We start from the raw sequence: 57,484 nt of genomic DNA, 5'->3' as shown, positions 1-57,484 counted from the left end.
TAAAGAGCTTTTCTAGTTGAATTTAATTATGTAACGGATTTTTATTTTCATCTAGTGTAAATCCTTCGCCGACGACATCATGTACATCACTTACAGCAACAAAGGCGTGAGGGTCTACAGAAGTAATGATATTTTTTAATTTCACGATTTCGTTTTTTGCAACGACACAATAAAGTACATTTCTTTCAACTTTTGTATAGGATCCAACTGCTTTTAAAAAGGTTGCTCCGCGCTCCATTTCGGATAAAATTTTTGCAGCAATTTCATCGTTTTTATCAGAAATAATAGTTGCACCTTTTGCTGCATAAGCTCCTTCTTGCATAAAATCAATAACTTTAGCCCCGATAAAAACAGCAACTAACGTGTACATGCCTTCGCGATATGATAAATAGGTAAGAATAGAGACGACAATAACGACGGCATCAAACATAAACATCGTTTTTCCCATACTCCATCCAACATATTTGTGAGCTAGCCTTGCGATAATATCAACACCGCCAGTAGTACCGCCGTATTTAAATATAATTCCAAGTCCTATACCGATAAATGCCCCTGCGAATAAAGCAGCCAGTGTCATATCATTTTGCAAGTTTAAATGTAAGTTGAGTACTTCGTAGCGCTGGAAAATCCATAGGAATAAAGATACGCTAAATGTACCGATTAATGTATATAAAAATGTTGTTCGACCGAGTAACTTCCAACCAATAAAAAATATAGGAATATTTAAAATTAAGTTTGTATAGGAAGGGTCAAGCGAAAATAGAAAATATAATAATAGCGTAATACCGGTAAACCCACCCTCTGCAAGATGGTTTTCAATATTGATATTTACAATACCGAAAGAAAAAATAGCGGAACCGATTAAAATAAAAATGATATTTCGAATCTTCAAGTTTGCTTTCATATAGAAATCCCCCTAGTTATGCAATGATTGGAATTGCTCCGCTTAAACGGCAAAACATAATAAGTTATTTCTAGCTGCTAATAAAAATAGTGAATATCATAGGAACCCGATTAGTTCAGGCTAATCTTTTGCAAAAAACGCAAAAGAAGTTTCACTTTACCCCGTCCCAACGGCTGGTAGGAGATAAGGCGAAGAAGAAGGACAAACTAGCCGTAGGGACCCGATTAGTTCAGGTTAATCTTTTGCAAAAATCACGCAAAAGAAAGTTTCACTTTATTATAGTCTATCCCAAAAAGAGTCGTAAATAGTGATATGAGAGAATAATATTTGTCAAATCGCGATGAATTGGCTAACATGAAAGAAGAAGGAATAGAGGTGACAAGTATGGAAGCGAAAACGATGAAAGATATGCAGAAGGAAGTAGATGCATATATCGGTCAATTTAAAGAAGGATATTTTAGTCCGCTTGCAATGATGGCTCGTTTAACTGAAGAGATGGGAGAGCTTGCAAGAGAGGTTAATCATTATTATGGTGAGAAACCGAAGAAAACGACTGAGATAGAACGAAGTATTGAAGAAGAGCTTGGAGATGTGTTATTTGTTATGATTTGTATGGCAAATAGTTTAAATATTGATTTAGAAACAGCGCATAACATTGTAATGAATAAATTTAATACACGTGATAAAGATCGCTGGACACGTATTGATGAGGGAGAGAAAGAAGCATGAAAGAAATTAAAGTAATTATCGCTGGACCAAGAGGACGTATGGGACATGAAGCAGTCCTTCTAATGGAAAGAACAGCGCATTTCAATTTAGTAGCAGCAATTGATTATAAGCATGGCGGAGAAAGAATTTCTGATTTATCTGGAATGCCAGCGTTAGATGCACCTATTTACGCGGATTTACATACTTGTTTAGATGAAGTAGAAGCAGATGTATTGTTAGATTTAACAACACCAGAAATTGGAAAGAAACATGTGACACTTGCAGTTGAACGTGGACTTCGATCTGTTATTGGTACAACTGGATTTACTGAAGAAGAACTAAAGCAATTAACAGAAAATGCAAAAGAAAAAGAAGTAGGAACAATTATCGCTCCAAACTTTGCAATTGGTGCAGTCCTGATGATGAAATTTTCACAAATGGCAGCGAAGTACTTCCAAGATGTTGAAGTAATTGAATTACACCATGATCAAAAATTAGACGCACCATCAGGTACGGCTGTAAAAACAGTAGAATTAATCCGTCAAAATCGTGTACCAAAAGAGCAAGGACACCCTAATGAAACGGAACAATTAGAAGGAGCACGTGGTGCAAATGTAGACGGTATTCACATTCATAGCGTACGTCTACCAGGGCTTATTGCACACCAAGAAGTCATGTTCGGTGGAGATGGACAAATGTTAACAGTTCGTCATGATTCATTCAATCGTGCATCATTTATGTCAGGTGTAAAACTATCAATTGAAACAGTAATGAACCTTGATCATCTTGTGTACGGTTTAGAAAATATTATCGACTAAAGGGGAGACAACGGATGAAAATTGCCTTAATCGCACATGACAAAAAGAAAGATGATATGGTTTCGTTTGCGTACGCATATAAACCAATCTTTGAAAAACATGAACTCTTTGCAACAGGAACGACAGGCCTTCGTATTATGGAGGCAACTGGTTTAGTTGTAACAAGATATCAATCTGGTCCTCTTGGTGGCGATCAAGAAATTGGTGCAATGATTGCAAAAAATGAGATGGATATGGTGATTTTTTTCCGGGATCCACTAACAGCGCAGCCGCATGAACCTGATGTCAATGCGTTACTTCGTTTATGTGATGTATATGCCATCCCACTAGCAACGAATATGGCAAGTGCTGAAATGCTAATGCATGCATTAGAGCGAGGAGATTTAGATTACCGAAAGTTAAGAAAATGAGGGGAACAATTATGAGTGGATTACATATATTAGCGTTTGGTGCTCATGCCGATGATGTTGAAATCGGCATGGCAGGTACCATTGCAAAGTATACGAAGCAAGGATATGAAGTAGGCATTTGCGATTTAACAGAAGCTGATCTTTCTTCAAATGGAACGGTAGAACTAAGAAAAGAAGAAGCAAAGGCTGCAGCTCGTATTATGGGAGTAAAAACGAGAATTAATTTAGCAATGCCAGACCGTGGTTTGTATATGAAAGAAGAATATATACGTGAAATTGTAAAGGTTATTCGTACATATAAACCAACGCTAATTTTCGCACCATATTACGAAGATCGTCATCCAGACCATGCTAATTGCGCGAAACTTGTGGAAGAAGCTATCTTCTCAGCGGGAATTCGTAAATATATGCCTGAGATTTCGCCGCACCGTGTAGAGTCTTTTTATAATTATATGATTAATGGTTTTCATAAACCGAATTTTTGTATAGATATTAGTGAATACCTTTCTAAAAAGGTGGAGGCGTTAGAAGCGTATGAAAGTCAATTTTCAACAGGAAGTGATGGTATTAAGACGCCATTAACTGAAGGTTACGTTGAAACAGTAATTGCTCGTGAGAAGATGTTTGGGAAAGAAGTTGGAGTGATGTATGCCGAAGGATTTATGAGTAAGAAACCGGTTTTATTACATGCTGATTTAATAGGGGGATGTAAATGAGATTGAAAATAGGTATTACATGTTATCCTTCTGTAGGTGGTTCTGGTGTTGTTGGAACGGAATTAGGAAAGCAATTGGCGGAACGTGGGCATGAAATTCATTTTATTACATCGGGTGTACCATTCCGGTTAAATAAAGTGTATCCAAACATTTATTTTCACGAAGTAGCAGTAAATCAATATTCAGTATTTCAATATCCACCTTACGATTTAGCGTTAGCAAGTAAAATGGCCGAGGTTGCTCAAAGAGAAAATCTTGATATTTTACATGTGCATTATGCAATCCCTCATGCTATTTGTGCATATTTAGCAAAACAAATGATTGGAGAGCGTATTAAAATTGTTACAACCTTACATGGAACAGATATTACTGTGTTAGGTTCCGACCCTTCGTTAAATAATTTAATTCGCTTTGGTATTGAACAATCTGATGTAGTTACTGCTGTGTCACATTCGTTAATTGAAGAAACGAATGAACTTGTAAAACCAGATAAAGAAATTGAGACGGTATACAATTTTGTAGATGAACGTGTGTATTTCAAACGGGATATGTCTCAATTAAAAAAAGAATATGGTATACGAGAAAATGAAAAAGTATTGATTCATATTTCAAATTTCCGAAAGGTTAAGCGTGTACAGGATGTTGTACGGTCATTTGCCGAAATTGTAAAGGGAGTAGATGCGAAATTGCTTCTTGTTGGGGATGGACCAGAGTTCTGTACTATTTTACAATTGGTGAAAAGTTTACATATTGAGGAACGTGTCTTATTCCTAGGAAAGCAAGATAATGTTGCAGAGCTTCTTGCGATGAGTGATTTAATGCTGCTTTTATCAGAAAAGGAAAGTTTTGGTCTAGTTATATTAGAAGCGATGGCGTGTGGTGTGCCTAGTATCGGAACGAGGGTTGGGGGCATTCCAGAGGTCATTCAACATGGTGAAACAGGATATATATGTGAAGTTGGAGATACAGATGGAATAGCTAAGCAAGCAATTCAACTACTAGAAAATGAAGAACTTCACCGTAATATGGGAGAGCGGGCGATGAAATCTGTATATGAGCAGTTTCGTTCGGAAAAAATCGTTTCACAGTATGAGGCGATTTATTATGACATACTAAGGGATGACAATAATGGAAAGATTTAAAAAAGCTAGTTCAATTATTGAGATATTAAAACAGCACGGACATGAGGCTTACTTCGTTGGTGGAAGTGTACGCGATCTTATTATCGATAGACCAATTGGAGATATCGATATCGCAACATCTGCTTTACCAGAAGAAGTAATGGCTATTTTCCCAAGACATGTTCCGGTTGGTCTTGAGCATGGAACTGTAATTGTTGTAGAAAATGGTGAACCGTATGAGGTAACTACTTTTCGAACAGAAAGCGAATATGAAGATTTTCGGAGACCTAGTAGTGTTCAATTTGTCCGTTCATTAGAAGAGGATTTAAAACGACGTGATTTCACGATGAATGCAATTGCAATGACAGAGGAAGGCGAAATGATTGACTTATTTGCTGGGCAAGAAGCGATTCGTCTGAAGGAAATTACAACGGTTGGAGATGCTGCAGACCGTTTTCAAGAAGATGCACTGCGAATGATGCGTGGTATTCGGTTCGTAAGTACGTTAGGTTTCTCTTTGGAAACAAAGACGAAACGAGCAATTGAAACGTATGGACATTTGCTCGAACATATAGCGATTGAAAGAATTACAGTTGAGTTCGAAAAGTTATTGACGGGTACGTATTGTGTGAAAGGGCTTCAAGAATTGGTAGAAACGAAGCTATTTTCTCATCTGCCATATTTACAAATGTCAGAAGAAAGACTCTTGAAAGCTACGCAGTATAAATGGGATTCTTTTGAAACAGACATTGAGGCGTGGGCATTTTTCTTATATTGTATCGGAGAAGAGCATCCATCTGTCTTTTTACGTCAATGGAAGTTTTCGAATAAAAAGATTAAGGATATTGTAGCGGTGTTATTAGCAATTCGTTCTAGAAAGGAGAAGGAATGGGATACTGTCCTTCTTTATAAAACTGGAATTCACATTGCTGAAATGGCGGAAAGAGTATATGAAGCTATAATAGAAAGTTATAATAGCGCGTCTGTTAAGCAAGTACAATCATTATTTCATGCATTGCCGATAAAAAATCGTCAAGAAATGAATGTGACTGGTAATGATTTATTAAGCTGGGCAGATAAAAAGCCAGGTCCGTGGGTTGCCGAAATGCTTCAAAACATTGAAGAAGCAATCGTACAAGGAGATTTAGTCAATAAGAAAGAGAATATAAGGGAGTGGCTACAAAGATGCAATCTACTATAAGAAAGCAGTTATTACAAGTTTTTTCTGAAGCAGATGGTGCATTTGTATCTGGTCAAACACTTAGTGACAAACTTGGCTGTTCGAGAACCGCTGTATGGAAGCATATGGAGGATCTTCGTAATGAAGGGTATGAACTAGAAGCTGTACGCCGCTTAGGGTATCGAATTGCTAGTAAACCAGATAAGGTAACTGCTAATGAGATCCAATTAGGATTGCAAACAGAGCGTATCGGTAGAACGGTTTATTTTGAAGAATCAGTTGAATCTACTCAGCATATTGCAGCAAGACTTGCTTATGAAGGAGCAGAAGAGGGAACAATTGTCGTTGCAGAAGAACAAACAGCAGGTAGAGGACGTTTAAGTAGAAAATGGTATTCTCCAAAAGGCACAGGGATCTGGATGAGTATTATTTTGCGTCCATCTATTCCAGTTCATCATGCACCACAGCTTACTTTATTAGCAGCTGTTAGCGTAGCGCAAGCAATTGAAAAATGTACAGGTGTAAACGTAGGGATTAAATGGCCAAATGATATTTTAATTCAAGGTAAAAAAGCTGTCGGTATATTAACGGAGATGCAAGCTGACCCGGATAAAATTAATGCTGTTATTATGGGAATTGGCATTAATGCAAATCAGAAACAAGAACATTTTGATGAGGAAATTCAGCAAATTGCAACTTCATTAGCAATTGAATCGGGTAAGCCGATTGTTCGTGCGGAACTTATGCAACAAATTTTCTTGCAACTAGAAAAATTGTATGAAGAGTATTTAAAAAATGGTTTCTCTGTTATAAAAATTCTTTGGGAAAGTTACGCAATAAGTATCGGAAAAGAAATTACGGCTCGAACGATGAAGCAAACGATTAATGGATTAGCAAAAGGGATTACAGAGGATGGTGTATTGCTGCTTGAGGATCATCAAGGATACGTACATCACATTCATTCTGCAGATATAGAAATTAAGTAAAAGAAGTTCCTATTTTGGAGCTTCTTTTTGTCATTTAGACATTGATAAATTTCACATACCGTAATTAGGATAGAAAATTATTTTTTCGAAAAAATGTAGCAATTCCTTTTCAGAGTTTGCTATAATTAGTTCGAATATGGGCAGTATCAAAGCGAACTGCACCATTATTTTAAGCAGTATGAAAAAATAATACTTTGGATTCTGCCTTGATCCAATAACGGACTGGGACAGAGGGATGAATAATGCCGACTAAAACACAACCCTTCTGCCCTTTTATGGCCAGAGGGGTTTTTTATATGATTTCGGCCATCTCCTCTCTCCTGCATAAAGGAGGAGTAGTTTTTGAAAACAAAAACAGATTTTTTGAAAATGAAAGAGCAAGGTGAGCCGATTACAATGCTAACGGCGTATGATTATCCATCTGCTAAATTAGCAGAAGAAGCTAAAGTCGATATGATTTTAGTTGGTGATTCTCTAGGAATGGTTGTACTTGGATATGATTCAACGGTTCCAGTAACGGTAGAGGATATGATTCATCATACGAAAGCTGTACGCCGCGGCGCAAAAGAGACGTTTATTGTCACTGATATGCCATTCATGTCTTATCATATCTCATTGCAAGATACGATGGTTAATGCACGTCGCATTGTTCAAGAGAGTGGTGCACATGCATTAAAGGTAGAAGGTGCTGGAGAAGTTATATCAACTATTCACTACTTGACGAATGCGGGAATCCCCGTTGTGGCACATTTAGGTTTAACTCCTCAATCTGTAGGAGTACTAGGTGGATATAAAGTACAGGGGAAAGATGCTGAAAGTGCAAAAAAATTAATAGAAGACGCAAAGAAATGTGAAGAAGCTGGTGCGATAGCACTTGTGTTAGAGTGTGTGCCAATGCAATTAGCAGAACTTATTTCAGAGCAAATGACAATTCCTACAATTGGAATTGGAGCAGGACAAAAAGTAGATGGGCAAGTTCTTGTATACCATGATCTTATTTCGTACGGCGTAAATCGTGTTCCGAAATTTGTGAAGCAATATACGTCTGTTCAAGAGGAAATTGTGCGAGGGATTTCGCAATACGTTACTGAAGTAAAGACAGGGCAATTTCCTGAAGAAAAACATTCATTCACAATGAAAGAGGAAGAATGCTTAGCGTTATACGGAGGAAAACAATAATGAAAATCATAACTACAGTGCAAGAGATGCAGCAAATTACAAACGAACTTCGTACAAGTGGAAAAAGTATCGGTTTTGTCCCAACGATGGGATATTTACACGAAGGGCATGCTACTTTATTACGTAAGGCAAGGGAAGAAAATGAAATTGTAGTTTTAAGTGTATTTGTAAACCCACTACAGTTTGGGCCGAACGAAGATTTAGATCGATACCCACGTGATATTGATAGAGACGAAAATGTAGCAAAAGAAAATGGTGTTGATTATTTATTTTATCCGAGTGTAGAAGAAATGTATCCAGCAGAACAAACGACAATAGTAGAAGTTGTGAAGCGTACCGACGTATTATGTGGCAAACAAAGACCTGGTCATTTCGCTGGTGTTACGACTGTACTAATGAAACTATTTAATATCACATTGCCAACGCGTGCTTATTTCGGTATGAAAGATGCACAGCAAGTCGCTGTCATTGAAGGGTTTGTCGCTGATTTTAATATTCCAGTTACGATCGTACCAGTGGATATTGTAAGGGAAGAGGACGGATTAGCGAAAAGTTCTCGTAATGTGTACTTATCACAAGAAGAACGTGAAGAGGCTCCTCATTTATACCGCAGTCTATGCATAGCGAAAGAAAGAATTGAGGCGGGCGAACGTAATCCAGAAACTATTACAAATCTTGTGAAAGAGTATATTGAGAAATATACAAAAGGAACTGTAGATTATGCTGATTTATATGCATATCCTTCATTAAAAGTAATGGATGAACTTGAAGAACGAATTATATTAGCAATTGCTGTTAAGTTTGAAAATGTACGATTAATTGATAATATAACATTAACGGTTAAATAAGGGGGAGCATCTATGTTTCGCACAATGATGAGAGCGAAGTTACATCGCGCAACAGTAACAGAAGCAAATTTAAATTATGTAGGCAGTATTACAATTGATGAAGATTTAATGGATGCAGTAAATATTGTAGAAAATGAAAAAGTACAAATTGTAAATAACAATAATGGTGCTCGCTTAGAGACATATGTTATTAAAGGAGAGCGCGGTAGTGGTGTTGTTTGTTTAAATGGTGCAGCAGCAAGGCTTGTACAACCAGGTGATAAAGTTATTATTATTTGCTATGGTTTAGTGGCAGAAGAAAATGTTCATAAACAAGAACCAAAAATTGCAGTGTTAGACGATGATAATCAAATTATTGAAATGTTAGGTGCTGAAAAAGCGGGCACGATATTATAAGTAGGAAGGCTATCTCTATTACGGAGATAGCTTTTTTGTGCATCTTTTCATTAAGATGAGATAAAACGTGGTATAGTAACATTATATAATTTTGTGTTTGATAGGTAAGAAATTGAGGTGTTACATATATGAGTAAGCGTTATGTCGTTGTTGATTTAGAGACGACAGGGAACTCCTGGAAGGATGGGAAGGATAAAATCACCCAAATTGCGGCTGTTGTAGTGGAAGATGGAGAGATATTAGAGATTTTTTCATCTTTTATTAATCCGAAGAGAGAGATTCCACCATTTATTACAGAATTAACAGGGATTGATGAGAGTTTGGTTAAGCAAGCCCCGTTATTTCAAGATGTAGCCCCGATGATTGTAGAGCTATTACAAGGTGCAGCTTTCGTTGCACATAATGTTCACTTTGATTGGAATTTTTTAACGGAAGAATTAAGGCAGGCTGGATATACAGAAGTACATTGCCCAAAAGTTGATACAGTTGAGTTGGCGCAAATTCTTTTGCCGACAGCTGATAGTTATAAATTACGTGATTTAGCTAAGAAACATGAACTAGAGCACGATCAACCACATCGTGCGGATAGCGATGCTCTTGCAACAGCGGAATTGTTTATACAATTTTTAAATGAAATCGAAAAGTTACCGCTTGTCACGTTGCAATCGCTTTATGAATTAAGTGATGTTTTCCAAAGTGATATAGCTGATGTGCTTTCTGAAAATATTTTAAAGAAAATGATGCATGGTAAAGAAAGGGCAGAGGGGTATGAAGTGTATCGAAATATTGCGCTTCGAAAGCGGAATTATTCTTTAAGTCTCAGTGAAACATGCTCATCTAAATTTGATGCTTTCTTACATAAGACAATGGATAAACTTGAGTTAAGTATGCCGAAGTTTCAAAAAAGAGAAAGCCAACAGATTATGATGAAGGAAATATATACAGCGCTAAGAGATTCTAGGTTTTCACTTATTGAAGCGGGAACAGGTACGGGGAAGACTCTTGCATATTTACTTCCAAGTATTTATTTCGCAAAGAAAAAAGAAGAACCTGTCATTATAAGTACACAAACTGTACAACTGCAACAACAAATACTAGAAAAAGAAATACCGTTATTACAGAAAATAATGTCATTTTCATTTGAAGTAGCTCTTCTGAAAGGGAGAAAGCATTATCTTTGTCTACACAAATTTGAATATGCTTTGCAAGAGGAAGAGAAAAATTATGATATGGCGCTCACAAAGGCAAAAATTTTAGTATGGTTATTGCAAACGGAAACTGGCGATCGTGATGAATTAAATATTCCTGAGGGCGGAAAATTACTTTGGAACCGTATTTGTAGTGATGCATATAGTCCAGGCGGGATGCAAAGTAATTGGTTTAGTCGTTGTTTTTATCAACGAGCGAAAAATAAAGCATTATTTGCGGATATTGTTATTACAAATCATGCTTTATTATTTCAAGATTTTTCAAGCGAAGAACCACTGTTTGCTTCATATGAACATATTATTTTTGATGAAGCTCATCACATCGAAGAAGCGGCGAGTAGAACATTAGGTGAGCAGTTCTCATGCATGTATTTTCAATTAGCTTTATCTCGTCTTGGTACGCTAGAAACAGATGATGTACTTTCTAAAGTATATAAAATGATGAAAAAATCAGAGCAAGCATCTCGTTCGACTTTCCGTATGGTGAGTCATAGTTTGAAGGAATTGAAATTTGATGCGGATGAACTATTCCAAATGTTACGGACTTTCGTATTTAAACAAACAAAGCAGGAACAAGGGATGAGCAATATGCCGCTCATTTATCGATATAACACGGAAGTAGAGAAAGGTAAGTTATGGGATAGCATTACCGAGTTAACAAATCGATTTGTGTATGATGTAAGAAAGTTATTGACTACACTTGAGAAGCAAGTTGATATATTGCAAAGTAAATTAGAATGGGAGATGCATGTCGTTACAGGTGAATTTATGCATTTAATTGAGTTGTTGAGAAAGATGACACAATCTTTACAATTACTCATTTTAGAAAAAAATTCATACGTGACATGGATGGAGACTGAAACGAAGGGAACGATTCATTCAACAGTTTTATATGCGCAGCCTGTTCATATTGGTGAAAGATTTGCTGATGAATTCTTAACACAGAAAAAGAGTGTTATTTTCACATCAGCAACGCTAACTGTTAATGATTCATTTGACTATATAAAAGAGGAGCTAGGTTTACATGATTTTGCTCCCAATACACTAAAGGTCCTATCACCATTCCGTTTTGAAGAACAAATGAAATTAATGGTTTCAACAGATGTACCTTTTATTAAGCAAGCAAGTAATGAAGAGTATATTGAGTCTATATCGACACATATTGCGAAAATAGCGAAAGCTACAAAAGGTAGAATGCTCGTTTTATTCACTTCGTATGAAATGTTGAAAGAAGCGTATACGAATTTGAAAAATGATGAGGCATTAGAAGGATATTTATTATTAACGCAAAGTGTGAATAATAAGAGCCGAAGTCGTCTAATCCGCAAATTCCAGGAGTTCGACAAATCGATTTTGTTAGGAACAAGTAGTTTTTGGGAAGGGATAGATATACCTGGAGATGCCCTGAGTTGTCTTGTCATTGTCCGTCTTCCTTTTACCCCTCCTCATCAGCCGATGATGGAAGCAAAAGGAGAGTGGTTACAAAATCAAGGAGAAGACGTATTCGCTAAGTTGGCGCTCCCACAAGCAATCTTGCGTTTCAAACAAGGGTTTGGTCGTCTTATTAGAACAAATACAGATACGGGAACTGTATTTGTATTAGATCGTCGTTTGACAAGTTCTTCCTATGGAAAACGATTTTTACAATCAATCCCAACTGTACCGCTATATGAAGGACCGTTAGAAGAATTATTAGTACAGTTAGAAGAATCGTCAAATGAATAAAATTGGAAGAAAAATACGCCTGAAGTACATTTGAACTTCAGGCGTAAAAAATGTGGGTAGGAGGAATTTTATTTTTCTTACTTCTTGTATACAAAATATATTGCTTTTCGATTTGAAACCTTTTTTTGCTGTACATGTCCTGCTATAATAGATGGGTGATGAAGCAGGGGTTGTAAAGAATGTACTCTTATTGTAACCGCATTGCGTTCTTCTATAATTAGAAATTTTTGTGTAACGGAGGAGTTTTTTCATGGATAAGAAAATCGAAGTCCTATCAACGACGCGTATTAAATATTCGTCTGACTTGTATAAAATTGTTGATAGCTTGAATCGCACGTTAAAAGAGCAGGACCTCATGTTCGGATTAGCATTAGACGAAAAAGATAAAGAAACAGCTGTATTTACGATTTACAGAACGTAGTGATACAATGAAAAAGTGGATCTTTGCAGTCGTTATCGTAATCGTTGCTAGCGGAATATATGGGGCGTATGTTTATAATAAAGCAATGGAAAAGAAAATTCCTAAAGAGGCAAAATCTGTAGAAATTGCTAAAGAAAAAGCAAAGCTTACAAAGGTAAAATCTGTGGATTATTATAATGGAAATTCTTCATATACAGTCGTGCAAGGTGTAGACGAAAAAGGAGAACAAATTATTGTTTGGGTGCCTGATAAAAAAGGAAATGTCCTTGTGAAGAAAAAGAGCGAAGGTATTTCAGAAAAAGCTGCTTTGCAAAAATTGGCTGAACAAGCTACAGGAGAAGGTGCTGAGCCGAAGCCGAAACCAAAAGAAGTTATAAAAGTAAAATTAGGTGCTCAAAACGATATTCCATTGTGGGAAATTACATATATTGATCAGGAAGATCGTTATACGTATTACTATTTAGAGTTTCAAAATGGGGTTTATGCTGGACACTACAGCATTGAAAAATAGATGTAGGGGGAACTACAAATGAAATTAGCAAAGCGAGTAGCTGCTTTAACACCATCTGCAACTTTAGAAATTACAGCAAAGGCACAAGCATTAAAAGCAGAAGGTCATGATGTAATTGGATTAGGAGCAGGAGAACCTGACTTTAATACGCCAGAACATATTATGGATGCTGCGCATAAAGCGATGTTAGAAGGACATACGAAGTATACACCAACAGGTGGATTACAAGCGTTAAAACAAGAAATTGTGAAGAAGTTTACTCGTGATCAAGGAATTGTGTATGATCCATCTGAAATTATTGTATGTAATGGTGCCAAGCATGCATTATATACATTATTCCAGGTGTTACTTGATGAAGGAGATGAAGTTATCATCCCAACTCCTTATTGGGTAAGTTATCCTGAGCAAGTAAAGCTTGCTGGTGGTAAGCCAGTTTATGTAGAAGGTCTAGAAGGCAATGAGTACAAAATTACAGCAAAGCAGCTGCGTGAGGCAATTACAGAGAAAACGAAAGCAGTTATTATTAATTCACCGAGCAATCCAACAGGGATGATTTACAGCAAAGAAGAATTACAACAGCTTGGAGAAGTATGTTTAGAGCATGATATCTTAATCGTTTCAGATGAGATTTATGAAAAATTAATTTATGGTGACGCGGAATATACTTCAATTGCCCAGCTTTCTAATGCATTGAAAGAACAAACACTTATTATTAATGGTGTATCTAAATCACATTCTATGACAGGTTGGCGTATTGGATATGCAGCAGGAAATAAGCAGCTTATTAAAGCGATGACGAACTTAGCGAGTCATAGTACGTCAAACCCTACTTCAATTGCTCAATACGGTGCAATTGCTGCGTATGCAGGCTCACAAGAACCTGTAGAAACAATGCGTCAAGCGTTTGAAGAAAGATTGAACATTATTTATGATAAATTAATTCAAATTCCTGGTTTTACTTGCATTAAGCCACAAGGTGCTTTTTACTTGTTCCCAAATGTAAAAGAAGCCGTAGCATTAGCTGGGTATGATACAGTTGATGAGTGGGCAAAAGCATTATTAGAAGAAGAAAAGGTGGCTCTTGTTCCAGGTACAGGATTTGGTGCACCAAATAACGTTCGATTATCGTATGCGACATCTCTTGAGCAAGTTGAGAAAGCATTAGAACGAATTCATACGTTCATGAAAAGTAAAGTACAGGCTTAATCGTCTGTTTCTTGTAGTAAATGGAAAAAAACCTCCCTATATATAGGGAGGTTTTTTTGACGAATTGTGGCAAAAAGAAATGGCTAAAGGTGTGTTATACTAGAAAGCGAGGTGTTTGGTGATGAAAAAGAAAATGATGTTACAATGGTTTGAACAGGGAAGCATAGCGATTCCTAAATTGCTTATGATGCATTATAAAAAGCTAGGTTTAAATGAGACGGAATTTATGGTAGTACTTCATGTACACACATTTTTAGAATCAGGTAATTCGTTCCCGACTCCTTCAGAGATTTCAGAACGGATGACGATAACAGAAATGAAATGCATGGAAGTGATTCAGATTTTAATCCAAAAAGGCTTTTTAGCACTAGAAGGTGGACGAAGATCTGAAGCGATGATGTGTGAAAGTTATTCTTTACAACCACTGTGGGAAAAAATATTGCACTTTTTAATGAATGAATCTATAGAGGAAGAGCAAAAAGAACAAAAACAAATTCAAGTAAATTTATATACAGTATTTGAAAAGGAATTCGGAAGACCACTTTCGCCATTTGAATGTGAAACATTAGGGATGTGGGAAGATCAAGATCAACACCATCCGAATTTAATTCAAGCGGCTCTTCGTGAAGCTGTTATGAGTGGTAAACTTAATTTCCGGTATATTGATCGTATTTTGTTTGAGTGGAAAAAGAACGGAATTAAAACGGTAGATCAAGCGCAAAATCAAGGCCAGAAATTTAGAGCGAATCAACAACGCACACAACAAACGACAAAACAAGAGACGAAATTTACTGGGAAAGTGCCTTTTTATAATTGGTTGGAGCAGTAGTGTAGGAGGAAAGATATGTTGAACAAAACGCAAATTCGTTATTGTTTAGATACAATGGCGGATATGTATCCAGAAGCGCATTGTGAATTAATTCATGATAATCCATTTGAACTTGTAATCGCAGTGGCATTATCTGCACAATGCACAGATGCACTTGTGAATAAAGTGACGAAAAACTTATTTCAAAAATATAAAACACCAGAAGATTATTTAAGTGTGTCTTTAGAAGAATTACAACAAGATATACGTTCCATTGGATTGTTTCGAAATAAGGCGAAAAATATTCAAAAATTGTGCCGGATATTACTAGATGATTATAACGGGAAAGTTCCAGAAGACCGTGACGAGCTGACGAAATTACCAGGAGTAGGAAGGAAGACAGCGAATGTAGTTGTTTCGGTAGCATTTGGAATTCCAGCGATTGCTGTTGATACGCATGTAGAGAGAGTAAGTAAACGGTTAGCAATTTGTAGATGGAAAGATTCTGTGTTAGAAGTGGAAAAGACGTTGATGAAGAAAATTCCAATGGATGAGTGGGGAGTTACACACCATCGTATGATTTTCTTTGGACGTTATTACTGTAAGGCGCAGCGACCACAATGTGAAGAGTGCCGATTACTAGAAATATGTCGTGAAGGAAAGAAACGAATGAAGGGGAAATAAAGGATGGAGCGAGTTATAGAAATACCGAAAGAGTTTCGGTACGTACCATTTTTTAAAAAGAGTGCAAATTCGATTACGTATAATACAGACCAGTCTTTTGAAGAAATAATACAAAAGACTTACTTTATATTTGATATTGAAAGACAATATGAGCCGTGGAATGAAATTGAAACAAGTATTCCAGGGGTGTTAAATGTATGGAAAAGCAGGCATGAAGAAATTGCTACACTATTTCGAAACCGAAAAAAACAAGAAGCTGAGGGCCCGATGATTCTTTTTGCAGCACACTTGCTATCGATTGTATATTGGCTAAATGAGAAGCCTGTTCATAGTTTGAATGAGATGCAAGTAAATACGAATGAATTGGAAGTACAACCTGTTAATTTTATAGAACGATACTCATTTATTATAAAGAAACCGAGTAATTATCATTCGTATATTCAATTAGCACAGTTGTATATTGAAATAGAAAAGCTATATGTTAAGAAAATGATAACAAAAAAGAAGTCCTTTTCTCGTTAAGAGTAAGGACTTCTTTTTTGTTATTAAGACTCTGATGTAACAACATCTCCGTCTGCGTGAGGTGTATCTCCTCCGGGATTCTGTTGGTGCTGCTCTTCTTCAGCTTTTTTTCTGGCTTCTTCTTCAGCTTTTCTCTTAGCTTCTTCGTCAGCTTTTTTCTTAGCTTCTTCGTCAGCTTTTTTCTTAGCTTCTTCGTCAGCCTTCTTCTTAGCCTCTTCGTCAGCAGCTTTCTTTTGAGCTTCTTCTTGCTGTTTACGTTGTTGTTCTTGTTGCTGTTGTTCTTGTTGCTGTTGTTGCTGTTGTTGTTTACGCTGATCTTCGTCAGCTTTTTTTGTAGCTTCTTCTTGTTTTAGTTTATCTTCATTGGCCTTTTTCTGGGCCTCTTCGTCAGCCTTTTTCTTAGCTTCTTCGTCAGCTGTTTTCGCATCTGGAGTTCCGCCAGGCGCAGTGAATGATGCACCAATTGCAGGACTTGTTCCAGTACCTTTTTTCGCTACTACAGAGAAGCTGTAAGTAACACCTGGTTTAATGCCACCAAGAGTAGCTGTCGTACCGCTTACTGACAAGCTACCACTAGAACCGTCAGTAGCTTTATAGCTTGCTGCGTATGCATCAACATTTGATGATGGTCCAGACCAGTTCAGTGTCACTGTGCTAGCACCATCGAAAGCGACATTAAGGCCACTAGGTGGATCTACTTTAATTTCTTTAACTGCATCTTTTTTCGCACCTTTAATGTACAGTTCTCCATTTAATTCTTGTACAGAAGAAGGGCGCTCGAAACGAGATTTATCTGTAGCGAATTTGCTCATCATCACTTGGAACATTTGCTGAGCAATTCTAGTAGAACGATCTCCAATGTAATTTTCTGCACTATCTTTTTCATAACCGGTCCATACAGCCATTGTATATTGAGGCGTATATCCTGCGAACCAACTATCTCTGTTTGCATCTGCTGGAATATCGTATTTTTTAATAACAGATTTATCAAAGTTTTGTGTTCCTGTTTTACCAGCAACGTCAAAACCGGGAACATAAGCCGTTGGGCCAGTACCACCACTACCAGGTTTTACAACATCACGAAGTACATCGGTAACCATGTAAGCTGTATAATCGTGCATTGCTCGTTTTTCTTTCGGCTTAAAGCTTTTCTTTTTCCCATCTGGGAAAATAACTTCTTTAACGAAATGAGGCTTATTGTACATACCGTCATTTCCAAATGCTGCATAAGCTCCAGCGACATCTAACGGAGAGTTTTCATTACTACCAATTGCAGTTGATTCAAATACAGTATCATCTTTAAATGTCATGCCTAGATCTTTGGCGAATGCTTTTGATTTATCAAGCCCGACCGCTTGAGCTGTTTTTAAAGCAGGAATATTTAAAGATTTTTTTAGTGCGTCACGTAGGGAGACATCTCCTTTATAACTGTTTGTAGCATTTTTAATTTTTGTACCATCAGAGTATGTGTACTCTGAGTCATTTAATTGATGGTACGTAGACCATTGTAGATTTTCAATAGCTGGACCATAGTCAAAAATAGGTTTCATTGTTGAACCAACTTGACGTTTTAAATCGATAGCCATGTTGTGTCCTTTAAATGTTGATTTGTTTTCTTTACGACCGGCACCGACTGCACGAACTTCTCCAGTTTTCGTATCCATAAATACAAATGAACCTTGGAATTGATCATTTGGATATTTAATAAGATTTCCATCCATTATTTTATCTGCATAATCTTGAGCTTCAAGGTCAAGATTTGTATGGATTATTAAACCATCAGAGCCAATATTCACATCAGGTATCTCTTTTTCTACTTCTTTGAAAACGGCATCTAAATATGCTTGATAAGGCATTTCAGTTGCATCTGAAGATGGAAGAAGACCTTCTTTTACAGAGATTTGCATAGCTTCGTTCATTTCTTGTTTTGTAATGTAGCCATGACGATTCATTAATGTTAGTACAACATTACGGCGATTTGTTGCTCGTTCAACATTTTCTGGTTTTGTTGGATCATAAATGTTAGGACCTTGGGGTAAACCAGCGAGCATTGCAGCTTCATGTAACTTTAAGTCTTTTAAGTCTTTGTTGTAGTATTTTTTTGCTGCAGTTGCAATACCATACGAACGGTTACCTAAGTTGATTTTATTTAAGTACATTTCTAGAATTTCATGTTTAGAGTACTGTTGCTCTAATTTATAAGATAAGTACCATTCTTGCACTTTTCTCTTTGCGGTTTTTTCCATCGTTAGGAAATAGTTTTTAACTACTTGCTGTGTAATTGTACTACCACCTTGTGATCCGAAACCACCAGTGACATTTTCCATAACTGCTTTTGTAGTACGTTTAAAGTCAATTCCATTATGGTCATAGAAGCGTGAATCTTCAGTCGCAAGGAAGGCATTTTCAACTACTTTTGGAATTTGTTCATATGTAACATGGGTTCGTTTTTCAGCACCGTATTCATAGAAGAAATTCCCGTTTTTATCAAGGAATTTTGTTGATAAAGGATTGACAAGTTTTGATTTGTCTAATTTCGGAGCGTCCTTTACCATAACAAAGAAAGCTGAAACGCCGGCAACGAGTCCGACGATACTAAGAAGTAGAAAACCTATAAGGAATTTCTTGAAAAAGGAACCTTTTTTCTTTGGTTTTTCTTCTTTATTTGTTTCTTTCGTTTGATTTTTTACATGATTTCGTTCTGTACGAGAACGATAATTATCTGACATTATACTTTCTCCTACCTTTCATTCTCTCCCCAAAAGTCGAAAAAAGAGCCTTAGTGATGACTCTATCACGAAAAATAAACCGTGTCTAGTACGCGGATATAATCAATTCGAGGGTGATAACCGCATGATAATAAAGATCCATGCTCTTCTATTTCTTGTTTTGTAATCGATTTACGTCCACCAGTATTTTGACGATTCCAAAATGCAATAATATGTTTTGCATCTAATAAATAAAATTCATCAAAAAGTGTAAATTTAATAATAACAAATGCAATTCCATTATGAGCGATTACTTGCTTCATATGCTCAATTTGATGAAGGTGGAAGTTTTGAAGTGGAAAACTGGTTTTGTTTTTTGTTTCTTTTGCTTCAAAATCGATGTATTTCCCTTTGTATACACCGTTGTAATCTGTTGTAGAAGGTTGTTTGAAATACGCTTCTTTTACCACTGCAGCACTTCGAGCGGGGTAATCTACTTTTACAATTTGAAGAGGTGTAGGTTTTTTATGTACGCATGCAATATTATGGGTTAAGTAATATTGATTGGTTTCATTCAATTCCTCTTCAAGGGACATACCTCTATTACTGTAAGTATGTTTTTTTATTGGTGTTTTATGGGGTTGTGAAGCTTGATCGTACCTTTTTCCATTTGGGTAACGAATGGTCATATTGTGTCCACTCCCAACTTGTTAAGAATTACTTACAAAGGTGATTATATCAAAAAATGAAAAAAGATGTGACCTTTTTCAAGAAAGGTATGGTACTTATTCATGTTTAGCTGGAACGATTACGAAAAAATTAAGCAAAACCGTAATGATATTTTGTGTACAGAAGAGGAGAAAGCTATAGTTCTTAATATTAAGGAGAGAACGGATGTAGCTAACGTAGATAACATTTCACGTACACAATCTTACCAAGAATATTATTTGAGAAATAAAGAAATTAGGTGGTCTTTTTTAGCGAGTATGGTCTCAAGGAATGGGGGATGGAATATGACAGATTTAGAAGGAGAATATTATTCTAATCTTCTACCCCAAACAGTTAAGAGACGATTATTTCTTTGTTATGAGAAAGCCAATTGGCTCATTTTTTTAGATGCATTCCCTCAACTATTACTGTATGAAGAAAGTAAAAGGCGATGTGAGCCGCTCTTTCATTTGTTACAATTTTTTAACATATCAATTTTTATGGAAAAAGAATGGTCATATTTCTGGGAGAAAAAAGATATCAATAGGCTTATGACGGCGCTTATTATTAATGAACAAAATAAAATTCAAAAACCAGTAATCGAGAATACATACTTTCAAAAACATGTATTTGATACGGCAGTGTTCAAATTTCAAGAAATACTTCACATTAGTGCAGTTGTTTTTCCGATGATGGAAGGGAGAATGTATGGGTTTTCAGTTTATCAATTTGAAACGTTACAAAAACGTATAGAACTTGGGAAGAAGTTAGCTTGGTTATTGTTTCATTCAAAGTATAAAGATTCTTTTTATAAGTTTGCATTGCAAACTAGGCATACGGGATCAAGGATGGATTATGAATGTAATATAAGAGAGGTTAGACAATCAAGTACACCGGCTCTTAGAGATGTGTACGCTATTGTCGCTCACGAAAAATTAATTGAAAAAGATTGGTTTAGTGAAGGGATGGAAATGGAGTCTTTATTTGTACTTGAAAAGCCAAAGGGGGAAATTAATATAACAGAATGGTATAGAATGAAGAGGGAGCAAATACACACTCTTTCTATATTAAGTAGTTTTGTTAAAAGAATAGATGAGTTCATGATATAATCAAAAAGTCCCGCTTTCCTACATGAAGGCGGGGCTTCTTGATTAAAAGTAATATGTTCTTCAACAAATTACTTTTTACTTCGCTATTTGCCGGCAGTACGACTTTAACCTCAGCACTTATCGAAAGCGAATAGGGAAGGTTAGACTGGAAATTAGCTATTTGTAAAAGCCACTTTGGTTAAAGGGGCATTTTATCCTGCTATTTGTGGGCGGTAAAACTCCCACCTCAAAATTCGGCTGGAGCAAAGAAGTTAGGTGGAAGCCTTGCTGCCCGTAAACGCTCGATTAGTGAAGGCTAATAATCAGTGGGGGATGAACAAAACCCTCACTGATTAAAGTTTCACTTTATGTAGCGGGGAAATTTGGACCATCAAGCTTTGGATTACCAGTCTCAGGTTTGTTTTGTTGTTTGTTTTGTTTTTTCTTTTTTTCATTTTTATTTTTTGCCATCATAATACACCTCCTTTTTGTATTGTTACCATTTCTAAAAATGGCATACAAAATGATTTCTTTGACGAATATCAACTAGTTTTGTCATGTGAGCAGGAGTAACCAATCAATCGGCGAAATTACATGACAAAGGAAAGGCAAAGAAGGGGGCGTTTTAAATATGGCGATGGTTCAGAAGGAAGATGTTATGAAAAAAATGGATCAAATGTTAAGTTCTCTCGATTTGCTGGAAATGAATATTGGGATTAGAATGAATCACGCATTGAAGGATAAAGTTGAAAAAATATGCAATAAGATAGAAATAACAGAAATGCATATCGAGCATATGGAAAATAAATTAGTGCATCACGAAGAAAAAGGGAGCTGGGTAAAGACATTTCAAAACGTCGTAGTGAGTGCATAATAAGGTGGGAATAAAATGAAATATGAAGCATTAATCCAGTCTTCGGAGAAGTTAATGCAGTATAATGATGAAGCCAATGTAAAAAAAAGAGAAATGGATGAATATGATTTTTATAAGGATATGAAGCCATTTGTTGATATGGTAGATGCGGAGTTAGAGGTGTGGAAAGAATTAGCTTATATATGGATAAAGGAAGAGCTGCCTAAGTATATACATGTACAACAAATCGATCAAGTGTATGAGAATTTACAAACTAATGTGCTACAATGTTTTGTTAATAAGGGAAAAGGTAAACGTTTCTTTGAAACTCATCAAGCTATTTCGTATACTTTACAAAATATCGTAGATCAATGTAAGTAACAAGAGGGGAAAACCCTCTTGTTTTTTTTAGGCTTCTGTCGCTGTTGTAGGTTTTGTTGCGCCGTTTATTTCTAATTCACGTATTAATGTTCTGTAATCTGAGATGCATATTTTTCCGTCGAGATAACAATGTCTCGCAAAGTCTAGCAGTTCATTTGAACTTTCTGTACAGTACCCCTTTTTTTGAGAAAACGCTTGTTTTAAATCCCCTAATACCATGTTGATTCCTCCCCCATGAGAATCTTCTTCCTTATTATCATAGCATGGAAGGGTTTACTTTCTAATTTTTTTAAAAATTTAAACTTCCGACAAAAACAGACAGATACTCCGTCACACATTTTATTTTATAGGTACATATTCTATATGTAGAAACTTATGTGAAGGAGGAGAGTATGCATGTTTCAACAACCTAATGTATATCAGCAAACAAATCCATATGCACAGCAAAATATGTACCAATATAATGAGGATACATATTTACGATATAATATGTATCCTTTCGAGCCTCATTATGGGAACCAAAATTATTATCAACCTTTTGAAGTGTCGTTTGGGAATCAACCGCAACAAGAACAACAACCCTACATGAATCAACAACAGCAGCAACCGCAACCGCAACAAGCACAACAACCCTACATGAATCAGCAGCAGCAACCACAACCGCAACAAGCACAACAACCCTACATGAATCAACAACAGCAGCAACCGCAACCGCAACAAGCACAACAACCCTACATGAATCAACAACAGCAGCAACCACAAGCACAACAAGCACAACAACCCTACATGAATCAACAACAACCCTACATGAATCAACAACAACCTTATATGAATTCACAATATTATATGCCGCCACCATCTTCCTATGGAAATCAACAAGCGATGTTTTATCCACCAAAACAACCGTATCCAACTATGAATAAACAAAAGCAACAACAGCAACCGAGTCAATTTTCTAGTTTTGTTTCCCAATTTAAAACATCAGATGGCAACTATGATGTAAATAAAATGATGAACACAGCTGGACAAATGATGAATGCGATGAATCAAGTGACAGGAATCGTTAAGCAAGTTGGAGGTTTTTTTGGTAAATAATAGTGGGGGGTATCTATAATAGTATTATGTATGAAGTAGGGCAATAGTCAAATTTCTATGAAATAAATGGGTGTATATAACAAGCGGCTTAACCTCTTCTCTCATATTGTAAAGTGTAGTCAGATTTTTTTTAAGAGAGAGGAGAGAAAAACTATGCATCATTGTCATCCTTGTTTTGGAGGGCATAAGCCTGTAGGACCTATTTGTACAACTGCTCCTGTCATTCATCCGACCAAACAATGCGTAACACATTCTTTTTCAACAACGGTGGTGCCACACATTTTCCCAACGCATACAACACATGTACACCATCAACAAATTAAAAATCAAGGCTTCTTCCCACAAACAAACTCGAATGTAAACGTTGTAGATCCTGGTGATCCAGGATTTGGTGGTGGATTCGGCGGGGGATGTGGACCATGTGGTCATGGTCATCATCACCACGGGCATCATATATCTCCATTTGGACCAGGACCGAACGTGTCACCATTTGGACCGGGACCGAATGTATCTCCGTTTGGACCAAATATCGGACCGAATATCGGACCAAACGTTGGTGGAATGTTTAAAAAGTAAATGATATGTTAGAACTAGCGAAATGCTAGTTCTTTTTTTTGTAATGGAGTGTTGATATGAAAGTTGTTACTGTAACAGGATATAAGCCATTTGAGCTTGGAATCTTTAAAAATGATCATCCAGGAGTAGAATGTATAAAAAAGGCGCTTCGTCGTAAGTTAACTGCTTTTGTAGAAGATGGTTTGGAGTGGGTTATTATTAGTGGCCAGTTAGGAGTCGAATTATGGGCTGCTGAAGTTGTTTTTGAGATTCAAGTAGAATATCCAGATTTAAAATTAGCGGTATTTACTCCTTTTTTAGAACAAGAAGAAAATTGGAAGGAAGATAACCGTGAATATTACGAATTTATTCTTTCGCAAGCAGATCACATTGATAGTATTACGAAACGGAAGTACGAAAGCCCAGAGCAATTTAAATTAAAGAATCAATTTTTTATTGCAAAAAGTGATGCACTTTTAGCTGTATATGATGAAGAAAAGCCTGGGAGCCCTAAATATATAGTAGAAGCGGCTAAGAAAAAAGGAGAAATAGAAAATTATCACAGTTATTTCATTCTTTTTTCTGATTTACAAGATATAATGGAAGAGGAACAGTGGAATAATGCAGATTAATATGTAATATTGTACTTGCATATTTGATTGACAAAAGGCATTGTTTCTGAAAAAATTTAGTTAATGAAAGCTTTGGCAAAAATTTGAGGTGAAGAAAATGATTTCGGATAAAATTAAATTAACAGCGAAAGATATTTTAGAAAAAGAATTTAAAACAGGTATGAGAGGTTATCAACAAGAAGAAGTAGATAAGTTTCTTGATATGATTATTAAAGATTATGAAGCTTTTCATAAGGAATTTGATCAATTAAAACAACAAAATGCTCGTTTAAAACGTGAATTAGAAGAGCAGAAAGTAGCGGCAACACAAGTTCCGCAACAACCAGTACAAACACCAGTTGCACAACCAGTATATAACAATACGAATACGGATATTTTAAAACGTCTATCTAATTTAGAAAAAGCTGTATTTGGAAGTAAGTTATACGAATAAATTAGGGTAACAAAAAGGTTAAAGTAGTTTACATAGAAAAAAACATTGCAAAATCTTTTTGTTTCCACTATACTAATGTTTGTCATAACGTTTGGGTAATCGCTGCAACGCCAACGTTGTAGAGGAAAGTCCATGCTCGCACGACCTGAGATGGTCGTAGTGTTCGTGCCTAGCCAAGTCATAAGCTAGGGTATTCTGGCTGTGAAGCTGGTTTAACGGCAGGGAAAAAACCTAAGTCCTTTCGGATATGGTTTGACTACCTTTAAAGTGCCACAGTGACGAAGTCCTTGAAGAAATGATAGGAGTGGAACGAGGTAAACCCCACGAGCGAGAAACCCAAATAATGGTAGGGGAATCTTTTCCAAGGAAATGAACGACGGGAAAGGACAGGTTTTATAACCTGTAGATAGATGATTGCCACTGGAGTACGAGGCGTGGGCCGTTTGCAGTACAAAGGAACAGAACATGGCTTACAGAACGTTATGAACCAACTATGAAATAACTCAGCTCTCCTTTGTTAGAGGAGGGCTTTTTATTTGTATGAAGTTATAAATTATGAGTTACAATGGTTAATGAGAAAATTTTTCGTAAAATGTAATGATTAATAGGACAAATTGCTATTAATTATTGTTTGAATATACATAAGAGGTGAATGCAAATGGGAAAAGTTACTTTAATTGCAACAGCGGCAATGGGTATTGAAGCGTTAGTTGCCCGAGAAGTTCGCGATCTTGGTTATGAATGTCAAGTAGAAAACAGCAAAGTAACATTTGAAGCAGATGAAAAGGCGATTTGTCGCACGAATTTATGGTTACGTACTGCGGACCGTGTGAAAATTAAAGTTGGCGAATTTAAAGCAACAACATTTGATGAGCTATTTGAAAAAACGAAAGCATTAAACTGGGGAGATTATATTCCAGAGAACGGAGAATTCCCTGTTATCGGTAAATCTTTAAAATCTGAGTTATTCAGTGTTTCGGATTGCCAACGTATCGTTAAAAAAGCTGTCGTTGAAAAATTAAAAACAACATATAAACGTACAACTTGGTTTGAAGAAGATGGTCCGTTATTCCGTATCGAGATTGCAATGTTGAAAGATATTGCAACATTAACAATTGATGCGAGTGGTGTTGGACTTCATAAACGTGGGTACCGCATGGATCAAGGGGAAGCTCCTTTAAAAGAAACATTAGCTGCGTCTTTAATTAAGTTAACGAACTGGAAGCCAGATCGTCCTTTCGTGGATCCTTTCTGTGGATCTGGAACAATTCCGATTGAAGCTGCATTAATTGGACAAAATATCGCACCAGGATTTAACCGAGGTTTTGCATCGGATGAATGGGGCTGGGTTGGTAAACAAAATTGGCGTGAAGCTCGTCAAGAAGCTGAAGATTTAGCAAATTATAATCAACCATTACAAATCATTGGATCTGATATTGACCATCGTATGATTCGAGTTGCTCAAGATAACGCAGAAGAAGTAGGTTTAGGTGATTTAATCACATTTAAACAAATGCAAGTAAAAGATTTCACAACAAAAGAGGATTATGGCTACGTCGTAACGAATCCTCCATACGGAGAACGTTTAAGTGAAAAAGCGCTCGTTGAACAACTGTATAAAGAAATGGGACAAGTATTCCGCCCGTTAGATACGTGGTCAATGTATTTATTAACAAGTTACGAAGCATTTGAGAAGTGTTACGGAAAAGATGCGTCGAAGAAACGTAAACTATTTAACGGATTTATCCGTACAGATTACTACCAATACTTCGGAAAACGTCCACCGCGTAATCCATAGTATAAAACTCCTCCAGCACGCATATACTGGCTATTATGTAATGCGTAAAGGAGGCAGTGATATGGATAGTTTTCAATTATCAATGATTCAAAAAGCTATTCACCGTACGTATGATGTGCTCGGAAAAGAAGTGGATAGTCAAGGCGTAATTATAGATGAAATACAAAAAGCGCAGGAAGAATATTTATCAGCTCTTTCACATGAAACAGCGATTGATAAACGGTATTTAAAGTCATTAATATAGAAGAAAATTTTCCTTTTTCGAAAGGGAAATTTTTTTTCGTGTATTTCTATGTATTGCAACAGGGGAAAGTGGCTGCACGCATATGAGTAGCAGCTACTAAATCTTTTTATAGAAAAACTGTTTGGTTGGAGGCTAAGGATGTTTACTGAGAAGAGATTACCATTTGAAGTAGGAAAACAAGACAATTTTTATGATAAGTTGAATGAGTGGATTGGAGATGTATTTTACGACATCCTTCCGGAAAAAGGCTTTGAAGAGCGTGATGAACAAATTTTTATGGCGTTTCAGTTAGAGCGCGCTTTCCAAGAGAAAAAAGTTATGTTCGCAGAAGCGGGAGTAGGAACAGGGAAAACAATTGTATATCTTTTATATGCAATTTGTTATGCACGTTATACAGGGAAACCTGCTATTATCGCTTGTGCAGATGAAACGTTAATTGAGCAGCTTGTGAAAGAAGAAGGGGACATTGCTAAGTTATCTGAAGCATTAGGACTATCTGTTGACGTAAGACTTGCGAAATCGATGGATAACTATTTATGTTTACGTAAACTTGAAGATGTTATGAGTGGACGAGCTCCGGAAGTAATTGAAGACGTATATTATGAATTACCACAGTTTGTATTTGATCATGGTACGATGCAAAACTTTACTCACTATGGTGACAGAAAAGAATTTCCACTTTTAAATGATGAGGAATGGTCAAAAGTAAACTGGGATTACTTCCAAGATTGCTTCACTTGCGATTCACGTCATCGCTGTGGACAAACTCTTTCTCGTGAACATTATCGTAAAGCGGCAGATTTAATCATTTGTTCTCAAGACTTCTATATGGATCATATTTGGACGTACGATGCTCGTAAACGTGAAGGACAAATTCCATTACTACCTGAAAGTAGCTGCGTTGTATTCGATGAAGGACATCTTGTAGAATATGCAGCTCAAAAAGCCTTAACGTACCGTTTAAAGCAAACGATGATGGAGCAACTTTTAACGAGATTGTTACAAAATGATATTCGTGAAGAGTTTGCACATTTAGTAGAAGAAACAATTTGGCAAACAGAGCGATTCTTCGATGTGTTACAAGAGAATAAAAAGGAAATTGAAGGTTCTGATCGTTTAGAAATTACTGTGACAGAAAAAGTAACTGCAGAAGCGAAAAGACTTTATGCGAAAATCGGTGAAGTCGGTGATGCACTGGTATTTGAAAGTGAAATGCATACAGTAAACACGTATGATTTAAATATCGTTGATGAACATTTAGATGTGTTAGAACATTCACTTCGTCTTTTCATGCATGAGAAAAATGTAATTACGTGGGGTGAAGAAGGTGATGGTGCCTTCACGTTAGTTATTATGCCGCGTGCAGTTGAAGAAGTGTTACAAGAAAAAGTATTCTCGAAGAAAATTCCATACATTTTCTCTTCTGCGACATTATCGGACAATGATTCGTTCGCATTTACTGCAAACAGCCTAGGGGTAAAAGATTACTTATCATTCTCAGTTGCCTCACCGTTTGATTATGAAGAGCAAATGGCAGTAAACTTATTATCGCATACGAAAGAAAATGAATGGGAAAGAAAGTGTCAATATACACTTGAAAATATACAGAAAACAAATGGACGTACACTTGTATTATTCCGTACAACACAAGAGCTTGCAGCGTTTAAAGAATATGTAAGTAAAGAGCAAATGTCAGTTCCGTTCCTATATGAAGGGGATCAAGAAATTAGTCAGCTCGTTTCTCGTTTCCAAAATGAAGAAGAGACTGTACTTTGTGCCGTTCATTTATGGGAAGGTTTAGATATTCCTGGCTCATCATTATCACATGTTATTATTTGGTCATTACCATTCCCTCCAAACGATCCTGTGTTTGAAGCGAAGCGTAAACATGTAAATGATCCATTCTGGGATGTAGATGTACCATATATGATTTTACGTCTTCGTCAAGGGATTGGCCGTTTAATTCGTACGAGCGACGATAAAGGTGCTATATCAATCTTCTTATCTGATACAGAAGATGAGAAAGTGGTAGAAGCGGTGAAAAACGTACTACCAGTAGAAGGTAAAGAATTATAAGGAGAAAGCTTGGCGCTTGCCAAGCTTTTTTTCTATTATAAAAGGAATTTAGATTTCCATGTCGAATTAAGTTTGAGGTAGAAAAAGGAGGTTTTTATACGATGACAGTAGCTACATATGAAGTAGAAAAACAATTTTTAACATATGTGAAGAAGATACAGAATTACGGAGAAGCATTAAGCTTAATGTTTTGGGACTTGAGAACAGGTGCGCCTAAAAAAGGTGTAGACCAGCGTTCAGAAGTAATTGGTATGCTTTCATCAGAAGTGTTTACCATGTCGACTTCAGATGAGATGGGGAACTATTTAACAGAGCTTGAAGCTTTAATACGTGAAGACAAACTTTCTGAAACGACAAAGAAAATGGTTGAAGAGTGTCGTAAAGAATATGATAGAAATAAGAAAATTCCACAAGCGGAATATGAAGCGTATGTGAAATTAGAAGCGAAAGCGGAGAGTGTGTGGGAAGAAGCCCGCGAAAAATCTGATTTCGAAATGTTCCGTCCGTATTTAGAACAAATAGTTGAATTTAAAAAGAAATTTATTACATATTGGGGTTACGAAACATATAAATACAATACATTATTAGATATGTATGAGCCGGGTATTACAGTAGAAGTGTTAGATCACGTATTTGGTCAACTACGAGAGCGTATCGTTCCGCTCGTAAAAGAAATATCGGAGTCGCAAAAGAGATTAAAGACAAGTGCTTTATCAGAACATTTTTCAAAAGAAAAACAAAAAAACTTTACATTAGAGCTATTAAAGCAATTGAATTATGACTTTGAAGCAGGTCGTCTTGATGAAACGGTACATCCATTTGAGATTACATTAAATAGAGGGGATGTTCGTATTACGACACGCTATGACGAAAGAGATTTCCGTATGGCAGTGTTTGGAACAATTCATGAATGTGGTCATGCTGTATATGAGCAAAATATTGCAGAGAAATTTGAAGGTACACCGCTATGTAGTGGAACATCTATGGGTATTCATGAGTCACAATCATTATTCTTTGAGAACTTTATCGGTCGTAATAAATCATTCTGGAAGAAAAATTATGATTTATTAAAAGAGTATAGCGATGGTCAATTCAATGGTATATCAGTAGATGAGTTTTATGATGCGATTAACGAATCGAAGCCATCGTTCATTCGTATAGAAGCAGATGAGCTTACATATCCGCTTCACGTCATGGTTCGTTATGAACTTGAGAAAGAATTGTTTGATGGTACATTACAAGTGAAGGATTTGCCAGCGGCTTGGAATGATAAGATGGAAGCATATTTAGGAATTCGTCCAGAAAACGATGCACAAGGTGTATTGCAAGATGTTCACTGGGCTGGTGGTTCATTTGGATACTTCCCATCTTATGCGCTTGGTTATATGTATGCAGCGCAATTTAAGGAAAGAATGATAAAAGACATTCCGAACTTTGATGCATTATTAGAAGAAGGAAACGTAACACCAATTCGTGAATGGTTAACAGAAAATATTCACCAATATGGTAAAACGAAAAAGCCGCTTGAAATTTTAGAAGATGTAACAGGTGAAGGGTTAAATGCAAACTACTTAGCTGATTATTTAGAAGCTAAATATAAAGAGATTTATGAGTTATAACACAGGAGCTGCTTAATTGCAGCTCTTTTTTATGAGGGAGTGTGAGAAATGGGCTATATATTTACAGTAATGTCGCAAACGGAAGCGGAAGAAATTGCATACAACTGGCATTATGAAGGGGAGTATTCTTTTTATGATATAGAGGCAGATCAAGAAGATTTAGCTGAATTTTTACATGATGAGAGTAGAGGGGACGACACATTTGCTGTGAAGGAAAATGGTACTCTTATTGGCTTTTTTAGCTTTTTCAGAATGAATAGTCGAACGGTTGATATCGGACTAGGAATGAGACCTAATATAACTGGAAATGGATTCGGTTTAAAGTTCGTAAAAGCTGGACTAGATTTTAGTGAAGAAAAATATGGTTGTAACTATATAACACTATCAGTAGCGACATTTAATGAAAGAGCAATTAAAGTGTATAAAAAAGCAGGGTTTGAAGCGGTTGGAACGTTTATACAGAAAACAAATGGTAGTTGTTTTGAGTTTTTGAAAATGAATTATATATGTAAAAATGATTAAAAAACAGAGGAGAGCTTCTGTTTTTTATTTTGATGTAGCAATAAATGATGTTTGTTTTTGTGCTCGCTGTAATTGGAGGTTTTGAAATTTTGGAAGAGGATGTGTATGATTGAAGTTTAGTAGTAAATAGCAAGTTTAGTAAGGAGAGGTAGAGATAGTATGATTACAATTAAAACGAAAAACGAAATAGATTTGATGCATGAATCTGGGAAATTACTTGCTTCATGTCATAAAGAAATTGCGAAAATGATGAAACCAGGTATAACTACAAAAGAACTTGATACGTTTGTTGAAATGTATTTAAGAGATCATGGTGCTACATCTGAACAGAAAGGTTACAACGGGTATCCATATGCGATATGTGCATCTGTAAACGATGAAATGTGTCATGGGTTTCCGGCCGATGTTCCTTTAACTGAGGGCGATATTGTAACAATTGACATGGTAGTAAACTTAAATGGTGGTCTTTCAGATTCTGCTTGGACGTATATAGTTGGAAATGTTTCTGATGAAGCAGAAAGGTTATTGGTAGTAGCTGAGAGTGCTTTGTATAAAGGGATTGATCAGGCGGTAATCGGTAATCATGTAGGAGATATTGGCCATGCCATTGAAAGTTATGCAAATGCTGAAGGTTTTTCTGTCGCAAGAGATTTTACGGGACATGGAATTGGTAAAGAGATTCATGAAGAACCAGCAATTTTTCATTTTGGTAAACCAAGGCAAGGACCTAAGCTGCAAGAAGGAATGGTAATTACGATTGAGCCAATTGTAAATGTAGGTATGCGATATTCTAAAGTTGATTTAAACGGATGGACTGCAAGAACGATGGACGGTAAATTATCAGCTCAATATGAGCATACAATTGCGATTACAAAAGATGGACCAATCATTTTAACGACGCTTTAATATGAAATGTAAGAGTTTGCAAAAATCGAACGAAAATATTGTTTTTATAAAATTTGTACGTGTTTTTCACATAAATGCTTTTCAAAATATAAAAAGTGCGTTATAATCCTTCTATAAAATAAATAGTTAGCTACACTCATATAATCGCGGGGATATGGCCTGCAAGTTTCTACCGAAGTACCGTAAATACTTTGACTATGAGTGAGGACGAATATATTTGCTTGTTTAGCATTCTTTTTTTGCGAAACTCCAAAAGCGCGTCTCTCACTTGTAACGAGTGGTGGCGGCTTTTGGAGTTTTTTTATTGCATAAGAGGAGGAACAAACATGAAAGTATTACAAGAAAAGATTTTGAACGAAGGAAAGGTTTTATCTGGTGACGTATTAAAGGTAGATGCGTTTTTAAATCACCAAATTGATCCAGTACTTATGCAAGAAATTGGAAAAGAATTTGCTAAACGTTTTAAAAAAGATAACATTACAAAAATCGTGACGATTGAATCTTCAGGCATTGCACCAGCAGTTATGGCTGCATTAGAGCTTGGTGTAAAAGTAATCTTTGCAAGAAAGCGTAAATCGTTAACGTTACAAGATAATATGTATGTGGCGAAAGTATACTCATTTACAAAACAAGAAACGAACGAGATTTCATTATCTCGAAATCATATCGATGAAAATGATCGTGTGTTAATCATTGATGACTTTTTAGCAAACGGCCAGGCTGCTTTAGGATTAATGAGTTTAGTAGAGCAAGCTGGTGCAAGTATTGCGGGAATTGGCATTGTTATTGAAAAAGCATTTCAAGATGGAGGAAAGAAGCTGCGTGAACAGGGTGTTCGTGTTGAATCACTAGCAGAAATTGCATCACTTGATAACGGCACAGTTACATTTGTACAGCAAGAAACTGCGGAGGTGAATTAACAATGAAGCAGCACCCATTTAAAATCGCATCGCTTGGTATGCAGCACATGCTGGCCATGTATGCTGGCGCAATTATTGTTCCTCTTATTGTCGGCGGAGGACTTGGTTTAAATCAACAAGAATTAACGTATTTAGTATCGATTGACTTATTAATGTGCGGCGTAGCAACAATTTTACAAGCATTATCAAATCGCTTTTTCGGTATTGGGCTTCCGGTTGTACTTGGTTGTACCTTTACAGCTGTTGGGCCGATGATTGCAATTGGTAAACAATACGGTGTGTCTTCCATATATGGGGCAATTATTGCTGCGGGATTATTTGTTGTTATTTTCGCGAAATTATTTGGGAAACTTGTAAAACTATTTCCTCCTGTTGTAACAGGATCTGTCGTTACAGTCATTGGGGTTACACTTGTTCCAGCAGCTATTAATGATATGGCTGGAGGAGTAGGCAGCAAAGATTTCGGAAGTCTTGAAAATTTAGCTTTAGCATTTGGAGTTTTATTATTTATTATCATTATGTATCGTTTCTTTGACGGATTTATCCGTTCAATCTCTATATTACTTGGTCTGTTGTTCGGTACAATTGTTGCGGCATTTATGGGGAAAGTAAGCTTGCAAGCGGTTGGAGAGGCAGATTGGTTCCATGGTATTCAGCCGTTTTACTTCGGTACACCAACATTTGAATTAACACCAATTATTACAATGATTCTCGTTGCTTGTGTAGGGATTGTAGAAGCAACAGGTGTATATTTTGCATTATCTGATATTTGTAATAAAAAGATTGGTGAAAAAGAATTAACAAAAGGTTATCGTGCAGAAGGATTAGCAATGGTTTTAGGTGGAATTTTTAACGCATTTCCATATACAACTTACTCTCAAAACGTAGGACTTGTTCAATTAACCGGAGTAAGAAATCGCGTTATTATTTATACTTGCGGTGGTATGTTAATTGTTCTTGGGTTCATTCCAAAAATCGCAGCTATTACAACAATTATTCCGAAATCAGTACTTGGCGGTGCAATGCTAGCGATGTTCGGCATGGTTATGGCATATGGTATTAAAATGTTAAGCAGTGTTGATTTTGGAAAACAAGAAAATTTATTAATTGTCGCATGTTCTGTTGGAATCGGACTTGGAGTCACAGTTGTTCCAACATTATTCTCACAGCTTCCTGAAAATATTCGTATTTTAACGGATAACGGAATTGTTCTAGGAAGTGCATCAGCAGTACTTTTAAATATTGTATTCAATATGGTACCGCAGCGTAAAGTGAAAGTAAAAGAAGAGCCTGTTTCGATGCAAAGTGCAGTAAGAGAAGCGTAAAAAGCAAGGTCTCATTATGAGACCTTGCTTTTCTTTTTAAGTGGCATTATCTTTCCGTACGTACCAAGGCGCCATATATATTCAAGTGGTCCATATTGATAGCGAGAAAGCCACCAGCGGCTAATAAAAATTTGTAACGTATAGAAACCGATGCAAAATAGAGGTCCTACCCATAATGGAGCAGGATAATAATTTTTGAGCAATAGACCAAATACAAGTAATGTAACAATTGTATGTGAAAGGTAGTTTGTTAACGCCATTCGCCCAACGTACTGGAACGGACGTAATAATGTTTGCCATCTTTCTTTTTGTAATAAACGCATGAGCGTGAAAATGTAGAATATGAATAATGTTTTTCCACTAAACATTGTAAAGACCTGCATATAAATTGGTTCATAAGATGGTTTTGATAAGAAATAACGGACCATGAAGAACCACATTGGCAATGTTAAAATGAACATAATAATTTGCCATTTTTTAAGCTTTGGATCTAACTCTTTCGTGCGGCGGAAAATATCCTTTTTGCCGGCGTATAAACCAAGTAAAAATAGCCCAACTGTTTCTGGGAGCATGAATGCGTTTAGTCCAATTCCATCAGCATAAAATGCATGGAAACGATTTTGTATGTGTGACATCCAGTCTTCAAGTGGCATGATAGGTAAGGAAAATCCTAATTCTGCCTTTGGAACGAATGAAATCATAATACCAGCGATTAGCATGAAAAACTGAAAAATACTTAATAAAACGATTGCCCATATTAAAATGGTACGAGGTTCTCTTTTATAAAATAAAAATAAGAAAAATCCAGCGATTGCATAACTATGTAAAATGTCTCCGTCCCATAAAAGAACGTAATGCAAGAAACCAAATAATAATAAAATGAGCAAACGACGCACAAATAAAGTTTTCGGACGATCTGTTTTCGCCTCAGCACGACTCATAAAGATGTAAAAACCTAATCCGAATAAAAATGAAAAAATAGTATAAAACTTCGTTTGAATAAACATGTCAAAAAACAAGCGAATATAGCTGTCTAACCCATCATAAACGCCTGAAATGTCTCGAGAATCAACACCAGCGATAACTGGCCAGTTAACAAGAAAAATACCTAGTACAGCTATTCCTCTAATAATATCAATTGAGTGTATCCTCTCGCCTTGTGTGAGATTTTGTGTCATTTTTTTCCTCCTTGATAAGTAATTCCCTTTTATTATACAAAATGTAAGAGGGAGGGGATAGGGGAGATTTCCAATTTTTAAAGCTGTTAAGTTGTGAATTATGAGATATAATAAGAGTGCACAGCAAGTTTTAAACTTCTTTAAAACAGGCAGTAAAGCTCCTTTTCCCGAAGGAGCTTTCTTTTTTAGAAATTTGTTGATAATGATTCTCTTTAATGATAAAATGTATTCAAAAGTGATAATCATTATCAAAAAAGGTTGGTGTGTTAATATGATGTATGCACTTGTTGCAGGAACGATTGCTATATATGTTGGTGTTACAAAGTATGTATTAAATGGAGTAGGAACAACAAAATGAATAATATTACATAAAATCCCTTTCATTTGTAAAAAGAATGAAAGGGATTTTTTTATTTTTAATGAGAATATGCTGAAAATTTAGTATGATAGTAAAGTGAAACTGTAATCATTGGGATGCTCAGTCCTAAATGATTATTGTCACACAAATAGCGGGATACAGTATATACATCTTGGATAAAGGGGAACAAGGGGATGACAAACATAGTACAGACAAACGGTATGAAAAAACTTGTTTGTTTTTATGAAGAGTGGCAAAAACATGGAGATGCAGAGAATAGTTTGAAGTTGTTTGAAGTGATTCAAAAATATAAACAAGAACAGCTTATGATAGCTTTTTGTGGTCATTTTTCGGCAGGGAAATCGACAATGATGAATCATCTATATAAAGCGCAATTACTACCGACAAGTCCAATTCCAACGAGTGCTAATGTCGTTAAAATTGAAAAAGGTTCTGATCGCGTTGTTGTTACGATTAAGTCTGGAGAACAGTATGAATATGACGGCGCATATTCAGCAGAAGAATTAAAACAAATATGTAAAGACGGTGATGAAGTAATTGGTGTTCATATTTATCGAAATGATGCACCAATTCCTGACGAAGTTATGTTAGTTGATACGCCAGGAATTGATTCTACAGATGATGCTCACCAATTAGCAACAGAATCAACACTGCATCTTGCAGATGTTATTTTTTACATGATGGATTATAACCATGTCCAATCAGAAGTAAACTTACAATTTGTTAAAGAATTGAAACAACGTAATAAAACGGTTTATCTTGTTGTAAACCAAATAGATAAACATAAAGAAAATGAACTATCTTTTGAAGAGTATAGAGAAAGTGTAAAACAATCTTTTGCTAACTGGGATATTGAAGTAGATGGTATTTTTTATACATCACTGCGAATGATGAATCATCCATACAATGAGATTCAAAGTTTGGAAGTACTAATCTCTTCTATCATGAAAGAAAAAGAGCAGTATGTAAGTGCGGGAATGGAGCGAGAAACAGAATATTTACTGCAAGAACATTTCTCATTTATTCTTTCTGAAAATGAAAAGCAGCTTATAAAATATGAGGAAGAATTAGTGTCACCGCTGTCGCTTTCAGAGATTGTTGAAAAGAAGGAAGAGTTAATTGAAAATAAAAATCGAGCATCGAGTAAAGAGTCTGATGTAAGAAATGAATTTATTAAAGGTTTACAAGCTATATTAGATAACGCGTATTTAATGCCATTTGAAATGAGAGAATTGGCAAATGAGTATTTAGAAACGAAATTAACGAAATTTAAAGTTGGTTTGCTATTTGCGAAGGGAAAGACGGAGCAAGAAAAACAGAGACGTGTAGATGCTTTTCATTCCGCCCTTCAAAAGACTGTTGAAACGCAACTTGATTTTCATGTGAAAGAATTCATTGTAACCTTCTTAAAAGAAGAGGGATTATTTACAGAGGAAATTGGGAAGGACATATATGCTCTAGAGATTGCTTTCGGGCCAGAATTATTGGCTGAAACAATTAAACAAGGGGCTGGCTTTACCGGTGATTACTTACTTCTATATACAGCTGATGTTGCAAATGAGTTGAAAAAAAGATACTTTATGAAATCTCAGCAAATCTTTGGGAAAAGTACGGGTACATTGCAGAAAAAAGCGAAGATAGAAGTTGCTCGTATTGAAGAAGAGATTGAAAAATACACGATGTTACAAACAGCAAAAGAAACGAAATTACAATATATTAAGGCGTATGAGGAATATGAGAGCTATTTAGGAGATGTTTGGAATGAACATATTTCTATACCAGATGGATTGCGAATAGACGAAATATTACAAAGTGAAAAACAAATTGTTAGTGAGAAGTTTACGCTACAAGAGCAAGAAATCGTAAATGATAACGAAATGGCTAGTGAGGAAGAAATGAAAGGGACGGCAGCTTTAAATATTCAGCGTATATTAGAAAAAGTGAAGAAAGCTGAAACAATATTAGATCCATTGCCAGCGCTGAAACATTTACAGCAAGAAGTAGTTGGAAAAAGACAGCGTGTAGAAACGAAGCAATTTACAGTAGCATTATTTGGAGCTTTTAGTGCTGGGAAATCATCATTTGCTAACGCATTGCTCGGTGAAAAGGTACTTCCTGTATCACCAAACCCAACGACAGCAACGATTAATCAAATTTTGCCGGTTACAGAGGAAAAACCACACGGAACAGTAATTGTTCAGTTTAAATCAAAGCAAGCACTATTAGAAGATATGAAAGCTGTTTATAAGCTGTTTCACTATGAGATTACTACGTTAGATGAAGCATTAACGCAAATTGATAAAATTATGAAATATCCTTCACCGAGCGGGAAGCAAAAAACAACATTTAGCTTTTTACGAGCGGTACAAAAAGGATATGAGGCAGTTGCTACGCATTTAGGGGAACAAGTACAAGTTACGTTAGAGGAGTTCTCTGATTATGTAGCTAATGAAGAAAAATCATGCTTTGTTGAGTATATGGAGCTTTATTATGATTGTGCTTTAACAAGGCAAGGAGTAGCTCTTGTAGATACACCAGGAGCTGATTCTATTAACGCCCGCCATACGGATGTTGCATTCCAGTATATTAAAAATGCGGATGCTATTTTATTCGTAACATACTATAATCATGTTTTCTCTCGTGCAGATCGTGAATTTTTAATTCAGCTCGGTCGTGTAAAGGATACGTTTGCGCTTGATAAAATGTTCTTCTTAATTAATGCGGCCGATTTAGCAGAGTCTGAAGAAGAACTTAAAATGGTAAAAGGTTATATTGCGGATCAGCTCTTACAATATGGCATTAGAAATCCACGTTTATTTGCAATTTCAAGTTTATGTGCGCTTGAGGAAAAACAAGGGGAAAGTATTGACAAAGAAAAGTATGGCATTTTACAAAACTCTGGGATTGCTAAGTTTGAAGAATCATTTACGTCCTTTATGATGAGGGATTTAATGCTTGTATCTGTGCATGCTTTATATGGTGCATTGCAAGGAGCAAATCAACTTCTTGTAAATATGATAAATGGCGCAAAGCAGGGAAATGATGAGAAAGTGAAGCAAACAAAAAAATATGAAGCAGAGCGTGATCAGCTACTTCATATTATTTCGTCATATAGTGTGCTCGCTGAAGAACAAGCAATGCAAAATGAAGTGAAAGAATTGCTTTATTACGTACAACAACGCTTATTCCTACGCTATAACGATGTGTTTACTGAATTTATTAACCCGGCATCACTTCGAACAGATGGGAATGTAAAAACGCAGTTGCAACAGTGTGTAATGGAATTAGTTTCATTTATTCAACATGATTTATTACAAGAAATGCGTGCGACATCATTACGTCTTGAAAGATGGATAGATGAAGCGATGAAGCGTGCAAAGGATGAAATTGTTGTGAACTGCAAGGGAGAAAATGAATCGATTTCTTTGGGCGGAACAGTAGATTATGAATATAAAGTTATTACACATAAAGAGCCATTTCCTTCAATAGAAATAAAAGATTTCAAAAAGGCACTAGCGCATTTTAAAAACGAGAAAAGCTTTTTTGAAAAAAATGATAAAGCTTTTATGCAAGAAGACGCTAAAGGAGTGCTAGAACCTTTCGTATCAAACTATGTAGCTGATGAAGAAGATTTATTCGTTCATCATTATAAGCAAGAGTGGGATACAAAATGGAATTTATTCCAAAAAGTGATGCAGCAAGATGTTGAGAAATATTATGAAAGTATATTATTCGCTTTAGCTGAAAAAATTGATGTAACACTATATGAGCAAAGTAAAGAAGAGCTTCAAAAGCAGTTAATAGAAATAGAAAAAGAAATTTATGTTATATAGTCGCTATGAAAAAAAGATTCGTTCAATTTTCTTTTGTAATACAGTATCTAAAGATTTTACGAACCCTGCGAATTCATCAGTAGAAATCATATGTGTAAGAACTAAGCGTCTGCCGTCTGGTGTTTCACCGCATAAGACGAATGAAGAAAACTCATATGTTTTGTTTTCGACTACTAATTTTGGATAGGAATATGTGTCGCTTTTCTTTTTCTTTCCATCAATGGAGATGACGTTGCATTTTTTCTCATTGTTGTCCATGGTGAATCCCTCCTTTCTATTACTTATGGTAGACAAGGAGGGTTTAGAACAATGGAGAAGGGGGATTTTTATGGATGTTGTATTAGAGCGTGTTTCTAAAGATAATGTGCCAAAGTCTTTACTCTTGCTTGCTGATCCAAGCGAGCGGCAAATTGCTACATATATACAGAGAGGAATGGTATATGTAGCTAAAGTAGAGGGGAAAGTGGTTGGTGTATATGTGTTGTTGGAAACAAGACCAAAGACGATGGAAATTATGAATATTGCGGTTGTAGAACATATGCAAGGGAAAGATATTGGTAAGAAAATGTTGCTGCATGCGATAGAAATAGCTAAAGGATATGACATGCACAAAATTGAAATTGGGACAGGTAATTCTAGCGTTTCACAACTTGCGTTATATCAAAAATGTGGATTTCGTATTTTTTCTATTGATTTTGATTACTTTTCGAAGCATTATGAAGAAGAGATTATTGAAAATGGAATTGTATGCCGTGATATGATTCGGCTTGCAATGGAATTGAATAAGAAAGTATAACTTATTTAGGGGGAAGAGAAGATGGAAGTACATAAAGCAATTACAGCACATTCTCGTAAACAAAATGAAAGTGTAAAAGCATGTTTACAATTAGATGCGCAGCGTGAAGCAGCTATTGAAGCAGCCGTATCTCTTGCGTCAAATGGGAAAGAATTTTCGGTTGATGTCATTAATGTTGTAACAAAGCAAATTAATGATCTTGCAAAAAATGGTGTTACACTACAGCGTAAATATGTTACAGAAGAAATGGTTATGGAGTATGTAAGTCGTTTGCAAGAGAAAGAAGGTCGTTAAAGATGATAGTTACAGTCGAATGGTTACGTGAGCATATAGAAGATGAGAACGTCCGTATAATCGATTGTCGTTTTGATTTAGCGAATCCTAATTGGGGTAGAGAAAAGTATGAGGAAGAACATATTCTTCATGCGTTATATTTTGATTTAAATTTAGATCTATCAAGTCCTGTAACAGAACATGGTGGTCGCCATCCGTTGCCAAATATTGAGGAGTTTGCAGACAAGCTTTCGCAAGCTGGTATTGATGAACATACGACAGTAATTGCATATGACAGTGAAGCGGGTGCAAATGCTTCTCGTCTCTGGTGGTTATTAAACTATGTAGGACATGAGAAAGTATATATATTAGATGGCGGATTTCCAGCTTGGAAAGAGAATGGACTACCGATAACAACGGAAATTCCTGTTGCTAAACGAAAAGCATTCAAAGCAAATATACAAGATCATATGCTTGTAACGATGGACACGGTCAAAGAGAATATTCATGCAGGTACAGATATTACGTTAATTGATTCTAGAGAGTCAAAACGTTATGCTGGTGCTGAAGAACTCGTTGATTCGAAGGCAGGGCATATTCCAACAGCAGTAAACTATTTTTGGAAAGATGGAATTTTAGAATCAGGACGCTTTAAAAACAACGAGGAACAGCAAGGACGTTTCCAAAATCTCGATAAAGAGAAGGAAACAATCGTATATTGTGGTTCTGGTGTTACAGCGTGCCCAAATATAGTTGCATTAAAATTAGCTGGTTTTCAAAATATTAAATTGTATGCAGGTAGCTGGAGTGATTGGATTTCTTATTCAGAAAATCAAATTGCAAAAGAAGAAGATTAATCACTTGCATGCAAAAATAATTTGTATTAAAATAAGGTCACAAGCAAGAGATTGCTCGAAAAACTTTGTATTTTACACATTGGAAACAATGTGATAATATAACGACAAGTAAATAATACATCCTGCGGTGTACGTAACTTATTTATGTCTAAAACCGATGTTAGTTATACGGAAGCTCAATATTTAGCGACCATCATCAAGCCTTCCTTGTGGAGGAAGATGTACGGTAACTGTGAGGGCATCCACCTGCGAGTAGCGGGTTTTTGGACATTTACGAGGAGCGGCACGTGCGGGGGGCTTATTTCAACTAACATTATATAAAATTCCTACGGTGTACGTAGCTTATGCATGTCTTAAACCAATAAGTTTAATATGGAAGTTCAATATTTAAATGTAGCTAACATGCCGTCTTTTTAAGAAGGAAGTTACAAACATTTGTGAGAGCATCCACCTGTGAGAGCAGGTTTATGGACATCTAGAGAGAACGGCATATGTGGGGCTAAATAAAAACCTTACGTTTTATACGTAAGGTTTTTTTGTTGTATAAATATATCTACTTTATCTGGATTCACCTGTGAAGTTTCCATAATAAATATAGCACTTTCTGTCTTCATCAATCTCTCTTGAATCTAAAGTGAACTCCATATGCATGCCGTCGCGCTGAATATATATAATATCTGAATGAAGAGATGGTAAAATTTCTTCATAGTTCCATATATCTTTACTATCTATTATGCATGAACTCGTTTCACGTAGTTCTCTAACTTCAAAACCGATGTGGGAGTATATAGGGTCTGAAGGGTCATTTGCAAACTCTTCTTTTTGAATATATATAACTGCTGTTCCGTCTGAATCTACTGAAGTTGCAGTAACAACATATGTATTTTTATCTTTTATAAAATATTCACAAGTCATGCGTGCGATGATTTCAGAATTAGAAATATTTGCGTAGTTCCATAAAGCAGGATACCCTTTCGTTTCATCGTTAAGTCGATATTCTAAGCGCATTTTATCCCTCTTCTTCCTTTTTCTTCTACTTTATCATGCTATCTTATATAATAGGAATAGAATTTAAAAAGGGGAGTGCGAAGGTGACAAAAACGAAATGGTTAGTAGGTGGTGTCGTAACGTCTTTAATGACTGGCACTTTATTTGGCTGCGCACAAGATCTTCCCCCAAAACCGAATGATAATAGTTGTTCAGATTGGGATTGGGATGATGAACTTGGGGTATGGCAGTGTGATGATAGTAGTTCAGGTTATCGTGGGCATTACTTCTATGGTGGGAGTTACTATCAAAATAAATCCACTTTTAAAAATTCATCGGCGTTTAAATCTTATCAATCGTCTGCGGAATTTAAAGGTGGAATTGGAAGCGGTTCAAAGGGAGGATTTGGGGGCTAAAATATGTCGCAATACATAAGAGATAGAAAAGATTTTTATTTGAAATATCCGAATTTTTGGTCGGATTTATATGAATGTGAGTATAGTCTGTTTCATGTTTTCTCTATAACAAATCAGACTATGAAACAATTGCAATTAGCAACTGAACGAATGGGGAAAATATTTTTTAAGACTGCTAGACTTTTGCGTAATTTAAGTGACGAACAGCTTCTTGAACTTGGGTTTCCTCCTGCGAGCTTATCATTCATTAGAATGAAAGGATTATATCCTGAATCTGTTATTTCGCGATTTGATTTCGTTTTAACAGATGATAACCAAATTAAAATGCTTGAGTTTAATAGTGATACACCAACTTTTATTATGGAATGCTTTCAAATGAATGGAAAAGTTTGCGAGAAACTAGGCTATGATGATCCAAACTCGGATCAAGAACGATTACTATCTTCTGGTATTACAAAAGCCGTAATGGAAGCGACAAAGGGAATAGACAACCCAAATGTTGTTTTTACAGCACATCATGAACATATTGAGGATTGGAATACGACTGTGTATTTGAGTCAGTTATGCCATGTTGAGAATAAAGTAGTGCCAATGTCAGAACTTAGAATTACAAAAGATGCTTTAGTGGATAGGGATGGAGTACAGATTGATGTGTTATATCGCCAAACATATCCGATAGAAGATTTAATTGAGGATCAAGATCCTGAAACAGGAGATTTGGTAGGTGTGGAACTGTTGCAACTTGTAAAAGCCGGAAAGCTTTTTATAATAAATCCATTGTCAGCATTTTTACTTCAGCCCAAATCAGTTCAGTGTCTTATTTGGGGATTAGCAGAAGAAGAGGCCTTTTATACAAATGAGGAACAACAGTGGATTAAAGAATATATGTTACCTACATATTTAGAACCAGATTTATTTTTAGGAAAAGGTTCTTTCGTTCAAAAACCTTCATTTGGTAGAGAAGGGGACACAATTACCATTCGCGATAAGGACGAACATATTATGCTTCAAAATGCACACCAAACATATAAAGCGTCACTGCTGATATTCCAAAAGTATACAGAACTTCCAGTTGTATCCTTGGAAACAGAAAAAGGGATGGAGAAACTGTCGTATGTGTTTGGTTCGTTTTTAATTGCCGGAAAAGCGAGTAGTATCGGTATTCGTGTGGGGGAAAAAATTACGGGGAATGAATCGTACTATTTACCGGTAGGTATAAAAAAGGAGGGAAGTATATGATTAATTTTTTATTATATTTAGCAGTAACACTAGGCCTTTTATGCATTGGTCTTTTCCTAATGGAAGTAACAACGAAAATAAAAGAATTTAAGCTAATGGCCCAAGGAAATAAGGCGGTAAGCTATGTACTTGGAGGACGACTACTTGGGTTAGCTATTGTTTTATATTCGACAGCCGCTAATTCCATTTCACTTCTTGATATGGTTTCGTGGGGAGCAGTTGGGATTTTGGCTCAAATTATCGTCTTTTATTTAGCTGAGTGGCTTACACCACGCTTTAATATAAATAAAAGTCTCGAAGAAGATAATCAAGCAGTCGGTCTTTTTCTTATGTTTTTATCGCTTTCAATTGGGATTGTAATTGCTGGTTGTATAACTTATTAAAAACTTTACGTTTAAACGTAAGGTTTTTATTTTTGCTAATTTTGAAATGTGTGCTTGATTCATTTAATTAGTCGAAAGAGAAATAGTGTGTATATGAGAGGTAGTTGTTGTAATAAGGAAAAATTTCCATGCAAAGTGTTGACATCTATTTTAAATAAGAGTAACATTTTCTATGTAATTAAAATAAGTCTCTGTTAGGTGAGGCTCCTGTATAGAGAAATGCTACTGCCCAAAAATGTCGAGAGACGCCAATGGGTCAACAGGAATGATCGAATTAAGGTTTTTCTTAACGTAGCTGGTAATGAACCTATGCTATACAGTGCTAAAACTCGACGAGGGAGAGGTCCGTAGATTTCTAATTATATTAGGAATCGCTTATTTGTGTATGCAATGACCTTTGCTCTCTTATGAGTAAGGGTCTTTTTTGTTACAAAGCTATGAGTAATTTCATAGTATAGATTATAACTAAAAAATAAATGAGGAGGTGAGGAGCATGTCAAATTCTGACTCGGTTCCGTTACCCATATGCTTCAAATCAAAAATATATGATGTAGGCAGGAAACGACTTGTTCCTCCCTTTATATTTATCATAATGTAGCGTTTATTTGAGTATTCCAGCACTAGATACTTTCACGCTAAAGTGGATAAATTGAGAAACAAAGCGTTTCTTCCTATGTTTAAAGGAGGAGACGATAATATGTTATATGCAAACAAAACTGTGGGTAACACGTCATATAAACTAAGTAAAAAATCAATAAAAGAACAAATAATGCTCCAAAAAAATAAAGATTTATTAATTGAAATTGCAACGAGAGATGTAAAATCTGTATTTGCGTATTTTAAAACAACAAGAGACGGACTATCTGTGAAAGAAGCACAAAAACGAATTCAAGTATACGGCCGAAATGAATTAATTTCAAAAAGAGCGCGTATTGCGGAAGTGATGATAAAGCTAAGTGAAATGATTCCAGGTCTTTCAAAACAAAATGCACGTGATGAATTACAATGTGAAACAGTTACTGTTTCTAGAGTAGAAGCATCTAGCCTAACAGGGCTAAACAATGAATTGAAAATGATGAAGCTACCAGTACAAGAGCTTGTACCTGGAGATATGATTTTTCTTTCAGAGGGCGATACAGTACCAGCAGATGTACGTATTATTTATGCAAATGATTTATTAGTGAATGAATCTATGCTGACAGGAAACGATGCTAGTATTGAGAAATTTGAAAGCTGCTATCATCTAGAACGTAAACGATTTATTCCATTAAAACGGATGAAAGACTATAATCCACTTGAACTTGAAAATGTATGTTTCAAAGGTACTTATATTGTTGGCGGAACTGCAAAAGCTGTAGTTGTTTCGACAGGTAAAAATACGTATTCAGGAATACTTCATACTTGTTGTGGTAGAACGTCTTAATTTGTTAATGATGCTAAATATAAAAAAACAATGTATAATAGACAAAGTTGAACAAAAACGTAGAATGGTAATCTATATATAACCTTACGTGATAACGTGAGGTTATTATTTTTTGTTAGTAGGAGAGGTATTATGAAAAAAGTATTATTAGTTGATGGTATGGCACTATTATTTCGTGCTTTTTACGCAACAAGTGTCTACGGACAATTTATGAAGAGACAAGATGGTACCCCAACGAATGGGATTCATGGTTATATGAAGCATTTATTAACGGCAACACAAGCAATTGAGCCAACACACATTGTAACGTGCTGGGATATGGGAAGTACGACATTTAGAACAGAATCGTTCTCGAATTATAAAGCAAATCGTGCAGCACCGCCGGAAGAATTAATTCCACAATTTGATTTAGTGCAAGAAATGACTGCGAAATTATCTATTCCAGTCATCGGTATGAAAGGTTATGAAGCGGATGATTGTATCGGTACACTTGCAAAACAATATTGTAACGAAGCGGAAGTTTATATTTTAACTGGAGATACAGATCTACTTCAACTTGTTGAAAAGAACGTTACAGTTATGCTTCTTCGTAAAGGAATTGGAAATTATGAGTATTATACACCGGAGAAAATCATGGAAGAGAAAGGTGTAGAACCTTGGCAAATTGTCCATGCAAAAGCATTCATGGGAGATACAAGTGATAATTATCCAGGTGTAAAAGGTATTGGTGAAAAAACAGCGTATAAGCTTATTCAAGAACATGGTACAGTATCGGCAGTACTAGAAAATATAGCATCATTAACGAAAGCACAGCGTACAAAAATTGAAAGTGATTTAGAGAACTTAAATATCTCTTTACAATTAGCGCAAATTCATTGTGAAGTTCCAATTTCATGCTCAATAGAAGAAGGGTTACACACAATGAACGAAGAAAAACTACGATTTGTTTGTAACGAAATGAATTGGGGAAGACCTGAAATATTAATCAATATGCTATAAATAGTTTGGAAAGAGGGATGTTACATGAGTCGAACGTTGACTAGGTGACACCTTCTTTTTTTGTTTTGGAAAACAGTATCTTAGTGAATGGGATAATATAGAATTCATCTTGAAATATATAAATATTTCGACAAGATAAATCGATATAAGATGACGAAAATAGCAATTTATATAATTAAATGAAGCAACTTCAAAATGGTTTTAGGATGATCTCTTTTTTGCGTTGTTCACAAAGTTGTCAGAAAATAAACGTAATTTTCATATGAAGTTCAAATAGAATTCACAACAATCAATTATTATAAGAACAACCAGATAATTCTTTATCTTTTATATAAACCATCCCCCAAGGAGGACAATGAAAATGAGAAAAAAAGTGAGAAAATCTTTTAAACAATTATTAATTGAAAATAAACAATCACTATTAAATAATAAAGAAAATATGAAAGAAATTGAAGAAAGAATTGAGAAACGACATGTAGCATATAGTGGTGCCAGTAATTAAATAAAATAAAAAAGATAGCCTATAAAGGCTATCTTTTTTATTTTATATTGAAAAACACTATTCCTCTCTTTAATTTTGTAAATATGCAAGGTATTTTTATAATGTTTTTCTAACAATATTACCCATTTTTCGAGGTTGAAATTGGTATATGCCAATTTTAAAGATTAACTATTCATAATATTACAAAAAATGTTACAATACACTCAAATTTATACTATAAAATCATTTTAATATGAAAAATTGGAATGAAAAGAAAGGAGAGGAATATGAATAAAGATGTCGCTTTGAAATGATTATTATCATTTCATTAGGAGTTGATGTAAAACGATGGAAAGGCATGAAGAACTGGATTCTATAAGAGGAATTTCTTCATTGGTAGTAATGATTGGTCATCATTTGATGATTTTCTCAGCATTTCAAAATTACAGTTATGAAGATAATAAACCATTTGTTGTATATCTATTAAAAGAAACGCCTGCACGTCTTATTTTTAGTAGTGGTAACGAATCAGTTATTGTCTTTTTTATTTTGAGTGGATTTGTTTTGTATGAATCTATTCAAAAAACATATAGTAGCTATGGATCATACCTTCTAAAACGTATATGCAGAATATATATTCCGTATATTGTGGCAATAGTCATAGCTATTATATGCCAGACTACAATAAGTAAATATGGTATTTCTTATTTAAGCGAATGGTTTAATCGCTCATGGACGATTGAAAGTTCTTCAAGTCTAATAGCACAGCATGTTTTATTGGTTGGGAAATATAATACTGATACATATAACAGTGTGATTTGGTCACTTGTACATGAAATGCGAATATCTATAATTTTTCCGTTAGTTTTGATGGTTTGTTTACGAAAAACAGTAAGGGGTTCATTACTATCATTGTTTAGTTTTAGTATATGTTCTGTCGTGATATTATTCTTATTTCGCTCGAGTTTAACATTAACAAGCTATGTATTAACGTTGCATTACACAGTGCTGTTTTTACTAGGAGCACTAGTTGCGAAGTATAAAAATAATTTAATAGCTTTTTATAGTAAGTGTACTAAAAATACGAAAATTACATGGTTTTTATTTGCGATTTTACTTTATATGTATGAAGGGCTTATTGGAGAAATTAAAGTGCTCAATAATTTTATATTTCGAGACTACGTAGTAGCGATAAGCGCATGTCTATTTGTCATATTAAGCTTGTCAGTATCAACTTTGTCGTCCTTGCTGCATAATAAATACTTGTTATATTTGGGGAAGATTTCTTACAGTCTTTATTTATACCATATCATATCTTTATTTTCTCTTATATACGTGCTCCATGAAATATTACCGTTACCTATTGTTTTAATTTTGTCGCTTATTCTTTCGCTTATACTAGCAATGATTTCGTATGTATTTGTAGAAAAATTTGCATTTAGAGTCGGAAAGTATGTAACAAAACGAGCTGATAGAGAGAGGAAAGAGTTATTTGTAGAAAATGATGTGCAGGATGTTATTCAGACAAAGGCGGTGAAATAATTGAAGCAAGAAATGAGTATAAAAGATTTTCAACAGTTATTGAAAAGAAGATTTGTAACGATCATTTTGACGATGTGTTGTTTAACCGTTTCTCTAGTTCTTATTTCTATGTATGTGCTAAAGCCTTCGTATCAATATTCAGCGCAAATTCTTGTTGGAAATTTAGATGAGTTTAATAAGGAAAATACAGCGAATAAAACACAAGAAAATAAGCAACTTGTAACATCGTTTGTTGACATTTTAAAAAGTCCACTTATTATTTCGACAGTAAAAAACACTTTGAAATTAGAACAATCAAGCTATGAATTAGCACAAAAAATTTCAGTAGTGAATACGGACAACTCACAAATTGTTACTGTTACAGTAAAAGATTCGGATCCTAAAATCGTGAAAGAAATTGTAAAGTCATTGGCAGAACAATCTCAAAAAAGCTTTCAACAATATACGAATGTACAGGGAGTAAAAATATTGATTAATCCAGACTTACAGGAAAAAGCGGAGAAATTGTTTCCAAAATTTCAACTTATCATTCCTATCTCTTTAATTGTTAGTTTTTTTGTTGGTGTAGGTTTAGCTATATTTCGAGATTATTTTGATGAACGTATATACGTGGAACAAGATTTAGAGAAAATAACGACAGTCTCTGTTATTGGTCATATAAATATGAAACCGAAAAGAAAAAAGAAACCTACAGAGGTTGATAAGCAATCATCTATATATCGAGGTGAACATGTCGATGTTTAAGACAAAGAAAAAGCTACCATTCGATCCGCATGATGCTCTGATGAAAGAGCAGTTTTATACTGTATATCACGAGTTGAAAAAATCTGGAAAACAACTATTCTCAGTTATTTCAACGAAGGACAGAGGCGTCGTTGCCTCGCTTATAGTAAATATGGGGCTAGTGTTTGCGGAAATGAAAAAAAAGGTGTTACTTATCGATGTGAATTTTTCGGACCCTAAACTACACCTACTATTACAAAGTGATCATATGACAACAGTAAACGATATAATAAGCTCCCCTCCATCTAATTATGAAACTTTTTCAAGTGATTTGTCTAAATACTTGTATTGTATTCCTGCAAAAAAAACAGTACACAGCGGAACGCCCTTAGTTGCTATGGATGAATTTGATAATGTAATTGCTAAGTGGAAAGAAGATTTTGATTACATTTTCTTTTATTCATCCGAAGTATTTGAGCTTCCTACTACGTATATTATTGCGGAGAAATGTGATGGAGTAATTTTGGCAGTCAAAAAGCGGAAAGATTCTCTGCGTACAGTGAAAAAAGTAATAGCGGACATAAAGCGGAAAGAATGTGAATTACTTGGTATAGTTTTATATTCTTGAATTTGGGGGTAACGATCCATGATTCGTGAAACAAATCAAGCGAAGTTGTATGCTATTCCGGCTCAAGAAAAGGATAAGGTTTTGAATCGAAGTGTTAAACGCTTGTTTGATATTATATTTTCACTCATATTGTTACTTTTTACGATACCAATTATGTTGTTTTTTTGTGTTTTGATTGCTTTAGAGACATCGGGGGCTCCAATCTATTTTCAAGAGCGTTTAGGAATCAAAGGAAAGAAATTTTATTTATTTAAATTAAGATCGATGGTTAGCGATGCGGAAAAGAACGGACCACAATGGGCAAATGAAAATGATCCGAGAATTACAAAGGTTGGATTGTTTATAAGAAAAACGAGAATTGATGAATTACCACAACTAATAAATATTTTAAAAGGTGATATGTCTTTTGTTGGCCCTAGGCCAGAGAGAGAGTATTTTTATAAAAAATTTGAAGCTACTATTCCGGAATTCAGGGAGCGTTTATTAGTGAAACCAGGGTTAACAGGATGGGCACAAATAAATGGAGGATATAATCTTGATCCGAAAGAAAAGTTGGAATTGGATATGGAATATATTGAATTGAAGACGGTTAAAATGGATATTCGTATTTTATGTAAGACAGTTTTTATTGTATTGAACGGGAATGGTGCAAGATAGTAAATATAATTTTATTTAAATATTAAAATAATACAGAAAAATATAAGTAGGTTACATGCAAAGGAGAACTGGTATGGGTAGATCCATTCTAAACAATATTGTACATCTATTTTATAGTACGATTTTAGCTAATCTTCTTCAAGCCATTAGCTTAATTGCTTTAGCCAACTTTTTTAATGCCCAAAATTACGGGATGTTTAGTGTTGCAATAGCATTTACGTTTGTAATGTTATTTTTTACAGATTTAGGGCTTAGTAATACATTTCTTCGAGAAGGGGCAAAGGATGGAGTAGATTTAGAAACGGTTGTATCTTCATACGTAAAGATAAGGATGCTTCTTCTTATTTTTATTTCTGTAATTGGTTATATAGCCATTCATTATGTATATGAGGATAAAAATTTAATTTATATGATGTTAAACATAATGTTCCTGATGTTAATAGGCCTTACATGGCAAAATATAGCGATTGCCTATTTTCAGCTTATGGAACGTATGAAATATATAGCACTAATTAAAGTTGTATCCGCATCAGTTGTCATTATTATTACATGCCTTTGCATTTTCGGAGAGTTACCAGTGTATACAACAGCTCGCTTATATGCTTTTGGTTATATGATTGGCGGTTTATTTAGCATATACGTTATGAGAAAAAAGACGAGCATGAATATGAAAGTAGCAATTCATAAAGGATTGTTTTGGCAATTAGGTCCTTTTATTGTTAGTGGTTTTTTAATAATGAGTACGCCACAATTAGCACCCATCTTACTCAATTATACTTTACCGTTAAGTATGGTGGGGGTTTTCGCGGTTGCTTATCGGATGCCAGCGGCTTTATATCAAGTGCCAGGGGTAATTGCAGGGGCATTTTTTCCAGTGCTCTTTAAACACTATAATCAGAATAATTTAGAAGAACATACGAAATTAAATATGCTTCAAATAAAATCAATGGCGGTCGTGGGAATATGTATGACGATAGGTTTATATAATTTAGCACCCTATTTTATTTCTATATTTTTTCATGAGGAATGGAATAATGCAGTAGAGCCGCTCCAAATACTATCTTTTCTTATTGTATTACAAAGTTTAAATATTGCTATCGCGGATGGTTTAACAACGAGTGGCTTTCAAAATAAGAGAACTGCCGTACAGTGTATTGCTTTAGTGATTGGAGGAGTTATGCTATATAGCTTCAGTAGCATTGGCGGAGTCAGAGGAGCGGCTTACGCTATGGTTTTATTTGAAATAGTGGCTTTGATTGGATATATAGCAGTAAGTACAGTGAGGAAAAAAATTGTATTCCAAATTGTAATACCGTATACAATTTATTTTGGTGTAACCTTTATTGGAGTGCAATATGTATTACAGACATATAATTTGATTGCACTTGTTCTTAATACGTTAATCGTAGTAGTTGGGATATTCCTATATGATCACGAATTTAAAAAACTTATTCTTTCATTTATAAGAAAAACACGAGAAAAGGATTATATTACGAAGCAGGGGATATAGCCTATGGAAAATAATATGCAAATTTCGATAAAATGGATTTTTCTTCTAATTTTCTTTGTTATGTTAAGTAAATACAACATATATATAGGATTTTCCTTGAAGATATATATGATTTTTCTAGTCATTTATTTTTGTTTAACAATTAAAGATTTTTATATTCGAAAGCTATATTTTCATGAAGTTGTATTTTTACTGTTTTATTTCATCTATTGTTTAAGTGGTATTCTTTCTATATATTTAAGTGCTAGTATTCGTATGATTTTTGGCGTATTACTTGTTTTAGGATGTTATTTTATTATGAGGAATTTACTGGGGAACACCGAAATAGTAGTACTTGAGTCAGCCATTGTCTATGTAGGATTAGTATTTAATATTGTAAGTCTCATACTCTATATAGTTGGATTACAACATTTTGGATTATATGGCGGAGAAGAGAGAGAGATTTATGCTGGATTATTAGTAGATAGAGGATATCCGAGATTAATTGGATTATTAGATGATCCCAACATCTTTATTTTTTATAATACAATATTTTTTATGTATTATATGACGAATTTATATAATATCACCAATGTAATAGGGTTGATTCTATGTGTTACAACGGGTTTATTAACTTTTTCCAGAGGCGGTATTTTAGCAATTGCGCTCGTCATTTTTGTATATGTATGCATGTCCAGTTTTGCTAAAAAAGTAAAAATAATAATGGGTTTAGTATTATTTAGTGTTATTATTTTTAGTTTAGCGAATGTAGTAATGGGTGGACAACTAGATGATATATTGAATGGTCGGATTTCTGATTTTTCACACGATAATGGGAGTGGCAGATTTACACTATGGGAAGCTGCTTTTAAATATTTTTTATCTAATCCATATATCGGTATCGGTGCTTTTAATTTCTCGAATTATTATGAGTATCAGTTCAATGAAAAACTATATGTACACAATACATTTTTAGAAATTTTATCTGAATCAGGTATAATTGGTTTCCTTTTATATAGCGCTTTTTTATGTATTCTAATGGTGAAGTTGACTAAGTATAACTTGTTTCGTGAAAAGCCATATCTTTTATTGACTATGATTGCATTTTTATTTCAGATGATGTCATTGTCACTTATTATTAACGAAGCTTTCTTTCTATTTTTAGCAGTTGTTGTGAAGTACATTTCAACATATGAAGGAAGGGGAATGATAGATGGTAAAGTGTCTATCAGTACATAACGAGGCGCCTTGTGTTTCTATAATAACACCTTCTTATAATAGTTTACGTTTTATTGGTGAGACAATCACATCTGTGCAGAGTCAATCTTATGAAAATTGGGAAATGCTTATCGTTGATGATGCTTCAACGGATCACTCAGTTGTAAAAATTAAAGAGATGATAGAAGGGGATTCGCGAATTAGGTTATTATCATTAGAAGAAAATATGGGTGCTGCTAAAGCTAGGAATATAGCGATTAAAGAAGCGAGAGGAAGGTATATTGCCTTTTTAGATAGTGATGATATTTGGCTACCAAATAAATTGGAGACGCAATTGTTATTTATGGAAGGAACGAATGTTGCGTTTTCGTATACGTCCTATAGTTTAATTGATGAAAATAGTAATGACCTGAATAAAGAGGTGAACGTACCAGAATTTGTTGATTATCATTATTTAGTAGGAAACACAATTATTGGGTGTTTAACAGTGATGCTTGATCGTGAGAAGATTCCTTGTATTGAAATGCCTAGTGTGCAGCCAGAAGATACAGCATTATGGCTGAACTTGTTAAGTAAAGGATATGAAGCGAAAGGGATACAGCAAGTATTGGCAAAATATAGGATTGTTACAAATTCTGTTTCGAGAAATAAAATAAGGGCGGCCTTCCGATATTGGAAGCTGTTAAGAGCACAAAAACCACTTAATTCATTGCAAACCTTTTTTTATTTTAGTAAGTATGCTTATCATGCTTATAGAAAAAATAAAATCAATGTAGTTGGGAAGACGCAAGTATGAATATATTGTTGATGACAGATAAATTGATAACTGGGGGAGCCGAGAGTTACTTCTGTAAATTGGAAAACAATTTGCAATATGAAAACATTACGGTTTATACAGCGGCAGGTGATGGGGAATTATATCAATCTCTAAATAAAAAAGAAAATTTCATTTTGCTCAGCCGTTGGAATCATTTGAGAAATGTTTATGATTTACGAAAAGAAATTTGTAAACGAAAGATAGATATTATTCATGCAAATAGTTTACGAATGGTATTATATGCTTTGTTACTTCAAAAGTTTATTAAAAGAAAGATAAAAGTTGTGTATACGAAACATAATGTTACGATACTAGAAAAGAAAATGCCAATGATCTTTCGTTATTTCATGAATAAATACGTGAATAATATTATTACAGTAAGTGAGTCTGAAAGAAAGAATTTAATTTCAATTCGTGTAGCTGAAGAAAAGATCAAAACAATTTATAATGGTGTGGATATTCAAAAGTTTTTATTCCAGCAGAGAAAGAAAGAATCTATTTATAGGATAGGCATATTAGCGAGATTATCTAAGGAGAAAAATCATCAACTATTTGTTAAAATTGCAGATGTGTTAAAAACGAGAAATGATTTTATGTTTTATATTGCTGGTGATGGACCGGAGAAAGAATCTATAATGAAAGAAATAGAAAAATATGGTTTACAACAAAGTGTAAAGATGTTAGGAAATGTTTCAGAACCACATGAATTTATAGGAAATATGGATGTATTACTTTTATTATCTTTTCGTGAAGTGTTTCCAATGGTAGTAATTGAAGCAATGGCTACAGGAACGCCAATTGTTTCAATAGATGTCGGCGGAATAAATGAAGCGGTAATAAATGGAGAATCAGGTGTTTTGGTGTCTGAATATTGCGAATCCGAATTCGCAGACGTGCTGGAGGAATTACAAGGAAATGAAGAAAAGGTGAATGATATTAGAGTGAAAGCGCGAGAAAAAGCGGAAAAAAATTTCTCGTTAACTAAAATGGTAGAAGAAACGAAGGATATATATGAATTAAACAAATGACCGTGGAGGTCGTTTGTTTTTTTTTATGATACAAACTTTTAAGAGAGAACTCACATATTATATGAAAAAGGCAATATAAGGAGTGAATTTATTTTGTCAGAATATATTTCTTCACAAGAGGAGTGTGCGCCAGAAAATAGTGTTCATATTGATTGCTTTGGTGCAGTTCCGAATTCGGGAAGTGATAGTTCGTTAGCGATTCAACAAGCGATTAATTATTGTGTAGCGAACCGAATTTCGACGGTAAGAATTACAGGGGTAAATACGTATAAAATATTGAAGCCGATTGTTATTAAATCCAACGTAAGGTTAGAGTTAGATCCTACCGTAACGCTGCAAATTGATGGAGATTTTAATGTGTTTGAGTTACAAAGTAATGCTTCTATAACTGGCGGTACTATTCAAGTTATTAATCAAGTATTTCAGTCATCTGTTATTTATGTTTCCGGTTCACAACAAATAGAAGTTCCTAATCACTCTCTTATTTCAAATATAAATATAATAAATGCAACGTCGTCATATAAAGGTAAGGCTATACACTTTTATTGTCAAAAAGCATGGGATTATATTAGTTTCTTTCAAGTTAACTTTATTCAAATTAAAAACTTTCAAACTGCAATACATTTGAAGACAGAATATATAGATGATATAAATACACCTTGCTGGATTAACGCAAATGTATTTCAATCTATATTTATTGATGGATGTCAGTATGGAATAGAAGTAGATGGGAATAGTGATTTACCAAATGAAAGCTCAGGAAATACGTTTCATGATACTCAAGTACAATGTAGACAACAAACGAAAAAAGCAATTCGTTGTTCAGGTGCTTATAATACATTTAACTGTATGATTTGGGATACGTACCGGATGAGTAGTGAACAAATAGCAATTGAATTTTCTTCCAATTCTCATCGTAACTACCTTTTTTCAAATTTACTTTCAACAACTATTGTAGATAACGGACAATACAATGTTTGTAAGTCTACTTATGAAGAATCACTACGGATTCAGTTACCTTTGACGCTGAATAAACCACATTTAATAGGAAATCAAGATGATATTTTAGTAAATGCTCAACTGAAGTATAGTGTTAAGCAAGTAAGTGGGAAATTACCTTACGGAGGAAATATCGCTAATTGTTTTAATTTAATAGATGAACAAAGTGTGAATTATATCGATGTTCCAGATAGTAATCCAGTTGTTATTGAACTGGACTTTACGAAAAATCCGATTAAAATGTTGAATTGTATTGGGATGTACTTTGGATGGGGAGAGAGCCCAAAGAAAATTAAAATTGAATATGCATTAAGTGCAACTGGGAGTTGGATTATCGCGGCAGATGTCCCATTAAATGTTGGAGATACAATTATATCGAATATGAAAGCTAATCTGTTATATAAAGTAAGAATTACATTGAGTGGTTACGCTCAAGACCATAAGCGTTTTCGAATTAATCGTATTTTTGCAAGGTCTTCTATGGAAAATGGAAATGCTTGGTTAGCGACAACTGGTGGAAGAATGTTTGGAGATATTGAGTTAGAAGCAAGTAAAGGTGTAATTATGAAAACTGCTGGTGGAGTAAAATGGAAAGTTACTATAAATGAAGCGGGTCAGCTTATTACAACTAAAATAACTTGAGATGTTCTTCTCTTTGCATAAGTTGTACAAGTATTAGGTGGTGTGATGAATTCGTTTTAAAAGAGGAAGTGTAGTCTGTAGAATGAAAAAAGCTTGTAGTTTGAATATTATCAAACTACAAGCTTTTTATTTTTTCGATTACCGCCACCAAATCCAAGTCCAAAAGTAGTTTCGTATATTCCGAGGAGTAATGCGTATAAAACGTTCACCGTCAAAGAAACAATTTAAATTTGGAAGTGTTTCATCTGGATTTTCTGGAATAAAGGTGACGATGTTTTCGTTA

At 35.1% G+C, this 57,484-nt stretch carries 61 protein-coding genes, 3 other RNA genes and 2 riboswitches (1 of these 66 only partly in view); of the genes, 55 read left to right on the top strand and 9 right to left on the bottom strand.

The window, feature by feature from the left end:
* Positions 1 to 22: 22 nt before the first annotated feature.
* Entirely contained in the window at positions 23 to 904 is an 882-nt protein-coding gene (locus tag BAU27_RS03620; RefSeq protein WP_071744919.1) for a YitT family protein, read from the bottom strand.
* A gap of 384 nt (positions 905 to 1,288) precedes the next feature.
* Between BAU27_RS03620 and BAU27_RS03610 the strand changes: the two genes are divergently transcribed.
* The 17 genes from BAU27_RS03610 (at position 1,289) to BAU27_RS03530 (ending at position 16,351) form a co-directional block, all read left to right on the top strand.
* The gene (locus BAU27_RS03610; RefSeq protein ID WP_002158575.1) at positions 1,289 to 1,633 is read left to right on the top strand and encodes a nucleotide pyrophosphohydrolase; all 345 of its coding nucleotides are present in this window, start codon (positions 1,289 to 1,291) and stop codon (positions 1,631 to 1,633) included.
* Positions 1,630 to 2,430, top strand: coding sequence for a dihydrodipicolinate reductase (gene dapB, locus BAU27_RS03605; protein ID WP_071744920.1), 801 nt, complete (start codon positions 1,630 to 1,632; stop codon positions 2,428 to 2,430). Before BAU27_RS03610 ends, dapB begins: the two co-directional genes overlap by 4 nt.
* A gap of 14 nt (positions 2,431 to 2,444) precedes the next feature.
* Complete coding sequence (gene mgsA, locus BAU27_RS03600; protein ID WP_000684753.1) at positions 2,445 to 2,840, top strand: methylglyoxal synthase; 396 nt, start codon at positions 2,445 to 2,447, stop codon at positions 2,838 to 2,840.
* A gap of 11 nt (positions 2,841 to 2,851) precedes the next feature.
* Positions 2,852 to 3,556, top strand: coding sequence for a bacillithiol biosynthesis deacetylase BshB1 (bshB1, locus tag BAU27_RS03595; RefSeq protein ID WP_000015676.1), 705 nt, complete (start codon positions 2,852 to 2,854; stop codon positions 3,554 to 3,556).
* Positions 3,553 to 4,698, top strand: a complete 1,146-nt coding sequence (bshA, locus tag BAU27_RS03590; RefSeq protein ID WP_071744921.1) for an N-acetyl-alpha-D-glucosaminyl L-malate synthase BshA — start codon at positions 3,553 to 3,555, stop codon at positions 4,696 to 4,698. Before bshB1 ends, bshA begins: the two co-directional genes overlap by 4 nt.
* Complete coding sequence (locus BAU27_RS03585; protein ID WP_071744922.1) at positions 4,685 to 5,878, top strand: CCA tRNA nucleotidyltransferase; 1,194 nt, start codon at positions 4,685 to 4,687, stop codon at positions 5,876 to 5,878. The genes bshA and BAU27_RS03585 overlap by 14 nt, the downstream gene beginning before the upstream one ends.
* Positions 5,863 to 6,843: a biotin--[acetyl-CoA-carboxylase] ligase gene (locus BAU27_RS03580; protein ID WP_071744923.1), complete on the top strand. Its 981-nt coding sequence runs from the start codon at positions 5,863 to 5,865 to the stop codon at positions 6,841 to 6,843. The genes BAU27_RS03585 and BAU27_RS03580 overlap by 16 nt, the downstream gene beginning before the upstream one ends.
* Positions 6,844 to 7,185: 342 nt before the next feature.
* On the top strand, positions 7,186 to 8,022 hold the full coding sequence (gene panB / locus BAU27_RS03575) for a 3-methyl-2-oxobutanoate hydroxymethyltransferase (RefSeq protein WP_071744924.1): 837 nt from the start codon (positions 7,186 to 7,188) through the stop codon (positions 8,020 to 8,022).
* Positions 8,022 to 8,870, top strand: a complete 849-nt coding sequence (panC, locus tag BAU27_RS03570; RefSeq protein ID WP_071744925.1) for a pantoate--beta-alanine ligase — start codon at positions 8,022 to 8,024, stop codon at positions 8,868 to 8,870. Before panB ends, panC begins: the two co-directional genes overlap by 1 nt.
* Positions 8,871 to 8,882: 12 nt before the next feature.
* The gene (panD, locus tag BAU27_RS03565; RefSeq protein ID WP_000490180.1) at positions 8,883 to 9,266 is read left to right on the top strand and encodes an aspartate 1-decarboxylase; all 384 of its coding nucleotides are present in this window, start codon (positions 8,883 to 8,885) and stop codon (positions 9,264 to 9,266) included.
* Positions 9,267 to 9,394: 128 nt separating this feature from the next.
* Positions 9,395 to 12,199 carry an ATP-dependent DNA helicase DinG gene (gene dinG, locus BAU27_RS03560; RefSeq protein WP_071744927.1) on the top strand — a complete coding sequence of 935 codons (2,805 nt, stop codon included), beginning with the start codon at positions 9,395 to 9,397 and terminating at the stop codon, positions 12,197 to 12,199.
* Between the two features lie 250 nt (positions 12,200 to 12,449).
* Entirely contained in the window at positions 12,450 to 12,620 is a 171-nt protein-coding gene (locus tag BAU27_RS03555) for a YpmA family protein (protein WP_000358352.1), read from the top strand.
* Positions 12,621 to 12,627: 7 nt separating this feature from the next.
* Positions 12,628 to 13,131: a cell wall elongation regulator TseB-like domain-containing protein gene (locus tag BAU27_RS03550; protein ID WP_071770136.1), complete on the top strand. Its 504-nt coding sequence runs from the start codon at positions 12,628 to 12,630 to the stop codon at positions 13,129 to 13,131.
* A gap of 18 nt (positions 13,132 to 13,149) precedes the next feature.
* On the top strand, positions 13,150 to 14,337 hold the full coding sequence (gene aspB, locus BAU27_RS03545) for an aspartate transaminase AspB (RefSeq protein WP_071744929.1): 1,188 nt from the start codon (positions 13,150 to 13,152) through the stop codon (positions 14,335 to 14,337).
* Positions 14,338 to 14,458: 121 nt separating this feature from the next.
* Positions 14,459 to 15,166, top strand: coding sequence for a DNA replication protein DnaD (dnaD, locus tag BAU27_RS03540; protein ID WP_071744930.1), 708 nt, complete (start codon positions 14,459 to 14,461; stop codon positions 15,164 to 15,166).
* A 15-nt stretch (positions 15,167 to 15,181) separates the two neighbouring features.
* Positions 15,182 to 15,829, top strand: a complete 648-nt coding sequence (nth, locus tag BAU27_RS03535; RefSeq protein WP_071770135.1) for an endonuclease III — start codon at positions 15,182 to 15,184, stop codon at positions 15,827 to 15,829.
* 3 nt (positions 15,830 to 15,832) lie between these two features.
* The gene (locus tag BAU27_RS03530) at positions 15,833 to 16,351 is read left to right on the top strand and encodes a YpoC family protein (RefSeq protein WP_071770134.1); all 519 of its coding nucleotides are present in this window, start codon (positions 15,833 to 15,835) and stop codon (positions 16,349 to 16,351) included.
* Between the two features lie 23 nt (positions 16,352 to 16,374).
* Here the strand turns inward: BAU27_RS03530 and BAU27_RS03525 are convergent, their stop codons facing one another.
* Together BAU27_RS03525 and recU are read right to left on the bottom strand one after the other, a co-directional pair.
* Entirely contained in the window at positions 16,375 to 19,080 is a 2,706-nt protein-coding gene (locus tag BAU27_RS03525) for a penicillin-binding protein 1A (protein ID WP_071770133.1), read from the bottom strand.
* Positions 19,081 to 19,145: 65 nt separating this feature from the next.
* Positions 19,146 to 19,748 carry a Holliday junction resolvase RecU gene (recU, locus tag BAU27_RS03520; protein WP_071770132.1) on the bottom strand — a complete coding sequence of 201 codons (603 nt, stop codon included), beginning with the start codon at positions 19,746 to 19,748 and terminating at the stop codon, positions 19,146 to 19,148.
* A gap of 102 nt (positions 19,749 to 19,850) precedes the next feature.
* Here recU and BAU27_RS03515 point away from each other — a divergent pair, with 102 nt between their 5' ends.
* Complete coding sequence (locus BAU27_RS03515; RefSeq protein WP_071770131.1) at positions 19,851 to 20,876, top strand: DUF2515 domain-containing protein; 1,026 nt, start codon at positions 19,851 to 19,853, stop codon at positions 20,874 to 20,876.
* 345 nt (positions 20,877 to 21,221) lie between these two features.
* Here BAU27_RS03515 and BAU27_RS33305 read toward each other — a convergent pair whose 3' ends face one another.
* A complete protein-coding gene (locus BAU27_RS33305; RefSeq protein WP_083595859.1) occupies positions 21,222 to 21,401 on the bottom strand; it encodes a phage portal protein in 180 nt (59 codons plus the stop codon).
* An 85-nt stretch (positions 21,402 to 21,486) separates the two neighbouring features.
* Between BAU27_RS33305 and BAU27_RS03510 the strand changes: the two genes are divergently transcribed.
* Together BAU27_RS03510 and BAU27_RS03505 are read left to right on the top strand one after the other, a co-directional pair.
* Entirely contained in the window at positions 21,487 to 21,729 is a 243-nt protein-coding gene (locus BAU27_RS03510; RefSeq protein WP_001252038.1) for a hypothetical protein, read from the top strand.
* Between the two features lie 15 nt (positions 21,730 to 21,744).
* Positions 21,745 to 22,089, top strand: coding sequence for a YppE family protein (locus BAU27_RS03505; protein WP_071744935.1), 345 nt, complete (start codon positions 21,745 to 21,747; stop codon positions 22,087 to 22,089).
* Between the two features lie 27 nt (positions 22,090 to 22,116).
* On the opposite strand, the gene BAU27_RS03500 is transcribed toward BAU27_RS03505, so the two are convergent.
* Entirely contained in the window at positions 22,117 to 22,308 is a 192-nt protein-coding gene (locus tag BAU27_RS03500; RefSeq protein ID WP_071744936.1) for a YppF family protein, read from the bottom strand.
* Positions 22,309 to 22,485: 177 nt separating this feature from the next.
* Here BAU27_RS03500 and BAU27_RS03495 point away from each other — a divergent pair, with 177 nt between their 5' ends.
* From BAU27_RS03495 to pbuX, 13 genes are all read left to right on the top strand, one after another.
* Positions 22,486 to 23,184 (top strand): YppG family protein, encoded by a 699-nt coding sequence (locus BAU27_RS03495; protein WP_071770130.1) that lies wholly within the window; start codon positions 22,486 to 22,488, stop codon positions 23,182 to 23,184.
* A gap of 153 nt (positions 23,185 to 23,337) precedes the next feature.
* Positions 23,338 to 23,760 (top strand): CotD family spore coat protein, encoded by a 423-nt coding sequence (locus BAU27_RS03490; RefSeq protein ID WP_071744938.1) that lies wholly within the window; start codon positions 23,338 to 23,340, stop codon positions 23,758 to 23,760.
* Positions 23,761 to 23,816: 56 nt separating this feature from the next.
* The gene (locus tag BAU27_RS03485; RefSeq protein ID WP_071744939.1) at positions 23,817 to 24,371 is read left to right on the top strand and encodes an SLOG family protein; all 555 of its coding nucleotides are present in this window, start codon (positions 23,817 to 23,819) and stop codon (positions 24,369 to 24,371) included.
* 97 nt (positions 24,372 to 24,468) lie between these two features.
* Positions 24,469 to 24,804, top strand: coding sequence for a cell division regulator GpsB (gene gpsB, locus BAU27_RS03480; protein WP_000622426.1), 336 nt, complete (start codon positions 24,469 to 24,471; stop codon positions 24,802 to 24,804).
* Between the two features lie 87 nt (positions 24,805 to 24,891).
* Positions 24,892 to 25,282: RNase P RNA component class B (gene rnpB / locus BAU27_RS03475), an RNA gene on the top strand.
* 180 nt (positions 25,283 to 25,462) lie between these two features.
* Positions 25,463 to 26,602, top strand: coding sequence for a THUMP domain-containing class I SAM-dependent RNA methyltransferase (locus BAU27_RS03470; RefSeq protein WP_071770129.1), 1,140 nt, complete (start codon positions 25,463 to 25,465; stop codon positions 26,600 to 26,602).
* A 61-nt stretch (positions 26,603 to 26,663) separates the two neighbouring features.
* On the top strand, positions 26,664 to 26,846 hold the full coding sequence (locus tag BAU27_RS03465; RefSeq protein ID WP_071770128.1) for a DUF3921 family protein: 183 nt from the start codon (positions 26,664 to 26,666) through the stop codon (positions 26,844 to 26,846).
* A gap of 138 nt (positions 26,847 to 26,984) precedes the next feature.
* Positions 26,985 to 28,922 (top strand): ATP-dependent DNA helicase, encoded by a 1,938-nt coding sequence (locus tag BAU27_RS03460; protein WP_071744942.1) that lies wholly within the window; start codon positions 26,985 to 26,987, stop codon positions 28,920 to 28,922.
* 101 nt (positions 28,923 to 29,023) lie between these two features.
* A complete protein-coding gene (gene ypwA, locus BAU27_RS03455; protein ID WP_071770127.1) occupies positions 29,024 to 30,541 on the top strand; it encodes a carboxypeptidase in 1,518 nt (505 codons plus the stop codon).
* Between the two features lie 48 nt (positions 30,542 to 30,589).
* Positions 30,590 to 31,063 carry a GNAT family N-acetyltransferase gene (locus BAU27_RS03450; protein WP_071744944.1) on the top strand — a complete coding sequence of 158 codons (474 nt, stop codon included), beginning with the start codon at positions 30,590 to 30,592 and terminating at the stop codon, positions 31,061 to 31,063.
* 159 nt (positions 31,064 to 31,222) lie between these two features.
* Positions 31,223 to 31,969 carry a type I methionyl aminopeptidase gene (locus tag BAU27_RS03445; protein WP_071770126.1) on the top strand — a complete coding sequence of 249 codons (747 nt, stop codon included), beginning with the start codon at positions 31,223 to 31,225 and terminating at the stop codon, positions 31,967 to 31,969.
* Between the two features lie 116 nt (positions 31,970 to 32,085).
* Positions 32,086 to 32,187: riboswitch (purine riboswitch) on the top strand.
* A gap of 108 nt (positions 32,188 to 32,295) precedes the next feature.
* A complete protein-coding gene (locus BAU27_RS03440) occupies positions 32,296 to 32,889 on the top strand; it encodes a xanthine phosphoribosyltransferase (RefSeq protein WP_071770125.1) in 594 nt (197 codons plus the stop codon).
* Positions 32,890 to 32,891: 2 nt separating this feature from the next.
* Positions 32,892 to 34,214, top strand: coding sequence for a xanthine permease PbuX (gene pbuX, locus BAU27_RS03435; RefSeq protein WP_002030833.1), 1,323 nt, complete (start codon positions 32,892 to 32,894; stop codon positions 34,212 to 34,214).
* 14 nt (positions 34,215 to 34,228) lie between these two features.
* On the opposite strand, the gene BAU27_RS03430 is transcribed toward pbuX, so the two are convergent.
* A complete protein-coding gene (locus BAU27_RS03430; RefSeq protein ID WP_071770124.1) occupies positions 34,229 to 35,392 on the bottom strand; it encodes a DUF418 domain-containing protein in 1,164 nt (387 codons plus the stop codon).
* A 100-nt stretch (positions 35,393 to 35,492) separates the two neighbouring features.
* On the opposite strand from BAU27_RS03430, the gene BAU27_RS31615 reads away from it, so the two are divergent.
* Entirely contained in the window at positions 35,493 to 35,750 is a 258-nt protein-coding gene (locus BAU27_RS31615) for a hypothetical protein (RefSeq protein ID WP_071744949.1), read from the top strand.
* 194 nt (positions 35,751 to 35,944) lie between these two features.
* Positions 35,945 to 39,604 (top strand): dynamin family protein, encoded by a 3,660-nt coding sequence (locus BAU27_RS03420; protein ID WP_071770123.1) that lies wholly within the window; start codon positions 35,945 to 35,947, stop codon positions 39,602 to 39,604.
* Positions 39,605 to 39,607: 3 nt separating this feature from the next.
* Here the strand turns inward: BAU27_RS03420 and BAU27_RS03415 are convergent, their stop codons facing one another.
* The gene (locus tag BAU27_RS03415; RefSeq protein ID WP_000369740.1) at positions 39,608 to 39,862 is read right to left on the bottom strand and encodes a DUF3931 domain-containing protein; all 255 of its coding nucleotides are present in this window, start codon (positions 39,860 to 39,862) and stop codon (positions 39,608 to 39,610) included.
* Positions 39,863 to 39,932: 70 nt separating this feature from the next.
* Between BAU27_RS03415 and BAU27_RS03410 the strand changes: the two genes are divergently transcribed.
* From BAU27_RS03410 to ssrS (BAU27_RS03390), 5 genes are all read left to right on the top strand, one after another.
* Positions 39,933 to 40,400 carry a GNAT family N-acetyltransferase gene (locus BAU27_RS03410; protein ID WP_071770122.1) on the top strand — a complete coding sequence of 156 codons (468 nt, stop codon included), beginning with the start codon at positions 39,933 to 39,935 and terminating at the stop codon, positions 40,398 to 40,400.
* A 21-nt stretch (positions 40,401 to 40,421) separates the two neighbouring features.
* On the top strand, positions 40,422 to 40,694 hold the full coding sequence (locus tag BAU27_RS03405) for a YpbS family protein (RefSeq protein WP_000451820.1): 273 nt from the start codon (positions 40,422 to 40,424) through the stop codon (positions 40,692 to 40,694).
* 2 nt (positions 40,695 to 40,696) lie between these two features.
* Positions 40,697 to 41,530: a sulfurtransferase gene (locus BAU27_RS03400; RefSeq protein WP_071744952.1), complete on the top strand. Its 834-nt coding sequence runs from the start codon at positions 40,697 to 40,699 to the stop codon at positions 41,528 to 41,530.
* Positions 41,531 to 41,646: 116 nt separating this feature from the next.
* Positions 41,647 to 41,830: non-coding RNA, 6S RNA (ssrS, locus tag BAU27_RS03395), on the top strand.
* A gap of 20 nt (positions 41,831 to 41,850) precedes the next feature.
* Positions 41,851 to 42,034, top strand: a non-coding RNA gene (ssrS, locus tag BAU27_RS03390) — 6S RNA.
* 54 nt (positions 42,035 to 42,088) lie between these two features.
* On the opposite strand, the gene BAU27_RS03385 is transcribed toward ssrS (BAU27_RS03390), so the two are convergent.
* Positions 42,089 to 42,538: a hypothetical protein gene (locus BAU27_RS03385; protein ID WP_071744953.1), complete on the bottom strand. Its 450-nt coding sequence runs from the start codon at positions 42,536 to 42,538 to the stop codon at positions 42,089 to 42,091.
* 83 nt (positions 42,539 to 42,621) lie between these two features.
* On the opposite strand from BAU27_RS03385, the gene BAU27_RS03380 reads away from it, so the two are divergent.
* The 15 genes from BAU27_RS03380 (at position 42,622) to BAU27_RS03310 (ending at position 57,201) form a co-directional block, all read left to right on the top strand.
* On the top strand, positions 42,622 to 42,933 hold the full coding sequence (locus BAU27_RS03380) for a hypothetical protein (RefSeq protein ID WP_000169032.1): 312 nt from the start codon (positions 42,622 to 42,624) through the stop codon (positions 42,931 to 42,933).
* Between the two features lie 3 nt (positions 42,934 to 42,936).
* The gene (locus BAU27_RS03375; protein ID WP_071770121.1) at positions 42,937 to 44,172 is read left to right on the top strand and encodes a glutathionylspermidine synthase family protein; all 1,236 of its coding nucleotides are present in this window, start codon (positions 42,937 to 42,939) and stop codon (positions 44,170 to 44,172) included.
* Positions 44,169 to 44,555, top strand: coding sequence for a DUF350 domain-containing protein (locus tag BAU27_RS03370; RefSeq protein ID WP_071770120.1), 387 nt, complete (start codon positions 44,169 to 44,171; stop codon positions 44,553 to 44,555). The genes BAU27_RS03375 and BAU27_RS03370 overlap by 4 nt, the downstream gene beginning before the upstream one ends.
* 183 nt (positions 44,556 to 44,738) lie before the next feature.
* Positions 44,739 to 44,904, top strand: a riboswitch (M-box (ykoK) riboswitch).
* 348 nt (positions 44,905 to 45,252) lie between these two features.
* On the top strand, positions 45,253 to 45,978 hold the full coding sequence (locus tag BAU27_RS03365) for a P-type ATPase actuator domain-containing protein (protein ID WP_071770119.1): 726 nt from the start codon (positions 45,253 to 45,255) through the stop codon (positions 45,976 to 45,978).
* Positions 45,979 to 46,110: 132 nt separating this feature from the next.
* Positions 46,111 to 46,977 carry a 5'-3' exonuclease gene (locus tag BAU27_RS03360; RefSeq protein ID WP_071744956.1) on the top strand — a complete coding sequence of 289 codons (867 nt, stop codon included), beginning with the start codon at positions 46,111 to 46,113 and terminating at the stop codon, positions 46,975 to 46,977.
* A 361-nt stretch (positions 46,978 to 47,338) separates the two neighbouring features.
* Complete coding sequence (locus tag BAU27_RS03355) at positions 47,339 to 47,479, top strand: FbpB family small basic protein (protein WP_001228048.1); 141 nt, start codon at positions 47,339 to 47,341, stop codon at positions 47,477 to 47,479.
* Positions 47,480 to 47,806: 327 nt separating this feature from the next.
* Positions 47,807 to 49,000 (top strand): acyltransferase family protein, encoded by a 1,194-nt coding sequence (locus tag BAU27_RS03350; RefSeq protein ID WP_071770118.1) that lies wholly within the window; start codon positions 47,807 to 47,809, stop codon positions 48,998 to 49,000.
* Complete coding sequence (locus tag BAU27_RS03345; protein ID WP_071744958.1) at positions 49,001 to 49,744, top strand: YveK family protein; 744 nt, start codon at positions 49,001 to 49,003, stop codon at positions 49,742 to 49,744.
* On the top strand, positions 49,731 to 50,351 hold the full coding sequence (locus tag BAU27_RS03340; protein WP_071770117.1) for a CpsD/CapB family tyrosine-protein kinase: 621 nt from the start codon (positions 49,731 to 49,733) through the stop codon (positions 50,349 to 50,351). The genes BAU27_RS03345 and BAU27_RS03340 overlap by 14 nt, the downstream gene beginning before the upstream one ends.
* 18 nt (positions 50,352 to 50,369) lie before the next feature.
* Entirely contained in the window at positions 50,370 to 51,008 is a 639-nt protein-coding gene (locus tag BAU27_RS03335) for a sugar transferase (RefSeq protein WP_071744960.1), read from the top strand.
* A 73-nt stretch (positions 51,009 to 51,081) separates the two neighbouring features.
* Complete coding sequence (locus BAU27_RS03330; RefSeq protein WP_071744961.1) at positions 51,082 to 52,518, top strand: oligosaccharide flippase family protein; 1,437 nt, start codon at positions 51,082 to 51,084, stop codon at positions 52,516 to 52,518.
* A gap of 3 nt (positions 52,519 to 52,521) precedes the next feature.
* A complete protein-coding gene (locus BAU27_RS03325; RefSeq protein WP_071770116.1) occupies positions 52,522 to 53,736 on the top strand; it encodes an O-antigen ligase family protein in 1,215 nt (404 codons plus the stop codon).
* Entirely contained in the window at positions 53,711 to 54,511 is an 801-nt protein-coding gene (locus tag BAU27_RS03320; RefSeq protein WP_071744963.1) for a glycosyltransferase family 2 protein, read from the top strand. Before BAU27_RS03325 ends, BAU27_RS03320 begins: the two co-directional genes overlap by 26 nt.
* Positions 54,508 to 55,560, top strand: coding sequence for a glycosyltransferase family 4 protein (locus tag BAU27_RS03315; RefSeq protein WP_071770115.1), 1,053 nt, complete (start codon positions 54,508 to 54,510; stop codon positions 55,558 to 55,560). The genes BAU27_RS03320 and BAU27_RS03315 overlap by 4 nt, the downstream gene beginning before the upstream one ends.
* A gap of 93 nt (positions 55,561 to 55,653) precedes the next feature.
* A complete protein-coding gene (locus BAU27_RS03310; protein ID WP_071770114.1) occupies positions 55,654 to 57,201 on the top strand; it encodes a glycoside hydrolase family protein in 1,548 nt (515 codons plus the stop codon).
* Between the two features lie 138 nt (positions 57,202 to 57,339).
* On the opposite strand, the gene BAU27_RS03305 is transcribed toward BAU27_RS03310, so the two are convergent.
* Positions 57,340 to 57,484, bottom strand: the final stretch of a protein-coding gene (locus BAU27_RS03305; protein ID WP_071770113.1) for a DUF11 domain-containing protein. It continues 14,888 nt past the right edge of the window; 145 of the gene's 15,033 nt are visible here — the last part of the coding sequence; the start codon falls outside the window, past its right edge; its stop codon occupies positions 57,340 to 57,342.

The organism is Bacillus sp. NH11B, assembly GCF_001884205.1.
Lineage (GTDB): Bacteria > Bacillota > Bacilli > Bacillales > Bacillaceae_G > Bacillus_A > Bacillus_A proteolyticus.
This window is presented reverse-complemented; position numbering and strand designations above follow the sequence as displayed.

What these genes read in the sequence shown, in the direction of transcription:
- BAU27_RS03360 (WP_071744956.1), top strand. Translation starts at nt 46,111, where the DNA reads ATGAAAAAAGTATTATTAGTTGATGGTATGGCACTATTATTTCGTGCT.
- BAU27_RS03495 (WP_071770130.1), top strand. Translation starts at nt 22,486, where the DNA reads ATGTTTCAACAACCTAATGTATATCAGCAAACAAATCCATATGCACAG.
- BAU27_RS31615 (WP_071744949.1), top strand. Translation starts at nt 35,493, where the DNA reads ATGAGATATAATAAGAGTGCACAGCAAGTTTTAAACTTCTTTAAAACA.
- dinG (WP_071744927.1), top strand. Translation starts at nt 9,395, where the DNA reads ATGAGTAAGCGTTATGTCGTTGTTGATTTAGAGACGACAGGGAACTCC.
- BAU27_RS03505 (WP_071744935.1), top strand. Translation starts at nt 21,745, where the DNA reads ATGAAATATGAAGCATTAATCCAGTCTTCGGAGAAGTTAATGCAGTAT.
- BAU27_RS03365 (WP_071770119.1), top strand. Translation starts at nt 45,253, where the DNA reads ATGTTATATGCAAACAAAACTGTGGGTAACACGTCATATAAACTAAGT.
- BAU27_RS03375 (WP_071770121.1), top strand. Translation starts at nt 42,937, where the DNA reads ATGTCGCAATACATAAGAGATAGAAAAGATTTTTATTTGAAATATCCG.
- BAU27_RS03445 (WP_071770126.1), top strand. Translation starts at nt 31,223, where the DNA reads ATGATTACAATTAAAACGAAAAACGAAATAGATTTGATGCATGAATCT.
- dapB (WP_071744920.1), top strand. Translation starts at nt 1,630, where the DNA reads ATGAAAGAAATTAAAGTAATTATCGCTGGACCAAGAGGACGTATGGGA.
- BAU27_RS03385 (WP_071744953.1), bottom strand. Translation starts at nt 42,538, where the DNA reads ATGCGCTTAGAATATCGACTTAACGATGAAACGAAAGGGTATCCTGCT.
- mgsA (WP_000684753.1), top strand. Translation starts at nt 2,445, where the DNA reads ATGAAAATTGCCTTAATCGCACATGACAAAAAGAAAGATGATATGGTT.
- BAU27_RS03430 (WP_071770124.1), bottom strand. Translation starts at nt 35,392, where the DNA reads ATGACACAAAATCTCACACAAGGCGAGAGGATACACTCAATTGATATT.
- BAU27_RS03530 (WP_071770134.1), top strand. Translation starts at nt 15,833, where the DNA reads ATGGAGCGAGTTATAGAAATACCGAAAGAGTTTCGGTACGTACCATTT.
- BAU27_RS03500 (WP_071744936.1), bottom strand. Translation starts at nt 22,308, where the DNA reads ATGGTATTAGGGGATTTAAAACAAGCGTTTTCTCAAAAAAAGGGGTAC.
- BAU27_RS03580 (WP_071744923.1), top strand. Translation starts at nt 5,863, where the DNA reads ATGCAATCTACTATAAGAAAGCAGTTATTACAAGTTTTTTCTGAAGCA.
- BAU27_RS03525 (WP_071770133.1), bottom strand. Translation starts at nt 19,080, where the DNA reads ATGTCAGATAATTATCGTTCTCGTACAGAACGAAATCATGTAAAAAAT.
- BAU27_RS03585 (WP_071744922.1), top strand. Translation starts at nt 4,685, where the DNA reads ATGGAAAGATTTAAAAAAGCTAGTTCAATTATTGAGATATTAAAACAG.
- BAU27_RS03515 (WP_071770131.1), top strand. Translation starts at nt 19,851, where the DNA reads ATGTTTAGCTGGAACGATTACGAAAAAATTAAGCAAAACCGTAATGAT.
- BAU27_RS03315 (WP_071770115.1), top strand. Translation starts at nt 54,508, where the DNA reads ATGAATATATTGTTGATGACAGATAAATTGATAACTGGGGGAGCCGAG.
- BAU27_RS03370 (WP_071770120.1), top strand. Translation starts at nt 44,169, where the DNA reads ATGATTAATTTTTTATTATATTTAGCAGTAACACTAGGCCTTTTATGC.
- BAU27_RS03550 (WP_071770136.1), top strand. Translation starts at nt 12,628, where the DNA reads ATGAAAAAGTGGATCTTTGCAGTCGTTATCGTAATCGTTGCTAGCGGA.
- BAU27_RS03335 (WP_071744960.1), top strand. Translation starts at nt 50,370, where the DNA reads ATGATTCGTGAAACAAATCAAGCGAAGTTGTATGCTATTCCGGCTCAA.
- BAU27_RS03330 (WP_071744961.1), top strand. Translation starts at nt 51,082, where the DNA reads ATGGGTAGATCCATTCTAAACAATATTGTACATCTATTTTATAGTACG.
- dnaD (WP_071744930.1), top strand. Translation starts at nt 14,459, where the DNA reads ATGAAAAAGAAAATGATGTTACAATGGTTTGAACAGGGAAGCATAGCG.
- BAU27_RS03465 (WP_071770128.1), top strand. Translation starts at nt 26,664, where the DNA reads ATGGATAGTTTTCAATTATCAATGATTCAAAAAGCTATTCACCGTACG.
- BAU27_RS03325 (WP_071770116.1), top strand. Translation starts at nt 52,522, where the DNA reads ATGGAAAATAATATGCAAATTTCGATAAAATGGATTTTTCTTCTAATT.
- BAU27_RS03340 (WP_071770117.1), top strand. Translation starts at nt 49,731, where the DNA reads ATGTCGATGTTTAAGACAAAGAAAAAGCTACCATTCGATCCGCATGAT.
- BAU27_RS03460 (WP_071744942.1), top strand. Translation starts at nt 26,985, where the DNA reads ATGTTTACTGAGAAGAGATTACCATTTGAAGTAGGAAAACAAGACAAT.
- BAU27_RS03555 (WP_000358352.1), top strand. Translation starts at nt 12,450, where the DNA reads ATGGATAAGAAAATCGAAGTCCTATCAACGACGCGTATTAAATATTCG.
- ypwA (WP_071770127.1), top strand. Translation starts at nt 29,024, where the DNA reads ATGACAGTAGCTACATATGAAGTAGAAAAACAATTTTTAACATATGTG.
- bshA (WP_071744921.1), top strand. Translation starts at nt 3,553, where the DNA reads ATGAGATTGAAAATAGGTATTACATGTTATCCTTCTGTAGGTGGTTCT.
- BAU27_RS03510 (WP_001252038.1), top strand. Translation starts at nt 21,487, where the DNA reads ATGGCGATGGTTCAGAAGGAAGATGTTATGAAAAAAATGGATCAAATG.
- recU (WP_071770132.1), bottom strand. Translation starts at nt 19,748, where the DNA reads ATGACCATTCGTTACCCAAATGGAAAAAGGTACGATCAAGCTTCACAA.
- BAU27_RS03405 (WP_000451820.1), top strand. Translation starts at nt 40,422, where the DNA reads ATGGAAGTACATAAAGCAATTACAGCACATTCTCGTAAACAAAATGAA.
- aspB (WP_071744929.1), top strand. Translation starts at nt 13,150, where the DNA reads ATGAAATTAGCAAAGCGAGTAGCTGCTTTAACACCATCTGCAACTTTA.
- BAU27_RS03410 (WP_071770122.1), top strand. Translation starts at nt 39,933, where the DNA reads ATGGATGTTGTATTAGAGCGTGTTTCTAAAGATAATGTGCCAAAGTCT.
- BAU27_RS03420 (WP_071770123.1), top strand. Translation starts at nt 35,945, where the DNA reads ATGACAAACATAGTACAGACAAACGGTATGAAAAAACTTGTTTGTTTT.
- BAU27_RS03415 (WP_000369740.1), bottom strand. Translation starts at nt 39,862, where the DNA reads ATGGACAACAATGAGAAAAAATGCAACGTCATCTCCATTGATGGAAAG.
- bshB1 (WP_000015676.1), top strand. Translation starts at nt 2,852, where the DNA reads ATGAGTGGATTACATATATTAGCGTTTGGTGCTCATGCCGATGATGTT.
- panD (WP_000490180.1), top strand. Translation starts at nt 8,883, where the DNA reads ATGTTTCGCACAATGATGAGAGCGAAGTTACATCGCGCAACAGTAACA.
- BAU27_RS03485 (WP_071744939.1), top strand. Translation starts at nt 23,817, where the DNA reads ATGAAAGTTGTTACTGTAACAGGATATAAGCCATTTGAGCTTGGAATC.
- BAU27_RS03440 (WP_071770125.1), top strand. Translation starts at nt 32,296, where the DNA reads ATGAAAGTATTACAAGAAAAGATTTTGAACGAAGGAAAGGTTTTATCT.
- BAU27_RS03450 (WP_071744944.1), top strand. Translation starts at nt 30,590, where the DNA reads ATGGGCTATATATTTACAGTAATGTCGCAAACGGAAGCGGAAGAAATT.
- pbuX (WP_002030833.1), top strand. Translation starts at nt 32,892, where the DNA reads ATGAAGCAGCACCCATTTAAAATCGCATCGCTTGGTATGCAGCACATG.
- BAU27_RS03490 (WP_071744938.1), top strand. Translation starts at nt 23,338, where the DNA reads ATGCATCATTGTCATCCTTGTTTTGGAGGGCATAAGCCTGTAGGACCT.
- gpsB (WP_000622426.1), top strand. Translation starts at nt 24,469, where the DNA reads ATGATTTCGGATAAAATTAAATTAACAGCGAAAGATATTTTAGAAAAA.
- BAU27_RS03320 (WP_071744963.1), top strand. Translation starts at nt 53,711, where the DNA reads ATGGTAAAGTGTCTATCAGTACATAACGAGGCGCCTTGTGTTTCTATA.
- panC (WP_071744925.1), top strand. Translation starts at nt 8,022, where the DNA reads ATGAAAATCATAACTACAGTGCAAGAGATGCAGCAAATTACAAACGAA.
- BAU27_RS03620 (WP_071744919.1), bottom strand. Translation starts at nt 904, where the DNA reads ATGAAAGCAAACTTGAAGATTCGAAATATCATTTTTATTTTAATCGGT.
- BAU27_RS03355 (WP_001228048.1), top strand. Translation starts at nt 47,339, where the DNA reads ATGAGAAAAAAAGTGAGAAAATCTTTTAAACAATTATTAATTGAAAAT.
- BAU27_RS03470 (WP_071770129.1), top strand. Translation starts at nt 25,463, where the DNA reads ATGGGAAAAGTTACTTTAATTGCAACAGCGGCAATGGGTATTGAAGCG.
- nth (WP_071770135.1), top strand. Translation starts at nt 15,182, where the DNA reads ATGTTGAACAAAACGCAAATTCGTTATTGTTTAGATACAATGGCGGAT.
- BAU27_RS03400 (WP_071744952.1), top strand. Translation starts at nt 40,697, where the DNA reads ATGATAGTTACAGTCGAATGGTTACGTGAGCATATAGAAGATGAGAAC.
- BAU27_RS03350 (WP_071770118.1), top strand. Translation starts at nt 47,807, where the DNA reads ATGGAAAGGCATGAAGAACTGGATTCTATAAGAGGAATTTCTTCATTG.
- BAU27_RS03610 (WP_002158575.1), top strand. Translation starts at nt 1,289, where the DNA reads ATGGAAGCGAAAACGATGAAAGATATGCAGAAGGAAGTAGATGCATAT.